We start from the raw sequence: 57,671 nt of genomic DNA, 5'->3' as shown, positions 1-57,671 counted from the left end.
GCTGGGCTGGGCTGTGGTGAAGCTAGAGCAGTGGCAAACCCAGCGCCAAGCAAGCGAGTATCTGCATTTGTTCCTGGCCTGGCTGAGTATCGTCACGACGATGCGGTACCTCTATTACCGCACGAGCTATACGCTGAACCTGGATGGCTGGCTCAATGCAACCTTCAGTATTGTGTTGTTCATGGCGGAGCTATATGCGATCGCCACGCTGTTTCTGTCCTATTTTCAGACGCTAAAACTGCGCGATCGCCAGCCCGTTGATCTGTCCGGCATTCCCCAAAGTCAATGGTTCAACGTTGACGTATACATTCCCACCTACAACGAGGATGTCGAGATCGTCCGCAAGACGGCCCTCGCGGCTCTGGCGCTGGACTACCCCGAAGAGAAAAAGCGAGTCTATGTGCTAGACGACGGACGGAAATTTCCCGATCGTCGGGAAAAGCTGCGCCGCATGTGCGAAGAGATCGGCTGCACCATGCTGACGCGGGACAACAACGACCACGCCAAAGCAGGCAATATCAATACTGCCATGCGCCGCACGCGAGGCGACCTAGTGCTAATCCTCGACTGCGACCACATTCCATCGCGGCAGTTTCTTCAGGAAACGGTCGGCTTTTTCTACAACGCCAAGGTCGCACTCGTCCAAACCCCGCACTGGTTTTACAACCCCGATCCCTTCGAGCGCAACCTGCTGACTCAGGGGCGAGTCCCCGTCGGCAACGAGCTGTTCTACAAGGTGGTGCAAAAGGGCAACGACTTTTGGAACGCCACCTTCTTCTGCGGTTCTGCGGCAGTGATTCGACGGGACTACGTACTGCGGATCGGCGGCATCGCGGTGGAAACCGTGACCGAAGACTGCCACACCTCGCTGCGGCTACACTCCCTGGGCTATGAGTCGGTCTACTACGACAAAATCATGGTGGCGGGGTTGGCACCAGAGAAATTCTCCTCCTACGTAGGGCAGCAGGTGCGCTGGGCACGAGGCATGGCACAAATCCTGCGGCTAGAGAATCCACTGTTTAACCGCAAACTCAAGCTCACGCTGCCGCAGCGGTTGTGCTACACCTCCGCCACCACCCACTTTTTCTTTGGGTTTCCGCGCATCATGTATGCACTATCGCCAGTGCTGTACCTGCTGTTTGGTATTAACCTGATTCGCGGTCTGGGTGTGGAAACGCTGGTGTATGCATTACCTCACATTGCCCTGGCGCTAAATGCCAACTACATCACCGCCAAAGAAGTCCGCTTTTCGTTCTGGAACGAAGTGTTTGAGTACGCGATGGCGTTTCAGGATGGCATTGTGACCTTTATGGCGCTGATTAACCCCAAGCTAGGCAGCTTCAACGTGACCGACAAGGGCGTAAAGGTCACAAAACGCAGCTTCGATTACGAATCTGCCAAAGCCTCCCTGATTGTTGTGTCGCTACTGGTGCTGTCGCTGCTGGCCGTCCCTTTCTGGCTGGTGCTTCAGCCCGAAGCAAAAGAAGCCGTCATCATCAACGCTGCTTGGTGTGTGTTTAACCTAGTGCTGCTGGTGGCGGCGCTGCTGGTAGCCTATGAACAGCCGCAACTGCGGCGGGCACACCGTCTGGAACGCAAGCTGGGTGCAGTCATCTACGGCAACAACAACGAAACCCTGTCTGGCAAGACGCTGGATGTCAGCGAGAACGGGGCGCGGATTGTGCTGGATAGCTGGCCGAACCTGCCCGATGCGGTTGAAATCGAACTCACTGGCGACTTTGGCAAGCGAGCGTTTTTGGATGCGCGGGTGATTCGAGTTGACCCGATTAGCGAAGACCAAGTCGTTGTGGCAGTGGACTTTGTGAACCTGTCGCAGTCTCAAAATGATGCGCTGGTGCTGGTGCTGTATTCCGACGTGGAGGAATGGTACGCGCAGAAGCGTACCGAAATCGACCGTCCATTCCAATCGCTGGCGTTTTTGGCGACGGGCTTGCTGCGGGCCTTCCGCGATCCCAAACCCGCCGTACCGACTGAAATTCGCAAGCAAATCCACGCTGCTGCTCAGATTTATTGGGAGGGACAGTTTTATCCTGGCATTGCCAAGGAGATTAGTTCGCGCAGCCTGCGGATTGAAATGGACGGCAACCTGCTGCCCAACATCGAGATGTTGCAGCAAGCTCAGCCGCCTGTGGGTTTGCTGCTGAGCCAGCATACGACAGATGACAATCCGAAGCGTCTGGTGGGGCAGATCGAAGACGTGCGGGTTTCCAATGCCCAGTCATCTGACGGTGTGGTGTTTTTGGTGAATCGCTCGGCAGGCGGCGTGACGGCGGATGTCGAGGTCTCTTTTCCTGCACACCTGGATGCACGGCAAGGTTCCAAGATTCGCCAACTGCTGCGCGATTTGGAGTAGGCGTTCTCGCATCAGCCCTGTCTAGAGTTTAGGTTCTAAGAGACTGGCAGAGTTTACGAGTAGGATTTACGCCCTTGCGATAAGCTCTTTGGGTTTTAGACCATTTCTTGCGGGCGCAGCCCGCGAGAAATGGTCTAACTGCGTAAGTCCTAACGAGTTTGAAAACGTTTGAAGACGTTTGAAGACAAAGATGCGCTCCGAACTGCTTCGGGGCGCATCTTTTTGAGGGTATAAATCTACCTTTAGTTTGGACTAATGGTGAAGAGGAAGGCAGTCAATGAGAAGCACCGACTGCCGTAAGGTCAATGAAGTACAACCAACATTGACCCCATGATTTTCAACGAACTTCAGCAATTTCGCCAAACGTTGTATGCCAGCTTGGGAAACGCCAGAGATGCCCTGTTTGATCTGATGGATGCCGTGTTAGTGAGTGCGTGCATCGTGTCGTTTGTGAGGCTATCGCAGAGTCCTGTCTTTCGTCGCCAGTGGTCGAGCACCTATGAAGCGTTGCGCGATAGCCGCCTACCCCGATCAAAGGTGCTGAAGCTGTTGGTGCAGCAGATACCGACTCAGCAGCAACCGTTGTTGGCAGGTGATGCGAGTCGGTGGAACCGTCCTGCTGCCAGGCGTTTGAAAGACCGCACCTTATCAGGCAGAACAGGACATGCCCCGATAGCCGGACAAAACTACAGTACCTTAGCCTGGATTGCTGAAGACAGGGGCAGTTGGGCATTACCATTGCGGCATGAGCGCATCACCAGCTTTGAAACACCCGCCAGTAAAGCGGCATTCCAACTCAAACAAGTGACTCGGCAGTTAGCGGTGCGTCCGTTGGCGATCTACGACCGAGGGTACGGCAATGCCAGTTTTGTCAACCAAACGGCAGGGATTGAGGCAGACTTGCTGCTGCGGGTTACATCCAATCGATGTGTCTATGGCGCGCCCCCAGCGTATCGAGGGCGAGGCGCACCTGCCAAGCATGGACATAAGATGAAACTCAATGACCCTGACACTTGGAGTGTCCCGGTCGAAACCGTTGAAGTCGATGATCCCAACTGGGGACGAGTGCGGGTCAGTCGTTGGAGTGCATACCATTTCCGCAAATCCCCCAAACGGGCAATGGAAGTGTTGCGCGTGGAGGTGCTGGAGACACAGAGCAGCACGCGACGCTTGGCTCCTTTGTGGTTAGTTTGGCTGGGTGAGCAGATGCCTCCGTTAGAAACCCTGTGGTTGCACTACCTCCGTCGCTTTGCCATTGAACACTGGTATCGCTTTGCCAAGCAGAGGCTATATTGGACACATCCCCAGTTCAGTTCTGTATCGGCAACCGAACAGTGGAGCAGCCTGATGCCGTTGCTCAGTTGGCAGTTGTGGTTAGCGCGAAAGGACTGTACTGACCACCCCTTGCCCTGGCAGGCACCGCAAGAAACGTTGACTCCGGGTCGGGTCGCACAAGCGTTTGCAGGCATTTTGGCAGCGATTGGCACCCCTGCTCCTGCGCCTAAACCTCGTGGTAAATCGCCAGGACGAGGCAAGGGGCACAAGCCAACTCCTCGTCCCTGCTATCCGATGGTCAAAAAACGAGCCTCGAAACGCAAGACATCCGAACAATCCCTGAACAGTCCGGTTGCAACAGCAGCTTAACTGCGAGCAGGATTGTATCCAATTCCTTAAGTTCAACTGTTATGAACGGTTGAGCAGATTCTTTATGGCATCCTGTTGAGCATTATTGTGATGCCAGTTAGTCCAAACTAAAGATCTACCTAAACCGTTAGAATCCAGGCATTTCGGGTTTCGGCACTGACAAAGGAAGCGGGGACAGGCTGAATATCTACGCCGAGAGATTGAATTGCTGCCCGAATCAGGGTCGCGTGGCTGGCCTCGGTCGAGCCGATGCTGGCTCCAGCGGTGATCAGCGCGGGCGTTTTGAGCATAGCGATTTCCTGGCTATAGGCGATCGCCGCGTCGGTTTCCAGCGCCAGCGCCAGCTTTGCAATATTCACGTCCGAATCCAGGTTTCCTTCGCCCCGCTGGAGATAGGAGGACAAATCGTAGCTGGTCTCTGCCTGAACGGGCGTGCCGCCCAGACTGCGGATGACATTCGCCAGGGCATCGCGGTGCTGCATGTGATCTGCCTGGTTCGCGAGGGCGATCGCCTTTACGGCATTACCCACGTTAGAACCCGTCAGCTTGCCCGCAGCGGCACCGTAGGCCCAGATAGCAGCGTGTTCATAAAACAGGGCCTTGTTGAGGATCTCAATATCATTGCGGCGATCGCTCTCCGTCGAGGCATCGGCCGTTCCTGCAATGAGCGGCACGCTCAGCACACTCGCCGCACCCACGATAGCCCCACCTGTCAGCATTTGGCGACGAGACAAGCCCTGCGCCCGTCGAGCGCGACCCAGCCATTCAGATTTGCGTCGGTTCATTGTTCGAGTTCTCCTACAAAAGTTCTGCAAAAAGGCACCACAAAGCAGCGACCCGTGCCAGTTCAGTCCCAGCCAACTCTGTGCCAAACACCGCACCAGAGTTGCGAGTCCTGAAACTTGCTCAAATCGCCGGATGACTCCAATTCAACCCAAGCACTCCAATGCTTTGGAGCGCAAATTAATGGATGAACTGCGCCCGTCTAGAGGAATATACGGACGTGCCCATTCGCCGGATTTTCATAGGGGAAAAGTTTTTTAGAGAAATCGGTCGCCTCTAGCATCCAACTGGGCCTGCTGCCAGGTCTGCAACTGGGACTGAAACTGGGACGCACAGAGCGCAACCAGAGCCGACTAGCTCAATTCCCACCAGCCCAGACTGGGACCAATAAACCGAACCACGACCCAATACACCACCAACAGGGCGATCCCAATCCACGCGCCCCGCGTTGTGATTTGCGAAAACAGCTTTGCCTGGCTGGGCTTGATGGGAATACCCGGCAGAATGTTGTCTTCCTGCCCGTATTTTTCGCCCAGAGATTCCTTGCGTCGCTTCGAGTCTCCCATTGCGCTTTCCCTCATCAAAATCAAGTCTCAAGACCAAATCAGGACTGACGCACTTTCAATAAGCTTTCTGAGCTTTGGACAATTTCTCGCGGACTGCGCCCGCGAGAAATTGTCCAAATGCGTCAGTCCTACAAATATCAAGATCAAAGACTACAGTCACGGGGCCTAAAAAGCTGATTAACCGTTCCCAACCTGCACGTTAAAACTACACGTTAAAGCGGAACAGCATGACATCCCCTTCCTGCACCAAGTATTCCTTGCCTTCGCTGCGAACCAATCCCTTTTCCTTCGCCGCCGCCATAGAACCTGTGGCTACCAAATCATCATAGGCCACCGTTTCTGCGCGAATGAAGCCGCGCTCGAAGTCAGTGTGAATCACACCTGCTGCCTGGGGAGCCAGCATCCCAGCACGAATCGTCCAGGCGCGAGTTTCCTTGGGGCCCGTGGTGAAGTAGGTGCGGAGTCCCAGCAGATCGTAGGTTGCGCGAATCAGGGATTTCAGCCCGCCTTCTTGCACCCCCAGCGATTCCAGAAAATCGGCCCGCTCCTCCTCCGAAAGTTCGATGAGTTCCGATTCGACCTGGGCTGATACTACGACGACTTGGGCATTTTCTGCGGCGGCGATCGCCCGCACCTGTTCCACCCACTCATTGCCCGTCGCCAGGTCATCTTCCGACACGTTTGCCGCATAGATTACGGGCTTGCGCGTCAGCAGCCCTAGCGGTTTTATAATGGCCTCCTCCTCATCCGTCAGTTCCACCAGTCGCGCCGACTTGCCCTCGTTCAGCACCACCAGCAGTTTGTCTAACACGGCCAACTCTGCCTGAGCATCTTTGCTAGTTTTTGCCTGCTTGCGAGTGCGATCGGCCCGCTTTTCGAGTTGCGACAAATCCGCCAGCGCCAGTTCCAGGTTGATTACCTCAATGTCGCGCACCGGATCGACCGATCCGGCAACATGAATAATATCGTCGTTTTCAAAACAGCGCACGACATGGACGATCGCATCCACCTCGCGGATATTTGCCAGAAACTGATTGCCCAGCCCCTCGCCCTTGCTAGCCCCTTTGACTAGCCCAGCAATATCCACAAACTCTACCCGCGCCGGAATGATTTCGGCAGAGTTGGAAATCTTTGCCAGCACTGCCAGCCGTTCGTCGGGCACGGCGACGACCCCCGTATTAGGTTCAATCGTACAAAAGGGAAAGTTGGCCGCCTGCGCTTTGGCATTGGCCACCACCGCGTTAAAGAGGGTCGATTTGCCCACGTTGGGCAGTCCGACAATTCCAGCTTGAAGCATAGAGCGATTGGGTAAAGGAGGAGAGATAAGCAGGCAGATCTGGGCGCTGGGGCGTGGCGATCGCCAACGGCCGCGCGTTGCGGGAAGCTGACCATCTATCAGCCTATCAACATTCCGCAATATATCAGCGTAGCAGACCAGCCGCGCCGCCGACCGACCTAGCCGCTAGCCTTCCTCTGCGCCTAGCTCTCTCAGGCGCGATCGCAGTCTTTCGACCTCAGCTTCTAGCGCCTGCGCTCGTAGTTCAGATTCCGCCGCCCGCGCTTCAGCGTCCTGGCGGGCCTGGGCCTCGGTTCTCAGGGCTTGCGCCAGTTCGCCGGGAATCAGCAACTTTTCGCCCGTATCTTCGCGATAAAAGGCGATCAGGTGTCCATCTACTTCCAGCCGCAGTTTGAGCGGGTCGCTGCGGCCGTCGGTGATGGGTTCGTAGGTATCGTTGTGCAGCCGATAGCCCTGGAGTTGCCCGTCGATCCATTCCCCACGCGGGTCAAACAGCCAATATTCACGCACACCCAGTTGCTCATATAGTGTTCGTTTGAAGACCTGATCCTGAGCCTGCGTGCTTTTCGAGGTCATCTCAAAAATGACAGCTGGCACCTGCCCTTCTTCCCAAATTTTGTAATAGTCGCGCCCGCCCGGAGCTACGTCAAAAATCACCATCACATCTGGGGCAACTCGCAGCCTGGGGTAGCCCTGGGCGTAGTAGAGAAATTGGTTAGACAGCACGGTTGCCTGCTGACCTTCTAGATATTGGCGCAGCACTTCCAAGGTGACGAGCATGGCGTAGAGATGAACATAGGTTTCTGCCACGGGTTCACCATCAGAAGAGGGGTAGAAAATTTCGGTAGGCGAGGCCGTGGGGAGGAGGGAGGTCATGGGTGGCGGAGGGCTGGAAGATTCGAAGGGTTGGGTGCATTTTAGCGCGATCGCCCCTTGCCAATTTTCCGCAATCCGGGACAGGAGTTTGGATCGTTCATCAAAGCTGCCCAACAAAAAACGCCAGCTCATGCCAATGCGGTCTGAGATGGCGTAATAGAGTTCAAGCTGCGTTCAAACTTGGAGGGACGATAAACTTGAGTGGGGCGATCAAGCAGGTCACCTAGCATTGCAATGCGGGTGGCGCACTAGGCCAGAGTTTCGGGGCAATAGCCCAGCCCTTGCACAAACTGCTGACGAAACGCTTCGATTTCTTCGCCATCAGGGCTGCCGTGAGACACCACTGCCACTTGGTAGCGGCGCATCACATCCACGGGCGACTGGCCAGTTTCCAGCCCCCACAGCGCCATCCGTACTCGGATATCCGGTTCGTAGGCAATGCCCAACTCATTCAAAAAAGCGCGAAAGTCACCGTCTCGATCGGCATCCAGGCAGCGCTCCAGTTTAACCTTCACTACCCAACCGTCGATCTGATGAATGACCGTCATGAAGCGAACGGGGAGCCAGGGCGTGTTGTGAAGATATTCAACCACCCGAAGCGTTAAACTGGCATTCGCGAGGTAATAGATGTATTCCATGCGTCCAACCCCAGCAAATGCAATTTCAACTACAGTTTTATTTTCGTAATAAACTCTGACGTTTCATAGGGGAAAGACCCCCTACCTTGGAGGGTGTTTCTCCCCAATCTGCCTGGATTTAGTGGATTTAGTTGAGCATGTCTTTGAATCCGTTGCCGCATGATCACCCTGAGCCATCCCCTTTCCCTCAGGACTCTCCGCCAAGCTCAGAAGAGCCAACTTCCCTCGACCTGCGGCTGGCATCCTATGACTATTATTTGCCTGCTGAGCGCATTGCTCAAAATCCGGTCGTACCGCGCGATCGCGCTCGGCTGCTGGTGGTGGATTCGCCAAGCTCCCATCAGCACTGCATCTTTCGGGATTTGCCTGCGCTGCTGCGGACGGGCGATTTGCTGGTGTTGAACAATACCCGCGTGCTGCCTGCGCGACTGTTTGGGCGCAAGGTAGGCGGCGCAAAGGTAGAGGTGCTGCTGCTGGAAGAGCAGTCGGAAAATCGCTGGCTGGCGCTGGTGCGACCTGGGCGACGGCTGAAGGTGGGCGCAATGATTGAATTTTTTCAGCCGGATCAGCCGGAAGGCGGGAAACCCCTGCTGACGGCGACTGTGCTGGCGGTGGATGCAGCCACTTCTGGCAGGATTCTGGAATTTCAGGTTGCAGAAAACAAGCCCTTTTTGTCGGTGCTGCACCTGTTGGGTCAGGTGCCCCTGCCGCCCTATATCGAGAATTCCCACGCCGATCCAGAGCAGTATCAAACGGTGTATGGCGATCGCCCCGGGTCGGCTGCTGCCCCCACTGCCGGACTGCACTTTACCCCAGAGTTGCTCGATCGCTTGGAAGAGCAGGGCATCCGACGCACCTTTATTACGCTGCATGTAGGCGTAGGCACCTTTCGCCCGGTCGAGGCGGAAACCATCACCGATCACAAAATGCACGGCGAATGGCTAGAAGTGTCGTCGGAAACCGTCGAGGCGATCGCCACAACCCAAGCCAGCGGCGGCCGAGTAATTGCCGTCGGCACCACCGTAACCCGCGCCCTCGAAGGCGCATCCCACAGCGGGCAACTCCAGCCCTACTGCGGCAAAACAGAGCTATTTATTTATCCCGGCTATCGGTGGCGCGTGGTGGATGGGCTGATCACCAACTTCCATTTGCCCAGGTCCAGCCTAATGATGCTGGTCAGCGCCCTCACGGGACGAGAACGGCTGCTGGCGCTGTATCAAGAGGCGATCGCCCAGGGATATCGCTTCTATTCCTTCGGCGATGCCATGCTGATTTTGCCGGAGGCAAAGGTTGAGGCGACAGCAGGGGAGGAGGAGCAGGTTGCTGCTGATTTGTAATCCCTACTGATTGGTGATCCCTACTTCAGATCAATTCCCAGATAGGTTTTGCTGAGAAACTGGGCCAGACGCTTCACCTGAGACTGCACTTTGCCGGGGCTGTTGGTAAACGAGGTTCCCAAAATCCGGGCAAACTCTTCGTCCGACAGGGTGCCATCTTGGTGTTGCTGAAAGGCGCTGACCACAGCGATTAGCTCATCGGCAGAGAACTGGAAGCCGTTTTGAGCCGCGAAGGCCGCCACATCTGGAGCGCGATCGCCCGTCAGAGCCGCAGTTTCGGCGGGGTCTAGCTCCGCTTCGCTGCTGATGTTGCCATCGCCCACACCGAGCAGGGCTTCTAGCTGTTGCCGCAGGGTATCGTCGGCGGCAGTGCGATGCATAAATTCCAGCACAGTTGCAGTAGTCATGGTCGGATGAACTCAGCTCGCCACTTCGGCTCAAATCATAACAAGCGCTAATTGCTGACCCGGCTTGGCTTAATGAAAACTGAAGCTTGCGGTAAGCTGGGATGGGAAATTTAGCGCCAGGGACAGCGCAAGGGGCATTTGTGGAAAACTCGGCAGCCCAAGCGGGAGAGATTCGCCTGCTAGTAGTGGATCTGGACGGGACGGTGGTGGGTGTATCGAACCAAATTTCGGCACGAGTAAAGCAGGCCGTGCAGGCGGTGCAGGCGCAGGGCATTCCCGTGGCGATCGCCACCGGGCGGATGTATCAATCAGCCCGCCGGTTTCATGCCGATCTTGGCTCTACCCTGCCGCTGATGAGCTATCAGGGCGCACTGATCAAAGACCCCGCCGATGACACGCTGCATCGCCACTGGCACCTACCCAGGGTCTACGCGCAGCAACTTCTGGAGTTTTACGAACAGCCTTCAATCCGGGGCGAAGTATCGGTGCATTTCTACATCAATGACCAGCTCTACGTCCGCGAGATCACTGCTGAAACCGAAGCCTATGCAGAACGCTCTAGCATTGAGCCGATTGCCGTTGGCGACCTGCGAACCCTGCTCGATGCCGACCTGACCAAAATCCTCGCCCAAAGCAGCAACGTGGCACTGATTGACGATCTGCTAGAAAAACTGCGGCAACGCTACGCCCCAACCGAGCTATACCTGACCAAATCCGTGGATATTTTCCTGGAAGCAACCCATCCAGAGGTGAATAAGGGCAACGCGGTTCGCTACCTAGCAGAGAACATTTTGGGACTCCGCGCCGACCAAGTGATGGCAATCGGCGATAACTTCAATGACTTTGAGATGCTGCAATATGCAGGTATTGGCGTGGCCATGGGCAACGCGCCGGAGGGCGTGCAGGCGATCGCCAATTGGGTTGCCCCTTCCGTAGAAGAAGACGGAGCGGCGATCGCCATCGAAAAGTTCATCCTGGGATAGGGCGCGATCTCCGCAGCATGGGGTAATACAGGCCGCCTATCCTTACCCCAAGCACCAGCGCAACGCAGCGCGACCCACAAGTCACAAATTACAAGCAAAAATCACCAAGCTGAGATTGCCTCTGAGAAGAGAGATAACAAGAGGCATCGCTCGGTGATATCCAAACTATTCAAAATTCCAAAAGCCTTAGCAGGTAATATCGAGCTTCTCATCTAGAGAAGCTGAAGCTTAGAAATCAGGAAGGGCACCGGCGACTGACCGTGTTTCGTCTCGATGCCCTTGCTGGTTCGCTCCTCACACTGAAGAAAATATATCAGACCCTTCCCGGTCTTGTCAGCGCCTCAGTGCCAATGATTAACAATTCCTATGATTGTCACAGTCTACACTTTCCTTTCTACAAAAAAATCCCTACAGGGAGGGTGGAGCCGCTACCTGCAACGGCCTTTCCAGCAGCCAGCGCAACGTCTGCTGTGCGGCTCGCACCAGCCCCAGCCGCGCCTGCGCCAGTTCTAGTTGGTGAACCGCTACGTCGCCAAAGATGCGGCAGCTTGCATCAAAGTCATACACGCAGCGGCTGAGGGACTGAGCCAGGGCGATCGCCGAACCATGCTGGATTGAACCCAGCGCATCTACGCTGTCCAGCAAGTGCCCGATTAGCCGCTGCTCGGCGGGCGCTTGGGTGCGGAGCGTTCCTTCCGCCGTGAGCCAGGGCATGGACATGGGCCACGCCAGTTCACCCTCGATTGCTCCTGACACCTCAAAGCGAACCAGTCCGACCCGCTCTGCCAGGGCCAAGAGGTTGCAGCATCGGGCATGGGCCGCCTGCATTTCAAAACATTGGTCTTGAGGCAATTTGTCTTGAAGAAATTGGGCTTGAGGCCTTTCGTCTTGAAGTCTTTCGTCTTGAAACCGTCCTGGAGACCGTTGGACATGGGTCAGCGGGGCTGAGTTCCAGATAGCGAGGTCTGCCTCAGGCTCAGGGAAAGGCTTGGGCGGCTGGCACTCGGCAGGTCTAGTAAATTGCTGCAACCATGCTGCCAGCAGGCGATCGCCCAGGTGAACCTGCACCAGATGCTTTTGGACAACCCGGAGCGGGCTATCGGCCCAGTCTGCCATGTCCGCAGTCGATGCTGGCCAGCTTTGAGCCAGCCGGATGGCAAGGTCTTCGGCCGGAATGCCCAGGTTCGCCGCCAGTCGGGGGGCGATCGCCGAACTGTAGACCACCCCCATCGGCGCGTCTACCCGGCGCAGGGCGATTTGGCTCTGCAAGTCCGGCACATTGGGAAGCGCGGGGTGGACAATTGCTGCTTGCCAACAGGTCGCTAGCGCAGTTTCTAGGCGCGATCGCACACTCCACATGCCCGCCAGCCCAGTCTGCCCCTGGTTCAATTCATGCTGCATGGCACATTCTATCTGGCACATTCTATTCAGCTAACCCATGTAGCTAAATATGTGGCTAATCTGGGTCTTGTTTGCCGCGTCGGGGAAACCGGCGATCGCCCGCGTTGGCCTGGGCTTGATACCACTGCCGCCACTCTGCCGTGCTGCGAATCGCCAGCCACAGCAACAGCAGCGCAATCAGCCCCCCTTGGCGCGGCGCATCAAAGGCAAATAGCACCAGCAGCACACAGAGAAAATCTTGCAGAAAAATGGCCCAGAGCGGCAGCCCCCGCAGCCGATAAAACCAGCCCACCTGCACCAACTGAAACACCAGCGCCAGCAGCCCGCTAACCAGCGCCGCCACGGGCACTAGCTCTTGGCTCGTTTGCATGAGGCGGGCGACTGTTATTCCGGCGATCGCCCCCACCACCGGGCTACACGCCAGTTCCACAATTTGCAACAGTCGTTGGGCAAGTCGGTCTTTAGAAAACAGCAGTTCCACAAGCGACCAGCTCACCAAAACTCCCAACACCAGCGGCGGTGGCACCTGCGACAGCAGCGGCACCGATGACCAGAGCGACTCGCGCTGCAACAGCCCAATCAACAGCAGCGGCAACGCAATCCGCATCCCTGTGGCGGCTGAAATCGAAAGGATAGCCAAAACTTCAAGCATGACGAGCCATCACAGGCATTGAATCGCGTTGAGTCGCGTTGAGTCGGGTGGGCATACGTTGAATTGTTACGTAGTTCTCTCGTTCGCACAATTGCCATGCTAGCGCTGTGCGGATGCGTAAGCCCTGGGAAGGGCGATCGCCCACAGATTTGTGAACTTTGTGAACGCTGGCCTGAGAACCAAGCTATGAAGTCGGATTTCAACAAAACCAACTTTATACAGCCAGTCTGTACGCAGATTACATAGTGGTTTTGTTTTGAAGTTTGAGTCTAATCGCAAGAAAGTGTGATTGCCGTATAAAAAGGAACCTTATCTGCCTCAAAATACAGACAATGAAATTGTGCTAGATGCATATTTGAAGAGTCTTTAAAGACCGTTTAAAGACTCTCTAAAGAATCATCCTGGAGAAAAAACTGGTTTATCAATTCCTCCTATCAGTTTAGGTTTGTTGTCCTTCAAAAAATTAATCAAGACATTACAATCAACACCTGTAAATAACCCGGATCTCGCTCTGAAAGGCAAACCCAATCTGGCTGTCCATGAATTCACGAACTGCTATGTGTGACTCCAAAACTATGTCTAAAGCGGTATAAGTCAGAAACTTACTGAATCGAGAGCTTCACTATCCCTTACAAAAAAGGAGAGAATTTCAGATTCTAGACAAAGTTTCCATAAAGTTCTCAGTGAAGGCTAGAAGCCCGTCCGTAATTTGACTATGATTTCGAGCAACACAGTATAAAGCTCCGTGATTTCACATAGTTTTAGACTGGGATTGGTTTTGGCTTGCGAGTTTTTCTCACAAAGTTTTTGCATCGCGCTTAAGGCGTGCGCTTGAGCAGTTTCCGAATCTTTCGGATGGGTGTTGGGGCAGATCGCCAAGTCTTTAGGCAAGCGTTTTTAGAGCGGGCGATCGCCAGGGAATCAGTCTGCACTAAGTTCACAGCACTCGTTCATGCATTGCCAGTTCCCGACGGTGGGCAGTAGCTTTCGTTATCTGCTCTCGGTTTCCCAAGGCTGGGCACGTCTTCGCCTGATTTCAGTTCATTAGTTGTGCATTGTTTTGTCGGAGGATAGTGTGAAAACTCCCGTAGTTGCGATTGGATTAGATGCTGCTGACCCAGTGGTTCTCGAGGAGTGGATGTCTCAGGGGCATCTCAAGAATCTCAGTCGTGTCCGTGAGCAGGGGGTCTACGGTCGCCTAGAAAACATGGTGAACTATTGCGGTGTGCCGACACCCGCTGCTTCGACTGAGCGGCTGTGGGCGATGACCTGGACAGGCTGTATGCCTGACAAGACAGGCTTTTGGGGCACGTCCAAGTTTTATCCCGAAAGCTACGGCATTGACCGAGACATTCTCAAGGTCGGCTGCGATTTTGAGCAGAATCCTCCCTTTTATGCCCTTGGCGAAGACTATCGCGTATTCGTGCTAGACCCGCCGACTTCGGGACTGTCGAGCCAGGTCAACGGGCTTCAGGTTCTCGCATGGGGCGGACATTATCCCTTTACTCCCAGTGTGTCTGTTCCCGCAGAGGTGCTGCCGGAAATGAATCGGGAATATGGGGAAAATCCGGTTCTCTACAAAGACGATGGCATCTGGTGGGACAAGGCTTACGAAAAGTGGGTTCCCGGCGCAATTCAAGAGAGCGTAGAGAAGCGTGCCCAGGTTTGCCGCGACTATCTCAAGAAAGAGGATTGGGATTTCTTCTTTGTTGGGTTTGGAGAAGCGCATACCGCTGGGCATGACCTCTGGTATACCCATCCCGATCATCCCGTATACGAATTCCACGGCAAGCCTGCGGGCCTGCTGATGCTGGAGGCGTTTGAGCATATCGACCGGGCAGTCGGCGAGATTTTGGATGCTGCACCAGAAAATGCTTACATTACGCTCTTTTCGCCCCACGGCATGGGCGCAAACTACACGGACTTGCTAAGCATGGCCGTGCTGCCGGAGATGATGTATCGCTTTAACTTTGGCAAGGCGGCGATCGCCCCAGGAAACCCCAGCGAAGAGCCAGGCCCAATCATCAGCCATCCGTTCCGCAAGTCTTGGATGGGTGAAATGTGGGCGCGGAACCATGAGCAAAATCCGCTTAAGCGGGCGCTGCGTCCTTATCTGCCCAGCAAGCTTCTGCGCGATCGCCTGAATGGGTTGGAATCGCCCTACGTGCTAATGGAGCAAAACGCGCCGCTGTTCTGGATGCCGGCCATGTGGTATCGCCCGCTGTGGTCGCAGATGCGGGCCTTCGCGCTGCCCTACTTTGCCGATGGCCACGTTCGCATCAACGTCCAGGGGCGCGAGGGCAGTGGCATTGTGCCGCCGTCTGAATATGATGCCGTCTGTGAAGAGGTGATCGAAAAGCTGTGGAAGCTCAAAGATGCCAGAACCGGCAAGTCCATCGTGCGGCAAATTTCTCGCACTCGCCGCACGCCGTTTGACGAGGGCAATCTCTCGGATGCAGATATTGTGGTGGTCTGGGAAGAAGTGATTACCGATGTGGTAGACAGCCCCGACTTTGGGCGAATTGGCCCCATTCCCCACTTCCGGGCAGGTGGGCATCGGTCTAGAGGATTCTTCATGGCTCAGGGGCCGGGTATTGCTCCTAATTCCAGCATTGAGCGCGGTCAGGCACTCGATATTGCGCCGACGATTTTGGGTCTGCTGGGTGCGCCCATTCCCGATCGCCTGGATGGAACGCCGCTGCTGGAAGTGTCCTCCGTCCGATCAGCGGCTATTCGGTAACAGGCTTCCATCATCCAGACTTCCACATTCATGAATCGAGGCGCGGGCTGTGGAGGCGATATCGTCGCACTTGCAGCCCGTTCTGCCTCATAAGCAATCGATTTTGCAGATCTACCCCAGTGCTTCCTATGAATCCCGAAGTCTCTGTTATCATCCCTGCTTACAACACTGAGGCGTATATCGCACGGGCGATCGCCTCAGCCCTCGACCAAACCTTGCACAACATCGAGGTTCTCGTAGTAGACGATGCCTCGACCGATAGCACAGCAGAGGTCGCCAGACGCTTTCAAGATGAGCGGGTTCGGGTCTTTGTGAATGACCGAAATATGGGGGCAGCGGGCGCTCGCAATCGCGCTTTGCGAGAAGCCCGAGGCAACTGGATCGCCGTGCTAGACTCTGATGATTGGTACGCCCCGGAGCGCCTAGAACGTCTTCTCCAGGTTGCCCAAGCAGAGCAGGCAGATATGGTAGCCGACGATCTTTACTATGTGCAGGATGGCAGTGACACCCCTTTAAGCACGCTAATTCAAGGAAGCGGACACACAATTACAGACATCCGCCGAGTTGATCCAGTTTTCTTTGTGGAAACCGATGTCTACGGACAGCAGGGGCTACATCTAGGCTTGAGCAAGCCACTCATGCGCCGTCAGTTCTTGATTAAACACGGCATTGAGTATGACCTCTCGCTGCGCCTTGGGCAAGACTTCTGGCTGTATATGAACTGCCTGATCAATGGCGCACGCTATTTTCTCGTGCCAGAGCCATATTACTATTACCGCTTCCGCCCCAACTCCTTGGTCAAGCAGAGCAAAATTGCTCGACTAGACGGCTACTGCCGCGCAGCACAAAGCTTCTTGCAAAAGGAGCAGGTCAGGAGTAATCCTCGTCTTGTGCGATCGCTCTCTCACAATCTTGCTGTCTTCAAGCGCAACCGAGCCTACTATCGGGTCGTTGAACCACTGAAGCAACAGCAGTATTTCAAAGCCTTGCTTGCCGCAGTGCAAAATCCCTATTTCTTTGTGCATTTTGCAGGGCAGATTAGCAACATTCTGCAAAGACGCTGGCGCTACTATTTCCAAAAAAATACGCTGGCCTACGAAACTCGCTTATCCAATCAATAGTTCTCAATAATTCTCAATAGTTTCAATCACTCAGCCAATCGCGATCCTGGCCAAAGCCTTCTATCTAAGGAATCTCAGTAGGGAGATTGGAAGGGCGATCGCAGCAAAGATTCGATTTCGATATATCCAAAAGAGGATCGCTCTTGATGATGGGAAAGCGACTGCTTGGGAATTCATTCTCCATTTTCGTCACGCGCCTAACTCAAAGTATTACAACGTTCGCGCTCAGCGCTTTCATTGCCCGTTTATTAGGTGCATACGAGCTGGGTCAATACCTCCTTGCTTTTGGATACTATTTTATCTTCATGAGCCTCGCCTCGCAGGGGGTCAAAGTTTTATTCACGCGAGAGCTTTCTCGCCATCCAGAACAAACGCCTACCTACCTAGTTAGCGGCACGCTCCTGCAACTTTTATTCAGCACCATTGCCTACGCGGTTTTGGTGCTCATTGTGTATTTTCTGCCCTATCAAGACAACACAACGCTGGTGTGTTACGTCATGGGGCTAACCATTTTCCCATTCTCTTTGTCAAACATATCAGAGGCTATCTTCCAGTCCAAAGAGAAGATGTATCTGATTACTGCTACTACGGTTCCGGTTTACATTTTGCGGCTGCCCGTGATGATTTGGGCAATGCAGGCAGGGTACGGGGTTGTTGGGCTGAGCTTGGTGATGTTTTTCTCGGAAATACTCATCTTATTTTTTCAGTGGGGGTTGTTGCTGAGATCGGTCATGCCCTGCTGGAAGATTGATCGAGCATTTATCCGACAATCGGTGCAGTCGGTGCGGACGTTTGTTGCAATTGAAGGCGTTTCAGTGATCAACGCTCGGATGCAAATCCTGATTCTTTCGGTGCTAGGCGGAGAGGTTATCGTTGGTCTTTACGGGGCCATTATGCAATTAATGCAGCCCTTCGATATTTTATCGACTAGCCTCACGGTCGGCGTTTTTCCGAGCATATCAAAGGCGGTGGATCTTGGGCAACACAAGCAGCGACAGCTTGCTGAAATGAGCATGGAGATGCTGCTGATGGTGTCTTTGCCCTTGGTCACGGCGCTGATCTTTTTTGGCAAAGAGTTGCTAAACCTGGTTTATCACAGACCTGATTTTGGAAATGCTGCAGTTCCCCTAGCTATTGTTTCGCTGGGGCTGATTGCATCTTCATATATTCGCCCTCTGAGCTATCTTCTGGTTGCCAATCGCCTCGAACATATCAATATGCGCGAGGTGATGGTAACCACCACGCTAACAGGTATCACGGGCATTATTTTGATTTCCCAGTTTCAACTAATGGGGGCGGCAGTTTGCGTTTTGCTCATGCGATTCATCAGTCTTGGACAGTATGTCTATGGCGTTTCGTTTAACTTATTCTCAGTTCGATTTTGGAAGTCCCTCAAGCGTCCCCTTTTGATTACAGCGCTGATGACGCTAGTATTTTGGGTTCTCGAAAGCCATGTTCAAGAAATTTTGAAGATTACCACTATTTCAACTGTGGTTTATCTTTTGCTCGTGGGTGCGATGGTGACGTTTCAGGCGGGTGGAGTCAGAGTAGTTTACACAAAGCTGTTGCAGAAATAGGCAGGGTCACTGATGAAGGTTGTTCTATTACACTTTTGTTTTACGGAATATACCGTTGGGCTGGCCAATGGATTGGCGAATTATGTTGATTTAACGTTGATTCATCCAGAAAAGATTTCTGCGGACTGTCGAAAAGCGCTCGATCCGCGCGTCAAGGTGCGGACGTTTGCCAAGCCTCGGATTCGCAATCCGCGCAATGTGTTTGCAATGGCGGAGATGATGCGGCTGATTCGGGAGGCTCAACCCGATGTGCTGCATGTGCAGGAGACAAACGACTTTTGGTATGACCTGACGCTGTTCTTCAACTCGATGCCGCCGCTGGTGACCACGATTCACGATGTGTTTCGACATCCGGGCGATCGCGACAATGTGTGGGGGTCTGAACATACCCGCCGCATCGCGTTCTACAAGTCGCAGGCGCTGATCGTCCATGCCAATCCGCTCAAAGAAGCCTTGGTGAACCAGTTTCGAGTGCCGGGCGATCGCATCTCGGTATTGCCCCACGGCGAGATTGGCAGCTTTTTCCAAAAATGGGCGGATGGCGTGCATCTGCCGCGCGAACCCTACACCCTGCTGTTTTTTGGTCGCATCTGGCCTTATAAGGGCTTGAAGTATCTGGTGGAAGCCATGCCGCTGGTGGCAGAGCGTTTCCCCGATGTGCGGCTGATTGTTGCGGGGCGGGGGGAAAACCTGAGCCAGTATTTTTCTGGGGAACCGGACCCCCGCCAGTTTGAAATTTTGAACGAGTTTATTCCCCTCAAGGCGGTGGCAGGGCTATTTCAGCGCAGCACTGTGGCGGTTTTGCCCTATGTCGAGTCTTCCCAAAGTGGCGTGGCGGCTGTGGCGTTTGCGATGGGAACCCCTGTGATCGCCTCTAATATTGGCGGGCTGGCAGAAATGGTCAACCAGGGGCAAGACGGGCTGCTGGTTCCCCCCGGAGACAGCCGCGCCCTAGCAGACGCAATTATTCGCCTGTTGGGCGATCGCGCATTACAAGAGCGCTTTGCCACCGCCGGTCTGGCCCGCTGCCAGGCTGACCTGAACTGGTCCAATATTGCGGCAAGCACCGTGGAAATCTATCAACGGGCGATCGCCGCAAAACGATAGACCAATAGACTACACTCAACAGCCCCGAAACTAGTGTTCTCAGTGCTTTTCTAGAGACTGACCTCACACACGCTATCGGGTCGTTTTTCTCCCAATTGCGAAAGCTCTGGATTCTGCAAACCCTTGTAAAATCTCTCTACCGAAACCATCATGGCTCGTCATCGAACTCCATCGGTTCCACGCTGGCGGTTTGTCAGCAAGTCCCTTCCCAAATGGCTCATTGCGCTGGGGCTGGCGCTGCTGTTTCTCTTCTTCAGCGCAACGGTTGCCTACTCTGCCTACAAAGCACACCGCCGTCGCCCACCTGATCAGGTGCATCTCGCTTGGATTAAAGATCCAGCGACGACCATGACCATCGTTTGGCGCACCTACCGGGGCTACACCCCCTCCTACGTGCAATATCGTCCAAAGGGCACTGAGGCATGGCAAGAGTGGGTAGGAGTCCACCGTCCTTCTGGCACAGGGGGCACGTTGCACGAAGTTACCCTTGAAGACCTTTCCCCCAACACCGAATACGAATACCGAGTGAAAGGTGACTACTGGTCAGTCTGGAGCGACCCCTACACGTTCCGAACCGCTCCAGCGGGGGGCGCAAGTGAGTTTGACGTAGTATACGTTGCCGACACGGGGCTGGTGGGGCGCAAAGACGGACTCTCGACCGGAACCCAGCAGATTATCGACGAAATTGCCAAGCTGAATCCTTTGCTTGTGCTGGGTGGCGGTGATTACGCCTACTACGATGGCGACAAACGCTATCGGCCGCTCGATCGGGCGATCGATGCCTGGTTTAACCAAATGATGCCTGTGGCCAGCAAAGCAGCGCTGATGCCAACCTATGGCAATCACGAAGCCATGTTGCAGGAAAGCGTCGATCTTTGGTCGCAGCGCTTTCCCACGCCCGCTGGGTTTGACCACAACCTCAACTACTCTTTTGATGTGGGCAACGTCCACTTTATCTCTCTGTTCACGATTTTTGAGGAGCAGGGCGTTTCCAACGGAACCCTGAAGTGGCTGGAGGAAGACATTCAGGCCGCGCAAGCCGCGGGCAAACGGTGGATTATTCCGTTTACCCATGTGTCGGCCTTTGCCGAGGGCAAGAGCCACCCATCCAACCTGGCGCTGCGGGCGCAGCTTGGGCCACTGCTGGAAAAGTACGGCGTGAAGCTGATTGTCTCTTCCCATGACCAGGCCTATGAGCGAACCTACCCGCTGGTCAATGTGCCCCAGTCCATCACCGCAACCTCTACTTCCAAATCTTGCTACACCCTGGAAGATGGCGTGACTTGGCTAAAGGTCAGTCCTGGAGGCAAAGAGAGCAACAAGAGCGGTTCGTTTTCAATCTTTCAAAGCGACACTGCGCCCCCCTGGACTGCCTACCGCAACAACACGATGCATGTGTTTACGCAGCTTCACTTTACGCCGGATCAGCGATTGCAGGTCAAGACTTACGGCTTGAAAGGCGATGGAAAGCCGCCCGTGGTGCTGGATGCGTTTGAGTACACGACGGGGCGCTGTGGCGCGTGATGGTTTAGCGGTCTATTTAGCTATCTAAGTAGATAGACCAGATTAAAAAACAGATCCTGAACCCTGCGCCGCCCGCGCAGCGAGCGGCGCAGGGTCTTTGGGTTTTATGTTTATTAATGTCCACCTACTTAACTCTGTTTTAGCTGTCTACACTGTTGGCGCTGGATTCGCGAGGTCTATTGCTGTCGCTTGCGGCGCAGGCCAACCCCCAACACGCCTGCGCCGACCAGCCCCAGCAGGCTGGAGGGTTCAGGAGTAGGGGCGATCGCCACGTCCAGATCCTTAAAGGACACGCGAGTCTGCCCCAGTCCATCGACTCCAGAGAAGCCCTCCGCTCCCAGCCCCTTGGTTAGGGCAACGCCGTAGGTCGGGTCGGATTCTAGGCTGGTGCCCGTGGCCATGGTGCTGGTGCTGCCAAACAGGGCGATCGCCGTGTTGGTAAAGGCTCGCTGGTTGGTCCAGTTGCCCAGATCGTCGTCAAAATAGCTAAAGGCGTTTTCCGTGTTGGGAATTTCGCCCGGAACCTCGCTGCCCTTGAGCGAGGTTTTGCCGCCAAAGGTTGCCGTTTTCATCAGCGGGTCGTAGGTGTCGCCTTCAGTTAGGTAGGTGGCTTTTACGCCAGAAATCGTCCAGTTGCCGCTCTTCTCATCCGGCTCCGCGCCAGTCAGGTTAGCAATGAACACGCCATTCTGACCCAGTGCAATTGACATCCTCCATGTCGGTGTCTGTCACCACCAGCGCTGTGTTTTCGTCCACCCCAAAGGCAGTGTCAATCAGCGTTTATGCGTTGGCGTGGGTGTCGCGGATAGCGGTGATGACATCGTGGGGCTGCCCAGCCAGCGGTAACGCTAGCACAAAAGTCGTCTGCCCCGAGGCGCTCTTGACCGACAACTGTCCGCCGATGAGAACAGCCAGTTTTCGAGCCAGCGCCAGGCCCAGCCCCGTGCCGCCATATTTCCAGGGGTCGTTGTTGGGAATGCGATAGAACTTTTCAAAGATGCGATCGCGCTCCTCGGCAGGAATTTCTACCCCCGTATTCGTCACGCAAATCCGCAGTTGCCTGGGAACCGATATCGCTTCAGCCCCGCCCCCAGTCTGTTCAGCTTTAATATCCTCAATATCCTGTTCGATGCGGACTTGAATCTCGCCGCCCGCAGGCGTGTACTTGCAGGCATTGTGCAGCAGTTCCGAAAGAATGCGCTCTAGGTAGCTGAGGTCGGTGGTCAATGGCTTCAGGTCGTTTGGAACCTGAATTTCCAGGTGTTGCTGCTGGTTGTGGACATATTGCAGAAATGGCTCCGCAATGTGAGGCAGAATATCCCGCAGGTTTACCGTCGTCCACAGAAGCGGCTCCGTTTCTGAGTCTACGCGGGCCAGTTCAAGCAGATCGTTAATTAAACTAGTCTCCCGGAGGCTTTCTTCTTTCAGAATTTGCACAAAGGGGGCGGCGTGTTGGAGCAGTTGCACGGCTAGCGGCTCGGTCACGCTGTTGGTCATGTCGCGCAAGGTGATTTCGAGCATCTGCGTCGCCATCGAGATATTCGACAAGGGCGTTCGCAGCTCATGAGACACCGTATTGAGAAAGTCGTCCTTAAGCTGGTTGAGGCGTTCTAGCTCGGTGACCTGAGCTTGGGCAGCCTGAAACAGACGGGCCTGACGAATGGCGATCGCACACTGAATGGCGACCTGTTCTGCCAGACGGATGTCTTGCTCCGTAAACACACGCTCCGCCGGACACACCAGCGTCAAAATGCCCAGGTTGCCCTGCTCATCGGCAATGGGGCAGCGAAACAGGCCGACCCAGTCCGCCAGCGGGTGCTGGCCGCAGATATGGGTATAGGATTGGGCATCGATGCAAGCCTGTAGGTCGTGATGGTCTTCGCAGCGAAACTCTAGACCTCGAACCGGGGGCAAATGAATCGGAAACTCGTAGGCGATCTGATAGGTTTTATCATCATCACTAAAGAAGCCGACTTCACAGCTAGACAGATGAAGTTGCTCGGCGAGTTCTTGCACCGCCGTTTGCAAAATCTGATGCTCGTCGAGGCTGTCGCGCAGGCGATCGCTAATGCGGCGCAGCATGGCTTCATAGTTGAGCGATCGCTCCAGTTCTGCCGTGCGCTGCTGCACCTTGTCTTCCAGGTTCAGGTTTAGCTGCCGCACCTGGTTATAAAGTTCTGCCTGCTGGAGGGCGATCGCCAACTGATCAGCAATATGCTGGAGCAGATCTGCCTCGCTGGTCTGCCACTGGCGATGCGTCTCGCAGCTATGCACAATCAGCAGCCCCCAGAGCATGGGCATCTCTGGAACATTGCCTGCATCGCCAACACCCTCAGCCGCATTTCCACCATTGGTTGTCTGATCTGGGGACTGGAGAGAGCGGCGCTGCAAAATCGCCGCCACCATTTTGGACTTGACGCGAAACTGCTGCATATAGTCCGCCAGACACCCAGCCCAGGCATCCTGATACACATCGGGAACCAACCGCGTCTTGTGCTGCTGATAAAAGGCACGACAACTGCCCCCAAAGCACCGATCTTCCAGCTTCATCTCTAGGGTCAGCGGATAGGCCGGATTTACCGATTCCTGGATCACTACGCCCGCTTCAGCGCTGATCAGCCGAAAGATCAGCGCTCGATCAACCCGTAGCACCCGCCGCACCTCCTCTACGGCCGTAGACAAGATCGTTTCCACACTCAGCGATTGGCGGATGCGCTGAGTAATGTCCCGCAGGACGCGTTCGCGCTGGGCTTGCTGGCGCAGCAGTTCCTCTATCTGCTGGCAGTTTTCAGGAAAATTCGCCCCGGCGTGACCGACTTCGCGCAGTGTGACCAAGCTTAGGTCGGGCAGCGCATGACTTGCGATTCCGTAGGCCACCTGTCGAGCGGTGCCGTCTTCGGCAAACAGATCCAGCTTGCCCTGGAGCGGTTCCGTCGAAGCCTGTCGGGACGCTTGACTCCGCTGCAAATCGAGGCATAGAGAGGCAGGCAGCACGTTTGCAGCAGGTTGCCCGACCAACATCTCGCGCGATCGCCCCAACAGCCCGCAAGCCGATGCATTGCAGCCCACGACACAGCCCGTGGCATCAATCGCCACAACCCCGTCTAGAGACTCATCAAACAGGGCCCAAAAGGGCTGAACATCAAATGGCATAAGCGCGTTAACAACCATCTTGCAGCCAGAACCCCTCAGGAGCAGGCTTGCTTTAATGAATTCGAAAAGATCCCAAAAAGCCCGAAAACGTTACCCTCGCCGAGAAGGTCAATACTTTTAGTAACTTTTTAAAGATTAGTAACTTTTTGGAAGAATAAAGTAAAAAATGCTGTAGCCCTGAAAATTCTGGACATGTCTGGCATGAAGTCCTCTTCGTAAAGCTTGTAGAGTCTATATAGATTAAGACTGATGGAGTCTATGGCTGATAGAGCCTAAAGCTTATAAAGTTGGATAGAGTTTGTGTTTCCAATCCTATCTCAGGAGAGGAAGTGTCTATGGGGTGCGTCTGTGTGTCTCAATCCTATTAAGCGCCTGATCTAAATAGATCTAAACAGGCTAAGTAGTGTCGCTCTGGATCGCCCTAGCGATCGCCCCTGCTAATGTGGCAGCACAATGCACGCGCCCTCTTCCCAAACCACCCCACAGGCATCGCCCTCAGCCGGGGCGACTTGTCCTCCAAGCTGCGTCGCCATCAGGGGCCCCAGCGGCGTGTCTAGCCTGCATTCCCAGACCTGGCCGATGTAGGTGACCTGGCGAATCGTCGCGGCGATCGCCCCCGGTGCATCCGTCGCCACCAGTCGCACCCGCTCTGGCCGCAGCATGATAGTCGCCGCATCGCCCACGGTCAGCCCGGTTCCGGTGACCAGCGCTCGAAGCGGAAAGCCATTGAGGGCGATCGCCGCTTGGTCGCCCTCGATCGCCTGCACCATGCCTTGCAGAAAATTTGCCTTGCCAATGAACTGCGCCACAAAATGCGAGGCGGGTCGATTGTAAATGTCCTTTGGGCTGCCCAACTGCTGCACCTGGCCGCTGTGCATCACGGCGATGCGATCGCTCAGGGCCAGCGCCTCTTCCTGGTCATGCGTCACGTAGATAAACGTCAGCCCCGTCTCGCGCTGAAGCTCCCGCAGTTCTTGCCGCACCTCCTCTCGGATCTTGGCATCCAGCGCCGACAGCGGCTCATCTAGCAGCAGCACCTTGGGCCGGCTAATCAGCGCCCGCGCCAGCGCCACCCGCTGCTGTTGCCCGCCCGAAAGCTGCGACGGACGGCGATCGCCCAGCCCCTCAATCCGAAACATCCGCATCGCCTCTGCCACTCGCGGTTCTGCCTCCGCCCGCGCCACGCTTGCAATTTGCAGCGGATAGGCAATATTCTCCGCCACCGTCATGTGGGGAAACAGCGCATAGCTCTGAAACACCGTATGCACGGCCCGTCGGTAGGGCGGCAGGGTGGTCACGTCCTCGCCACCGAGGCAAACCTGCCCATACTCCGGAATCTCGAACCCGCCAATCAGCCGCAGCGTTGTCGTTTTGCCCGACCCGCTCGACCCCAGCAGCGAAAAAAACTCCCCCGGCTGCACCGCCAGCGTCACGTCTTTCACCGCGTAGACTTCCTTTTGTCCACTGCCGTAGATTTTGCTGACGCGATCGAGAGACACAATGGGTTGGGAAGGCATGGAGAGGGGTTAGGCATGGAGGAGTTGAAGAGTTGGAAAGGGAACGGGCTGCTGGGGATCAGGGTTGCTGGGGATCAGGGTTGCTGGGGAGATAGACGGCTGCTTCACGCCATCACCCGTCCCGCTGCGCTTGTTGACTCAGCAGCACCAGGACGGTACTCACCGTGAGGATCAGTGTGGCGATCGCCGCAATTTCTGGCGTGATGTTGGTGCGGAGGCGACCCCAAATCTCCATCGGCAGGGTGTTGTCGCGGCCGGTGAGGAAAATGGTGACGACGACTTCATCAAAGGATAGCGTGAAGGCGAGCAAGGCTCCGGCAACCACAGCGCTGCGAAGGTAGGGAAATAGCACGTCTCGAAACACCTGAACGGGCGTGGCTCCCAGGTCGTAGGCGGCTTCTTCCAGGCTGCGGGGAAACTGGCCCAGGCGCGTTAGCATCGGCCCCAACGCTACAGGCAGCCCAAAGATGGCATGTCCCAAAATCACGGTCCACAGCGACAGCGGCAGGCCGAGATCCGAGAAATAGGCCAGCATTGCCACACCCGTCACGATTCCCGGCAGCAAGATGGGCAGATTCAGCGCGATGCGAAAGGCGTTTTTGCCCCAAAACTGGTAGCGATAGATGGCAAAGGCCGCCAGCAGCGCAAAGATAGATGCCAGCACCGTCGCCACCGCCGCCACCCGAATCGAGTTGCCCAGCGCCACGCGCATCGCTGCATCTTCCAGGGCCATGCGATACCAGCGCAGGGTAAAGCCCTGAAACGGCAGCGATAGGATGCGCGAGTTGTTGAAGCTCATCAGCACCAGCACGCCGATGGGCAAGTACAAAAAGCCAAACACTAGCATTGCCCACAGCCCCAAGGCCCAAGGGCGGCGCTGCGTTTGGCGGGGGGCGATCGCCCCGGTATCTATCGCCCCGGTATCCATTGCTCCAGTATCCATCAACGGGTCGTCAAGTGCTATAACGTGAGTGCCATCACCATTCGCGCCATACCAAACTTATATTGATTTTGGATTTTGGATTGGCAATTTTAGATTGGCGATTTTGGATTACGGGTCGAGTCTCTGTGAGGCGTGCAGCGTTTTCACCTGTAGCGCGGTTTGCGGGAATGAGATTAGCCCTGTGCTAACCTTAGCGCCCTATTCATAAGGCTGTATGACTACAGCTACGTCATTATTATTGTTGGCGCTTGGCACTGTGTTACTAGCGCCGGACTATTAGCGACGGATTACTAGCGCCAGACTAAGTGTCGGAGTGCTAGCCCCAGATAGCTCAGTTGTCCGTAAGCGTAGACCAAATTATCGAACCGCAGGGCGGGGTCATTGCCGTATCGCAGCGAGTGGTATAGTCCCCGCAGGAGGCGATCGCCCCCCCGCCGCACCTGCCCCAGTCCGGCTTTTCCGGTCAGGCGTTCCCGCTGATATTCGCTCACGCCCTGCCACCAGCTTCGTTCCAGAAACCACCCCTGGTGGCGGCGTTCGGGCGCGACCCGGTGAGTAACTTCGGCATCGGGCAAGTATTGAACCGTTCTGCCCTGACGCAGCGCCAGTTCTGTCAGGTGCAGTTCTTCGTTGGATAGGAGCGTGTTGCCCACGCGCCCAAGCTGCTCCGAAAAGCCGCCGACTGATTCCCAAAAGTCGCGCCGGAGGGCATAGTTCACGCCGCGTGGCGTTTGCCCCGGCTGCTGAATCTTGACTGGCGCATTGCCCAGGTCGTATGCGCCGAGGCTGCTGGCCAGGTTTGCCGAAAGCCAGCGGGGGGGCAGCCGCCCTTCCCAATCCAGCAAGACGCGCCCGCCTGCGATCGCCAGGTTCTCGTCTGCCTGAAACGCTTCGGACAGCACTCGCAGCCATTGTGGAGAGGCGATCGCATCGTCATCCAAATAGGCCAGCAGGGGCGCGGCGGCGTGGGTGGCTCCAGTGTTGCGGGCGACGGATAGCCCCAGCGTCGGCTCTGGCACATAGCGCAGCCGAGAATCCTGCAAAAACGGCTCCACTATAGTCCGCGTGTCATCGGTGGAGGCGTTGTCTACCACCAAAACCTCGTAGGGTTCTCTGAACTCCTGACGCAGCAGACTGGCGATCGCCCCAGCCAAATAACCAGCCCGATTATGCGTACAGATAATGGCAGAAATACGCGGCGACATTTGGCAAACCTCAAAAGCACGTTCCAAGGCTCCAAGACAGGTTTCGTTCAATTCTGCGAGGACTGACGCAGTTGGATGATTTCTCGCGGGCGCAGCCCGCGAGAAATCATCCAAAACCTAGAAAACTGATCGCAAGTGCGTAGGCCCTGTCTGCGTTTAACCCTGCATCTAGCCATGCGCCCGACTATGGCTGGGGGCAACCTTTGCGAACGACTCCGATCAATGTAGATACCGTAACGCATCGTTTCATCTGGAGGTTGTTCTGCCGGATCAGCGTCACCCGCCCCAATTGCCCAAGGACTCGACCCTGATGATTAAACTGAACGCGATACAACCCACCCGTTTGATACAGCGTCATTTCTGTGGGATGAAGCTGAATACTGGGGTCGAGGTCGCGCCACAAAATCTGTTCAATGGGGGTGTTGATCGGATGGGCAGCAACTTGCACAAAGCCGTAGGAGTCTGTCCGCAGGCTGACCTGCCAGGTGGAACGGGTCTGCTCTGCCCGAAACTGGGCCAGCCGCATGGTTTGAAAGATTTCATCCTGGGCTGCGTTGAGACTGCGGGCGCTAAAGAAAGTAATCCAGCTAGGGGCGGCGATCGCCATCAGAACCGCAACGATCGCCACGACCGCAATTTTCTCGATCAGCGTAAACCCCATCGCCACGTCGCGCTCGAACCGGAGGGGCAAAGACTCTGCCCCAAAACGAGTTAAAGCTTTCATAGAGATTTATCAGAGTGTGAGAGATGCACCAGCCAACCTGTGCTTAAAATAAAATTCCCTACGGTGGCGATCGCCTATCGACACATTCCCTCTGATGCGCCCTCCCAGGAGAAAACCATCAGGGCCGACCCGTTGGGGCATAATAATCAGCGGTGGTTTTGAGGAAACATGCTCAACATGCCTGACGTAATCGACGCGCTGCCAGACAATCTGCAACCTGCAATGGCAGACGTGCTGGGGCTGCCGATTCACCTGCTGCCGGACTATGGCGACTGGCTGCTGGCGCAACTCGCACAGGGCAATCGCGGCGTGCATGTGGTCACGCTAAATGCCGAAATGGCCATGCAGGCAGAGCAAAACGACGCGCTGGCAGCAGTAATCCGGCAAGCAGAATTGGTGATTCCCGATGGTGCAGGCGTGGTGCTGTATCTGCGCTTGCGGGGATATCGCGTCAACCGCTGTCCGGGCATTGAGCTATCGGAGTGCGTGATTCGAGCGTCTGCCGACCCAGCCTTGCCCGGCGCGCCCTACTCGCTATTTTTCTTTGGCGGTGCGCCTGGGGTCGCAGATGAAGCGGCGCGGGTGTGGCAAGAAAACGTGCCAGGACTGGCGATCGCCGGGGTGCAGCACGGCTACCTCCCGCCCGAAGAGCAAGCCCCGCTGCTGGAACGGCTCCGAGAACTCCAGCCGCGCCTAATTTTGGTGGGGTTGGGGGTTCCTCGACAAGAATTTTGGATTGCCCAACACCGCCATGTTTGCCCCAATGCAATTTGGATCGGCGTGGGCGGCAGCTTCGATATCTGGTCGGGCACCAAAACCCGCGCCCCGGGCTGGCTCCGCAACAACAACCTAGAGTGGGTCTATCGACTCTATCAAGAACCGTGGCGCTGGCGACGAATGCTGGCGCTGCCGCAGTTTGCATGGCGGGCAGTGGTGTATAGAGGGTGACGGGGAAAGGGGGAAATCGGCAGAGCGCTGCGGGTTTGTTGCAGGTTCACTGCCGGATCACTGCTACCTCTGAACAGTTGCCTCTTAGCGCCTTTTAGTGATGGCGGCAATAACCCGCGACTCCAAGAGTTTGCGATTTCCGCATCTTTGTATACAGTATGCATATGAGAACCGATTTATGCTGGATAACTTGGGGGGTGTGCTGATTCGCCGATCTTCCAGGACGCAACGCCACCGACAGGATCAAACCTGGGATGGAAATTCGCCTCAGTGACCCGTGTTGACGCTGAAATCACAGAAAATCAATGTTTGGGGGATGGAATGGTAGTTCTTTCTAAACAGCTTGCAGTCAATGGCGATCGCCTCATGCAGTCCATTGATCGACTGGCCAAAATCGGACGGCAGCCCAACGGCGACATCTGCCGCCTGGCCTTCTCGCCAGAAGATTTGCAGGCCCGCTATCTGGTGCAGCAGTGGATGATCGAGGCTGGTATGACCGTGCGGACGGACGCTGCCGGAAACCTGATCGGCCGCTACGAGGGCACCGACCCCAACGCACCCGCCCTGGCCACGGGTTCCCACATCGACACCGTGCCCTCTGGCGGCCCGTTTGATGGTGCGCTGGGCGTGCTGGGCGGCATTGAAGTCGTGCGGACGCTGAAGGAGAACGGCCTGCGGCTGCGGCATCCCATTGAGGTCATTGTATTTACCGATGAGGAGAGCAGCATGATCGGCGGGCAGGCGATCGCCGGGACGGTGTTGCTAGATCAGCCAGAGCGCTATTTGCCCAAGATCGACCAGCCGATTGAGTCGTGCCTAGAGAAAATTGGCGGCGACTGGAGCCAACTGCCCAGCGCCCGCCGCACCCGCGCCGACATTGCCGCCTTTGTGGAACTGCATGTGGAGCAGGGCTGCGTGCTGGAGCGCAAGGGCCAGGCGATTGGCGTGGTGCAGGGCGTAGTGGGGATGCAGCGGCATCTGATCACGATTCATGGCCAGCCCAACCATGCAGGCACCACCCCCATGGACATGCGCCAAGACGCGCTGATTGCCGCCGCAAAGGTCATTCTGTCGGTGCAGGCGATCGCTCTAGAGCAGCCCAGCCAGCCCGTCGCCACTGTCGGCTATCTCACCGTCGCCCCCAACGCGATGAACATTGTGCCGGGAACCGTAGAACTGTCGGTCGATATGCGCGACCTGTCGCAGGTGGTGCTAGAACAAATGCTGGAGAAGCTGAAGCAGACCCTGTGCGAGATTGCGATCGCCACCCACACCCGCATCGACATCGCGCCCGTCCTTACGGTGGAGCCGACGCTGGCCTCTCTCAATGTCCAGGCAGCGATTGAAGCCGTCTCGCAAGACCTTAACCTGAGCTACCTCTACATGCCCAGCCGCGCCGGCCACGACGCAATGGAGATGGGCCGCTTTACCGACATGGGCATGATCTTCGTGCCCAGCCAAGAGGGACTCAGCCACTCCGGCATGGAATACACCTCGCCAGAGCAATGCACCCAGGGCGCGGACGTGCTGCTGCATACGCTGATCAAGCTCGACCCGATCTATGCCTAAAAGGCCTCAAAAAGGCCTATAGAGAGCCTTAGTAGAACCCGTTCAGCGGCCGTGGAAAGTCTTTCGCGGCCATTTTTGCAGGCCCAATTGGGATAAAGAGTCGCAAACCACCGGAAAATTCAATGAAATTCCAGGAATCGACATTTTTCTAAAATTTTCCATGACTTGCGCCTAAAAGCTCTAGGGTTTGCGGAGGGTTATGAATGTAGCGTCAGATACAACGTGTAGATCTTTAAAGCCTTTTGATAGATGACATTCCTTCGGCATTAAGGCATCTGGCATCTGAATTGCAAATCTGAACCACAGGGCCGCCAAGTGCAAAGCCGCCAAGTGCGACTTTAATCCCGTAGAACCTTTCAGATAAATCCTTTCAGAATCGCTTGCTGAATCCGGGGGATCACCTGACTCACGTCGCCGCCGTCCAGGCTGCAAGGCTTTTTCAAGGCTTTTTGGGGATGTTTTAATGACTCACTCATCTGTCTCAGCGTCAGCTTCGCCGACCGTCGATGGGGGCGGAGTTGCACCAATTCCCTATGACATTCCATCCACGACCGTAGGCGTATCTCTCCGCTCGGTCACCAAAAAATACGGCCCCGTGACGGCAGTTGAAAATATTACCCTCGACATCCCGCCCGGTTCCTACTGCTGTTTGCTGGGGCCGAGCGGCTGCGGCAAAACCACCACGATGCGAATGATTGCAGGGCATGAGGACATTACTCAGGGCGACGTATACATTGGCGACCTGCGGGTGAATGACCTGCCGCCTGCCCAGCGCAGCACCGCCATGATGTTCCAAAACTACGCCCTGTTCCCCCACAAGACGGTCTGGCAAAACGTCGAGTTTGGGCTGCGGATGCGCGATATTCCCAAGCCCGAACGCGACCAGCGCGTCGGCGAAATCCTGGAAATCGTCGGGCTGAGCCAGTTTGCCAGCCGCAAACCCGCCCAGTTGAGCGGTGGACAGCAGCAGCGGGTGGCCCTAGCGCGATCGCTCGTCACTCGTCCCCAGGTGCTAATGCTAGACGAACCCCTCAGCGCCCTCGATGAAAACCTGCGGGTAAAAACGCGGGGCGAACTGCGCCGTCTGCAAAAGCAGTTTGGCATGACCTTCATCCAGGTAACGCACAATCAGGACGAAGCCTATTCCCTATCAGACATGATCGTGGTCATGGATCACGGGCGGATTGATCAGGTAGGCACGCCCCAGGAAATCTTCGTCAAGCCAATTTCCCAGTTCGTTGCAAAATTCACAGGCGACAACAACATCTTCAAAGGAACCGTCTGCCGCGCCGACCAAGATGCCGAGGGCTATCGGGTGCAGATGGAGGTGCCAAAGCTGGGAACGCTCCTCTGCCGGGGCGACTATGCCCAGGTTGGCGCAGAGGCCGCTTGCTCGGTGCGGGCAGACCGGGTGAAGGTGGAGCCGCTGTCGGCTGCGGACACGTCGCCCCGCGCTCTGGTGAATCAGGTGACGGCACGAATTGTAGCCATTGAATTCACAGGCTATGTCACTCGCGTCACCCTGGCGCTAGAGAAAACCGGACAGGAGGTGCTGTACAAAGTCCGCAGCACCGATTGGGTGAGCCAAGCGCTCCAGGAAGGGCAAGTCGTGGCGCTAAGCTGGCTGGCTGATGACTGTGTGTTCTTGTCGCATTAACGTCGCGTTAGCAGCGAGTCAAACAGCACCGCAACGTTTACCTACTATTTTCTACACATCTAGGCACTATGGCTAAAATCTCTCGTCGTCAGGTCATCCGCACTGGACTCGCCGCCGGAGCCGCGCTGGCTGCGACCCGCTGCGCCCGCAGCGAAGCCCCCGTCGGCACCCCCAACAACCCGGCTACGGGCCCAGAGGTGAACATTAACCAGACCAAGGACGTGACTCTGCGGCTAATTGGTACTGGCGTATCGCAAATCAATGAAATTCGCGATAAAGCCCAGCAAGATCTCGGCTTTAAGCTGGACATGCGCGCCCTCAGCACCGAAGAAAACAACCAGATTGCCATTACCCAACCCAGGCAGTACGACATCTTTGACGGGGAATATTTCAGCCTGCCGCTGGTGGTGCCGTCGGGCAACCTCCAGCCCATCGATGTCAACAAAGTGAAAGACTACGACAAGATTGTGCCCTTCTTTACTCAGGGCAAGTTTGAGGGAATGCCCGTAGAGCAGTCCCAAGGCACTGCGCCCTACAAGGTGCAATACGTCACCGGGCCCGACTCCAAGGAGTTTTCACCAACCCCCACCGACTACGCCACGCTAATTCCGTTCCAGTACAACGCAGACACGCTGGGCTACCGTCCTGACCTCGTGGGCCGCAAGATCGAAACCTGGGGCGAACTGTTTAATCCTGAATTCAAAGGCAAGACCTCGATTCTGGACATTCCCCAAATCGGCATTATGGACGCGGCGATGGTGGCCGAGTCGCTGGGGCTGATGAAATTTGCCGACAAGGGCAACATGACCCGCGAAGAAATCGACCAGATTACCAACATTCTTAAGGAACAGAAGCGGGCGGGTCAGTTCCGGGCTTTCTGGAAGACCTTTGATGAATCGGTGAACCTGATGAATGCGGGCGAGGTGGTGCTGCAATCTATGTGGTCGCCTGCGGTGACGGCGGTGAAGGCCAAGGGAACGCAGTGTATCTATGCGCCGCTGAAGGAGGGCTATCGCGGCTGGGGCGGCGGCATCGGCCTGTCCAAGAATCTGTCGGGCATTCAGCTTGACGCAGCCTACGAATACATCAACTGGATGCTGGAGGGCTGGGTCGGTTCCTTCCTGGGTCGCCAGGGCTACTACAGCGCTGCACCAGAAAACGCCAAGAAGTACATGTCTCAGGCAGAGTGGGACTTCTGGTATGAAGGCAAGCCCGCCGCCGAAGACATGGTAGACCCCTTCGGCAAGACGCTAGAGAAGAAGGGCGCAGTGCGGGATGGCGGCTCCTTCAAGGATCGCTTCGGCAACATTGTGTGCTGGAACTCCACAATGAAGGAGAACGTGTACCTGGTGCAAAAGTGGAATGAGTTTATTGCGTCGTAGCGATCGCCCCCTTATCTCGTCCCGTTCCCATTCATGCTCTAACCATTGCGGCTTTTTGAGCGCCAATCCCCTCAAAAAGCCGCGCCTATTCAGGTAACTTGCAATGCTGAAATCCTGGAAAAGCATTCAGCCCTACGCACTGGTGACCCCCCAAACGTTCGTGCTGCTGCTATTTTTGGTGCTGCCAATCCTCATGATCTTTATTGTCAGCTTTTGGCAGTTCGACGGCATTCAGATGATTCCCGGCTTTACGCTGGATAACTACAAAAGTATCTTCACGTCCGATGTGACGCTGAGAACCTACCTGAACACGTTCAAGTATGTGTTCCTGGTGTGGTTCTTTTGCCTGGCGATCGCCTTTCCCGTGGCATACTTTCTAGCGTTCTTCATCGAAGACCAAAAGTGGCAAATCATCCTCTTCTTAGTGTGTACAGTGCCATTCTGGACTTCAAACATTATCCGGATGATTTCCTGGGTGCCCGTGCTGGGGCGGGAGGGTCTGGTAAACAGCACGCTGATGCGCCTGGGGCTAATCAATCAACCGCTGGAGTGGCTGCTGTTTTCAGATTTTGCCATCGTGCTGGGCATGGTGCATTTGTACAACTTTTTTATGATTGCGCCTATTTTCAATAGCCTCATGCGGATCGATCGCAGCTTGATCACTGCCGCACGAGACATGGGCGCATCCGGGTTTCAAATTCTCAAAGAAATCATTCTGCCGCTAGCGGCTCCGGGTATTGCCATCGGCTCTATTTTTGTGGTGACGCTGGTGATGGGCGAGTTCGTCACTGTGCGGATGATGGGCGGCGGGCAGGCGGCCTCCGTCGGCAAGATGATTCAGACCCAAATCGGCAGCTTGCAGTATCCGCTGGCGGCGGCAAACGCGGTGATTTTGCTGCTGGTGACGCTGCTGCTGGTCATGGCAATTTTGCGCGTGGTCGATATCCGCAAGGAGTTGTGATGCAACAGAAACGCTCCCTGACTTACTACCTGCTGGCAGGCTTCTTTGGGCTATTTGTCCTGTTTCTCTACGGCCCCATGCTGGCGATCTTTATCCTGTCGCTGCAAGGCGAAGAGGGCACGCTGACGTTTCCGATGAAAGGCTTTAGCTTCTACTGGCTGGGGCAGGTCTTCCAGGAACAGCGCGTGGGCAACTTTACGGATGCCTTCTGGCGATCGCTCCTGTTGGGGCTGCTGGTGACCCTGCTGTCGGTGATTGTCACGGTCATGTCTGCCCTGGCTTTCCGGCAGCGGTTCAAAGGGGCTGGGACCCTGTTCTATCTGACGATTGCCAGCCTGATCGTGCCCAGCGTGCTGATCTCTCTAGGCATCGGCATTGTGTTTCAGGTGCTGGATCTGGAAACGAACTGGTTCTCGTCGGGTCTGGGCGCACACCTGACCTGGACGGTTCCCTTTGCCTTTCTGATCATGCTGGGCATTTTCAACCGATTTAACCCGTCCTACGAAGAGGCCTCCCGCGACCTAGGCGCAAACGACACCAAAACCTTCTGGGAGATTGTGTTTCCGCTGATTCTGCCCGCGCTGATCGGCATTGGGCTATTGGGCTTTACGCTGTCCTATGACGAATTTACGCGCACGTCGCTGGTGTCGGGGCAAAAGAACACGCTGCCGCTGGAAATCTTCGGCATGACCACCAACGTTACCTCGCCTGCGCTCTATGCCTTGGGCACGCTGACGACGTTGTTTTCCTTTGCCATGATTCTGCTAGCGATCGCCGCCTACAACTACACCTCGCGCCGCCAGTCGCAGTGAGGCGCTAACCAATTACCCGCTTCAGGAACGAGATGAGTTCATTCCAGGCAGCATCAGTGGCGGCGGGGTCGTAGCGGGGGCCATCGTCGCGCATGAATGTGTGGTCGGCCTCGTAGATCAAGATCTGATGCCTTACGCCAGTCTTTTCCAGGGTTTGGGCGAGGGTGTGGCGATCGGGTTCTTTCACATGCGGGTCGAGCGTGCCAAAGACGAGCAGCAGCTCACCGTGGATTTCGCCCGTGCGCTGGAGCGTGTCAGCCACGCCTTTGCCCAGTTTGCCGATGGGGATGCCCGTGGGATAGCAACTGACGGTGGCTTTCACCTCTGGCTGGAAGGCAGCGCGGTAGGCAAGGTGTCCGCCGATGCAAAAGCCCATGCTGCCCAGTTTGTTGGGCAACACGCTGCTTTCAGACTTGAGAAAATCGAGGACGGCACGGGTGTCGGCATCGTAGTGGGCGATCGCCGTTCGTCGAGCATCATCATTCCCCTGCATCCGTCCCAGGTCGCTAGGTTCGATCACCGTGCCCACAGGTTCCAGCCGATGAAAAATTTCTGGCGCGGCCACCACATAGCCATAGCCTGCCAGCCGATCCGCCAGCCGCGTAATCGGGCCACCCAGTTGATAAATATCTGAAAAGAAGACGATGCCGGGATATCGACCCTCTGGCTTGGGCGCGGCCACGTACACCCGCATCAGGCTATCGTCCACCCGCAGTTCCACATTCCGCTTGATAATTTGCATCTGCCCATCCTGCCATGCTGTTTGCCCCTAGAGTAGCCATCCCGCCAAGGGGATTCAAGCTTGCTGAGACACCTCACCGGGCCGTAATCTTGGACGATAGAGCCAGAACGCCAACCCTGAGTTTCAGCCCTGAGAGTCTATGGAACAGCCCAGCCCGACCGAGACCCGTGCTGCCAAACGAGGGCGATCGCCCTGGAAAGCGCCCTGGAGAGTCGCCAGTATCGCAGGCACGGTTTTGGCCGCAGTTCTAGCCGCATCGTCCACGCTGATTCCGGCGTTCAGCGGCTGGCTCTCGCACACGCTGCTGGTGCTGGCGGCCACCCTCAGCATTACCAAAGATCTGCTGCTGGTGGGCGGCATCGCGGTCTTGGTTGCCAGTTTGCTGGCCCCGCTGGAGGCCCTGGGCTGGTGGGCAGGCTGGTATGGTGAGGATCTGCAAACCCTGGAAGCACCGGGAACACTGGCAGAACCGCTGCCCGAACCCGGCACCATCACTCGCTACGTCATTTATCTGGATGGCATTGCCCAGGGAAAGTATACCTACCTGCCCGACGTAGAGGAATTCCTGGCCACGCTGGCAGCCGACATGCCCGATGACATCGTGCTGATCCAGGGCATCATGTCCTACTCCGTGATGAATCGATCGCTCACCGAACGGCGGATGCTGGCATTTTTCTGGCGCATCGTCGATCGGCTGCAAATGTCGCCCTCCAGCGGCATCTTTGGGCTGTTGCTCTCGTTTTTGATTAACATCCGCAACGTGCTGGTAGTCGCCGTGACTGCCGATCAGCGCTACGGCCCGATTTACGGCCAGGGCACAGCGCAGGTCATCTTCAACAGCCTGACCCACTACGGCTATCAGCCTAATAGCGGGGTTCCGGTGACGCTGCTGGGCTATAGCGGCGGGGCGCAGGTGGCGCTGCGGGCGGCGCTGACGCTAAAGCAACTGCTGAAAGCGCCCATCGACGTGATCTCGCTAGCGGGCGTGGTCAGCGGCAATCACAACCTGTTGGAACTGGAGCATCTCTATCATCTGGTGGGCGATCGCGACTGGGTTGAAAAAGAAGGTGCAGTCCTGTTTCCCCAGCGCTGGCGGCTGTTTCCGCTGTCGCCCTGGAACCGCGCCCGCCAGCGCCGCAAGATCACCATTTCTTCCCTCGGCTCGATGGGGCACAACGGAGCCGACGGCCCCTACAGCGTCACTAAGCGCTTGCCCGACGGCCGCACGCACCTAGAGGCAACCGTCCGCGCTGTGTCCGATATTTTGCAGGGCAAGTCGGCGCTGGTGAGCAAAATGCAAGTCGCCAAACCTAGCAACTACGAGCGCTATTGGCAAGCCGAGTTTAACCGACCCGACTATTATCCGCTGGATCAAACCGTAGACTCAGGCCTGTATCGGGCGATCGCCCCCTGGATGGGCCGGCTGATCTTGCCCAAACCGAACGAGCGGCGGCAGGTGCGCGGCGTGTGGTTTGAGGTGCATCACGCGCCGCCAGAATATGCCCATCTGGTGGGTCAGGTGGCTGTGCTGCGCTGGCAGCAAACGCCGGGGATTCAGTTCTTTTTGCAGCAGACCACCCGCGATGTCTTTTTTAGCGAAGAGACGGAATACAGCATTTGCCAGGGCTTGGTGCATCCGCTGCGAATTGACCGCTGGCAGCGGGTCGATCCGCTAGAGTCGCTGGCAGGCAGCCGCCCCTACGACGATGTGCTGGTGATGCTGGACGAGCCGCAGGTGAAAGATGTCCAGATCGGCGGCGAAGGGCGATCGCTCCTCGCCATCACGCGAGAACCTGTGCAGATCACGGGTCGCTATTATGCCTTGGCCAGGCTTCTGGAACCCGTCGATGCCGAGGGATTGCCCCTGCCCGCTTCCGACGAGTCTGCGCCAGAATTTTTCCGCATTCAGCATTTCAACCGCGCCACGCGCCAGTTTGACGGGCCCACAGAAATTGCGCGGTTTCCCCCGGTTATTCCCGATGCAAACAACCTGCCGCCTGCCGGGAATCGGGGACTGGAGCTGTCTCCTGCGGGGCGCGATGGCTGGTATCTCTATGGCGCAAAGGACGCAGCGGGTCGGTTTGTGGTGCAGGCGATCGCCCCCCGTGCGCTCCTGCGCTTGCAGCCGGATCAAACCATTGGCGATCGCCGCGAGGCGGGGCAGTTCCTCCGGCGCGGTATCTGGGAAGACATTGCCACGCTGAAGGGCAACGTCCGCTCGACGCTGCTCCTAAATGCCCTAAACGAGAACTTGGCTGATTCTCCGAATGCTCCCCCGGATGCCCCTGCGCCCGCCAATGCCCCACCCTTTGCCGAAGGCTCCCGGGCGCTGGTGATTCACCTCTACGGCGGCATCGGCGGCGCAATGGCAGAACCCCAGGCGCAGGGCCCGCTATACTTTGGGCATTTTGCCTACGGCGTGGCGACCGTGGTGCGCGAACCACTGGCCGACGAGCTAATCTTCGACATTCACTACCACCAGGTCTATACCCACAACACCGACGGGGTGATTGCGGGAACGCTATCCTGGCAGCGATTTTTGGGCGATCGCCAGTTTGGCTGGCTGGGTGTGCGACCAGTGTGCGACCTACTGATTCAATACGATCCGTTCACCAGCCCCTTCGACTTTGGCGGCGTAAAAGCCTCGGCGCTAGACGGACTCGTGACCCAGCTTGAAATCATGACCGCCCGCTACCGCATTGGCGACGGCACAGGCGGAACCTACGTCGGCCCAGCCCACAACTGTTCGCAAGACTCCAATCAGGCCTTCTACGCAGCGGTGAAAAATCTGGGCGACGCGCTCAACCGGATGCCGGAACTCAAAGCCTGGCTGGATGAACAGCCCGACCAAGCAGCCCGGTTTGACCAACTGGTGCAGTTGGGGCGCTTTATTAAACGCGAGATGCTGCCGCTGGGCACGGCCCGCGCCGACTGGAAAACGAACGACAGCACTCTCGGCGTTAGCCCCGAAAGCGAAATTCTCTATAATCTCACCGTCGGGCTGATTAGCTGGCGGACGCTGCTGCCCCGCCTCGCCTGCGAAACCATTGCCCGCCAGTTTCTCAACCAGGGCGCACAGATTTGGGTGCTGCAAACTTGCCAGGTGGGGGGCGATCGCCCAGAGATTGCGCCCGTCGCGCCAACGCCGTTGGGCTGGTGAACGAAAAACGAAGAGGGAAGAACGAAGAGGGAAGAACGAAGAGAATGCTTTTATTCTGGTGCGTCACTCGCGGGAGTATCACCTGTCGGGTTGTAGAGGACGGCGTTTTCTTGCTCGTTGGGGTCGTTGCGGGAAACTAGGGCGCGGGCGGGTTCGGTCTGGCTGAGGTTGTGAGGCTGGTGGGGAACGCCAGGGGGAATAAATAGGAAATCGCCTGTTTCGTTGATGACCGACTGCCGAAGTCCCAGCCCATAGCGGGTTTCGACGCGCCCCTCTAGGATGTAGATGGCGGTTTCGTAGTCGCGGTGGAAATGCGGCTCGGCAGAGGCTCCCGGCGGAATAATCACCAGGTTCATGGAGATGCCCTGCGTCCCTGCGGTGTTGCCAGAAATGCCGACGAAATAGGGCAACCGCTGGCGCGTCAGGGTTTCTGCATCGGGACGCACGGTAATGATTTCGCCGTCGTTGGGCTGGGGAGCGGTGGTGTCTGCCCCGCTCATGCCCTCATCGCTCACCTGCTCTGCCTGGGCTGCTTGGCGTGAATCTTGTTGCAATGCCATCGAACCGTGTCCTCCGAGCCAGCATCTAAATTTCTCTATCTTCATCCTAATCGGCAGATTTGCACCTGACCCTGCGAACGACGCTTGCGCCGCCATCTCAGCCGATAATGGAACCAGCAGTTGGAAACCTTGCAAGTCAACGTTGCAGACAAGGCACGGAGTGCGATCGTCATGAATTATGTTGTAGCAATTCTTCCTGACCGCATTCAGGCAGAGGCGGCCTATTCGGCGCTGGAGGCGGCAAACCTACCCATGAGCCAGGTCAGCATTTTGGGGCGCGGCTACAAAAGTGCCGACGAATATGGCTTCCTCGACCCTAAAAAGCCTGCCCGCAAGCAGGCGTTGCTCATGGCGACGTGGCTGGTGCCGTTTGGCTTTATTGCAGGGGTGGCGTTTAACCTGGCGACCGCGTATCAACTGGTGCCCTCGGCGGGCGTGCTGGGCAATCAGATCATCGGTGGCGTTTTGGGGGCGATCGCCGGAGCAATGGGCAGCTTCTTTGTTGGCGGCGGCACGGGGCTGGTCTTTGGCGGGGGCGATGCCCTCCCCTATCGGAATCGCCTCAAGGCGGGGAAGTATCTGGTCGTGGTGAAGGGACAGCCCAACCTGACGAATCAGGCCACGAAGATTTTGAAACAATTTGACCCAGAAAATATCCAGGGCTATGTCGAGCCAGATTGAGCCTTGCCAGGTTGAGCCTTGCCAGATTCAGTCTTGCCAGGTTGAGCCTTGCCAGGTTGAGCCTTGCCAGATTAAGCCTTAACAGGCTGGTTGTGTCGCCAAGGGCGGTCTGGAACGGGCAGGTTCCGTAATTTTTCTTAACGTGCCTGAATCGTTTGCAAGTCCATTATGAAACCCAGAGATTGCACCCTTGGTCAGTCCAGATCCGTGCCGCTATCCGGATAGATCTTCACACAATCGTTAAATGGGGTTGGTGCAGTTGTGGAATTCCGGGGCACACTAAACCAGATGGGTATAAGCCTAGTGGACTCCAGTGACCCGTTCCGTTTTGCCGTGAAGATTTGAGGGCAACATGAGCATTGAGAAAATCGTCGAGCAAGCGCTTCAAGATGGCTACCTCACCCCCGCGATGGAAGCTGAGGTTGGGCGCATTTGCGATACGGCTTCCGAATTGTCTATCGAAGAGTATATGGCCCTCGATCGGCTCATGGGGGCGCTATTGACCGGCGAGGTGGTCGCGGTGCCCCGCAAGCAGTTCATCAACGTGATGGAAGAAATGGTGCTGACAGAGGCGATCGCCCGCGTTGCCGAAATCGAAGCCACCAGCGATTGCACGCTAGATTTGGGCGACATTGCTGCCTATGCGCTGAACCGACTGCCGCCCATGTATGCCACGACTGAGGAAGGCGCAGACTATCAGCGCAGCCGTGCCCGCGAAGACCTGCAACCGCTGATTGCAGAACAGGTTGCAGAGGCGATCGCCCGCAGCGTCAACCGCCCCGACTTCTATCCCGAACGCCAGGCCTTGGGCAAGAGCGCCAGCGACGAGGTGTTGGGTCAGGTCAGTACGCTGCTCAAAGCCTACGCCCACAAGTTTGAAGCACACGCCTAGAGACACACGCCTAGAAAAGGGTGAAAATTGGCGATCGGGGAATCGGCTTGCTCTCAATTCTCGATTTTGGCTTTGTGATTTGGCTTTGTGATTTGGGTCTGCGCTTTGGGTTGGCCTATGCAGTGAACTCAGGGCTTCCTGTGAAAGTTGCAAGCCAGCCCTGAGCGGTCACCCGGTGCTGCTGTGGGCGCTGTAGCGCAACACCCCCTTAACCCTCAACTGCCAAGCCCCAACCCCTCGCGCCCTGATGCGTCAAAAAAGCCGCCGTGCCGTGGGGAACACACACCACGTCTGGGCTGAGCCGGATGCCCGGTTGCAGGTCGATTTTTGCACCCGTGCTGAGCAGGTGTCCGAGGGTGGGGCGATCGCCCGTCTGCATTTGCAGCAAATGCTCGTCACTGAGGTATAGAAGTGCTGCGATTTCGCTGCTGGGCTGGGGCTTTGCCCGCAGAGATGCGTCAAAGGCAAGCAAATAGTAGGTCTGCGGACTGCTGGCCAGGCTGCCGTAGCTGGAGTGGGCCCGCTTTTCTAAAATCAGCCGGGGGCGCAGGCCCGATTCCAGCAGGCGCACCGTGATCACGTCCCCTTCAGCACTCAGAAAATAGGTCTGCTCGGCGCTGTGAATCGCAGAAACCACCGCGCCGATTTCTTCAGCGCTTTCTCGCAGGGCGCAGTCTGTCCAAGACTCGTCGGGCGATCGCCGCTTGCCGCCTACCCCAAAAAACCGCAGGCGATCGCCGCCGTGAGTCAGTTCTCTCCGGGGAATCGAAAAGACGTGATACCCCTCCCACCGCAGAAACAGTGCCGCGCCCGTAGGGGTCGTTCGAGAGATGAAATCAGACAGTGAAATGAGCATTGACCGACTCAGAACTATCAAAACAGAACGATCAAAAAGGGAGACAAAATGGAGACGTTTGCAGGGAGTTGCGTTCAGGAAGCGATAGCCACCAGCGCCTCCCCTATTTAAGCCTGCAAAAAGTTAAGACAGGGTAAAGCGACACAAAACGATCCCTCTTTGGGGATCACCACCGATTTATTCGTCAGGATTACGAAGCAAAATTACGATAAGACTTACGCAGTTGGACGATTTCTCGCGGGTGCAGCCCGCGAGAAATCGTCCAAAACCCAAAAAGTTTAATTGCAAGTGCGTAAGTCCTATTACGAATCGGAGTGGGGCGGAGGATTAACCGACGGATTGACTGAGGGATGAACCGAGGAGTTGACCGTGGCAGCTTCTACTGCTCCCTCTCGGAGGGCGACAACGACTGGGCTAGACCCTGCAAATTTTGCTGCCAGCTCATGGCGCTGATTCACCAGATACACGCTTACCAGCGTCAGCACTACACCAATCCATTCTTGTCGGGTCAACTGTTCCCCTAGCGTCAGATTGCTAAAGAGAAGAGCAAAAACAGGGGTCAGGAAAATCAACGCGCTGACGCTGGTGACATTGCCCGTCGCCGCCAGGTAGAAAAACATGCCGTAAGTAATCGCCGTGCCGAAAATCGTCGTGTAGCCCAGTCCGGCCCAGTCGCCCAGATTCAGCCCCGACACCTGACCTGCCTCAGTCAGCGCTGACAAGAGCAGCAGGGGAACCGCGCCGATAATCATGTGCCAGCCTGTGCCCACAATGGGATCGGCGTGTTTGCGGACGTAGGTGACGATGATTGTGCCAAAGGACATGGCCAGCGCCGCTAGGATCATCAGCAGTTCGCCACTTTGCATCAGCGTCGCCCAGCTAAAGGCTCCGCTTGGCAGGCTGAGGTTGCCCTGGAGGGTGGACTGGATCGCCGCCTCTGGTAGACCGCACAGCGCTACGCCCAGCACCCCGATCGCCAGCCCAATCCAGCCCCAAAGCCCAATCACGTCGTTCAGAAGGAACCGCGACAGCACTGCCACAATCATCGGCTGCGCGTCGATTAGCACGGCTCCCAGGCCTGCGCCCGTATGCACCAGCCCTTCGCTCAGGAAGCCCTGAAACAGTGCGCCATCCACTAGACCGAACAGCGCAATCCAACTCCACGCTTTCCAGCCCTGAGGCTGCGGCAGTTTGGCGATCGCCCCCACCAGCAGCACCAGCAGCCCCGCAGGCAGGAGCCGAAATCCTGCTAGAAACAGCGGCGTGGTGTGGGGCAGAACAAATTTCATCACCACCATCGCCGTCCCCAAAAAGAAGAAGGGTGCAACCAGGACAATGGGCGATTTGGCGAGGGCGGGCGTAGATGGGTTGAAAGACATTAGGACACGAGGGGGTGACAGGGTGGCAGAGGGACGGAATCGTAAACGCGAACGCTAAAGAGGGTTGGCGGACTGGCGGAGGGATGCGGAGAGCGATCGCCCTGTGCCGCCGCGCCGCACCAGGATTAGCTCAGCGGCGATGCTGACGGCAATCTCTTCTGGAGTGAGGGCACCGATGTCTAGCCCAATGGGGGCGTAGATGGTTTGCAATTTGCCAGGATCAATGCCGCGCTGGGCGATCGCCTGATAGACCTGGCGCACACGCTTTTCGCTGCCAATCATACCCAGGTAGAAACAGGGCAAATTGCGGCTTAGCAAACAGTCCAGCGCCTCTAGGTCATATTGGTAGCCGCGAGTCAACAGGGCGGCATAAAGCTGGGGATAAGGCTCTAGCTGGCGCAGAGCGCTGGCAATCGGCTCGGCAAAGATGCGCGTCGCCTGGGGGTAGCGGTCGGCGTTGGCCCACTCCGGGCGATCGTCCTGCACCATGACCTGAAAGCCAATGAGAGCAGCGACTTTGGCCAACTGTTCGCCAACGTGACCTGCACCGACGATGAGCAGAGCAGGTGGCGGCTGTAGCGTTTCGACAAAGGCAGATTCGCTGAGGGCGATCGCCTGTCCATTCCCCAACTCATCGGCCAGGTAGGGCGACTGATCAGGAGCAAGGTCAGTAGCAGGGTCCATAGCAAGGGGCGTGACCAGGGTGGCGGGCTGTCCCGACTGGAGGCGATCGCAGATGGACTGGGCCAGGGCGATCGCTCCCTCCCCCTGCCAGCGCTCCACCCAAACCTGCATCCAGCCGCCGCACACGCCCTGAATTTCGCGGTTTGGCGCACCCGACAGGTCAATCTGCACCCGCTGCTTTTCGCCCGATTTCAGGACGGCTTGCGCGGCGCGAATCACCTTTGCCTCACCCGCCCCGCCGCCAATCGTGCCCCAGAGTTGTCCATCTCCCCAAACCAGCATCCGCGCCCCCACCTCCCGTGGCACCGATCCCCGCACCTGGATGACCGTTGCCAGGACAACCGGATGATGCTGTAAAAGGATCGCGAGTTGAGAAAAGCATTGGATAGACATCGGAGCAGTGCTGGAAGGGGTGGAGTCATGGAGTCATGGAGTCACCGGGGGCTAGGGAGTGCTAGAAAGCCATCGTCCCACTCCCCCTTCGCCCATTCCTCCATCACCCGATTACTCCGCTGAGCCAAAGCGCAGCGTCATGAAGATAAACCGTGCTACGAAAACCGCCGCCAAAATCCAGGTGGCCAGGCTCACTTCATGGGCTTTGCCCTGGAAGGTCTTGGCCAGGGGATAGGCAATGAAGCCCAGGGAAAGGCCCGTGGCAATGGAGAAGGACAGCGGGATGAAGAAGATCGTGAGGAAGGCGGGAACGGCTTCGGCAGGGTCGGCCCAGCGAATGTCTGCCGCGCCTGCCATCATCAGCACACCCGTAATCACCAGGGCCGGAGTCGTGGCGTAGGCAGGAATCGCCTCAAACAGCGGCACCAGGAAAATCGCCAGGGCAAACAGAAGACCCGTCACCAGGGCCGTAAAGCCCGTACGGCCACCTTCGGCCACACCTGCCGCCGATTCCACGTAGCTGGTGACGGTCGAAGTGCCGACGATCGCCCCGGCCGTTGTGCCCACGGCATCCGCCAATAGCGCCTGATTTGTGCGGGGCAGTTCGCCAGTCTCTGTCAAGAAGCCAGCCCGCTTGCCCACGCCCGACAGCGTGCCTACGGTGTCAAACATATCCACAAATAGAAACACCAGCAGCACCGCCAGGAAATCAATCCAGTTGTTGCCCGTGACCATGCCCAGCCCGCTAAATGCCTTACCGAACAGATCGACGGGAAACTGGGGTGCGCCAACGATGCCCTTGGGCCAGGGAGACACGCCCAAAATCCAGCCCAGCACCGCCGTTGCCAAAATGCCCCAGAGCAGTGCCCCGCGTACCCGCCGCACCAGGAAGGCCGTCGTCAGGGCAATGCCAAACAGAGCCAGCAGTGCATTGGGATTGCCCAGGGTACCCAGCGTGGTTTTGGTGACGGGACTGGCAGCGATCAGCCCTGCGCCGCCCGTGGCCGGGTCGCCGGCTAGCCCAATGTAGGCGATAAAAAAGCCGATGCCCACAGAGGTCGCTGTTTTCAGCGTCATCGGGATAGCATCGACAATCTGCTTGCGGATGTTGGTAAAGGTCAGAATGATAAAGATGATGCCTTCCACTAGCACTGCCGCCAGGGCCAGCCGCCAGTCAAAACCCAGCGTCAGCACGACGGAGTAGGCAAAGAAGGCGTTCAGACCCATGCCAGGAGCCAGGGCAAAGGGATAGTTGGCCACCAGCGCCATGACTAGCGTGGCGATCGCCGCTGAGATTGCCGTTGCAAACACCTGTTCGCCAAACAGATCTCGCGGTTCTTGCAGGAAAATCGCGTCCGACAGGATCAGCGGGTTGACGACCAGGATGTAGGCCATGGTCATAAAAATGGTGAACCCCGCCAGCGTCTCAGTCCGAAAATTCGTGCCGTATTGGTCGAACCGAAAAAAGTTTGCCAGTTTTGCCCATATGCCGCTGTATTGCGGTGTGGGCAGTCTGGGTTCCGACTGGAGAACCTCAGGCTCCATAGTTGATACTCCCTATCGTTAACGATGTGCTAATTGGTTGCAATTTCGCCGGTTGAGAAATTGGTTGGATAGCGCAAGGGTGAAGGAGAAACGGAGAGGCGATCGCCCCATAGAACCTCACAGAAGAGCCTCCTAGAAAGTGAAGGAATCGAGAGAAAGCGCACGTGCCTCAGCCCCTTCACTTCAGCTCATTGCGTTCAGCCCAGAACCAAGCTCAGACAAAACGTGCCCTATGCTACAAATAGGGCTGCTTCAAAATCACGAATGCTGGCAAAAAGCCTTGCGCTAATCCGGGTCATGAAGCCCTCATGCTAAAGTTGTCGCCCAGGGTTCATTGTGATTTATAATACATTTTTACTTTTTTTTAGTCTGCCAAGAGTTTTGGTTTGCCTTGGGATTATTGCGCTTTATCGATTCCTGTCCCTTGAGCGATCCCATCTTGACTTGAGCTGCTGAAAAGGGCGTAGCTGGAGAGTCGCTGATTGAGGGCGCGGTGTGGTTTCTCTGCGATTTTTCTCGCAGGCGGTGCTAGCAAACTGGGGGAACAGGGCATACTGAATCAGTAGTGAATCATTAGTCGTGATCCATTACTCGTTATCCATCTATAGCCGCTGGGGAAGGTGCAAATCTTGGCTAGATCCTAGCGATCGCCCAGCCTGCTATCCCCACGCTGCTGGTTTGCAACGCTTCACCTGCTAACTATTGAGACTCCAAGGACGATTTGAGCATGTCCATCGAGACCCTTCAACCTGCAAATCCTCGCGACGTGAACGTGTACGCACCCTACTATCAGGGCCGCAAGCGCAACGCCCTGCCCCTCGCCATCAGCCTTTATCAAAAGGGCAGCCTCGAAGGGTCTCGCAAGATCGAGGGAGGAGAGAGCATTCCGTTTGTGGCCAGCTGGAGCGTGTCGTCGCTGCCTGCTGACCTAACGCGCTGCCGGATGCAGTTCGATGGCAACGCCGAGCTAAGCTATGAAGTCACGCTGGCAAACTTTGAGTTTGTCGATTTTTTAATCGATGTCATTTTTTACTTCAAATCCAACCGGATAGCAGACTTTTCGCAGGGTTTCTACCGCAAGCTGCTGCGTTTGGATGAATAAGCAGGGTTTCTGAACTCGCCTCCCCCCCTTGTGAAAGCAGAGACCTCCTCTACAATGAGGAGAAGTCCGCAGCGGCGGATGGGTCTTGCAGAATACCTGTGTCTTTCAAAATAAGGTGGGTGGGTGAGTCTGTGCAGTATTTACTCGTTGGGTCTCCCGAAGCGTATAGTGGCAAATCTGCGATTATTCTGGGGCTGGCGCACCTGTTTCAAGAGAAAGGGGTAGATATTGCCTACGGCAAGCCAATGGGGACTTGCCTGAGCGAGTCTGAGGCAGACACGTTAGATGAAGACGTGCGGTTTATTGCCGCGACGCTGAACCTGCCAGAAAGCCGATTGCGCCCCACGCTGCTCTCGCTCGATCCCAATACCATCGCCCGCCGCATTAAGGGTGAAGACTCTACCCACTATCAGCAGGCGCTGGCCGCCTACGGACGAATGCAGGGTGGCAGTTTGGCGCTGCTGGAGGGGCCAGGAACGCTGGACGAAGGCTCTTTGTTTGACCTGACGCTGCCGCAGATGGCGGAGGTGCTGGGTGCGCCTGTGCTGCTGGTGTCTCGCTATCACTCTGACCTGGTGGTGGATTCGCTGCTGGCCTCGAAGCGGGTGCTGGGCGATCGCCTCCAGGGGGTGCTGCTAAACGACGTGCCGCTGGATCAGGTAGACGCAGTAGATGCCAACGTCCGCTCATTTCTGGAAAGCAAGGGAATTCCAGTGCTGGCGGTGTTGCCCCGGAGCGACTTGCTGCGGAGCGTCAGCGTGGCGGAACTGGTGCATCAGCTGAATGCGGAAGTGCTATGTCGCCCGGATCGGCTGGATCTAATGGTGGAAAGCTTGAAGATCGGCGCGATGAACGTCAACGCTGCGCTGAAATATTTCCGCAAGTCGCGCAATATGGCGGTGGTCACTGGGGGCGATCGCCCGGATATTCAGCTTGCAGCGCTAGAAACCTCGACCCACTGCCTGATCCTGACGGGGCAAATTCCGCCCACGCCTGCCGTCCTCAGCCGTGCCGAAGACCTAGAGGTGCCCATTCTCTCGGTGGATCTGGACACGCTGACCACGGTGGAAATTATCGATCGCACCTTTGGCCAGGTGCGCCTGCACGAATCCATCAAGGTGCAGCATATTCGCCAGTTGATGCAGAGCCACTTTGATCTGGAGCGGCTGATGCGATCGCTCGGTCTGGAGCCAGTAGCCACGGCCTAGGGATTCCCGCCACATCCGGTTTGCCCTGGTTCGATGCAGCCAGTCCTGCTCCGAAAGCTTTACACAGCTTTACAATGGAAGCAGGATTGAGGGAATCGCTATGGCAGAAAAAATCGTCAAGTCTGACGCTGAGTGGAAAGCGCAGCTTACGCCGGAGCAGTATCACGTCACTCGCAAAAAGGGCACCGAACGCGCCTTTACCGGGGCCTATCACAACAACAAGGCTCCCGGCATTTACAAGTGCGTCTGCTGTGGCACGCCGCTGTTTAGCTCCGAAACCAAGTTTGACTCTGGCACGGGCTGGCCGAGCTATTGGGCCCCACTGGCGGCCGAAAACGTAGGCTACGAAGAAGACAACAGCTTCTTTATGCGCCGGGTCGAGGTCCACTGCGAAACCTGTGGCGCACATCTCGGCCATGTCTTCAACGACGGCCCCGCGCCCACGGGAATGCGCTATTGCATCAACTCCGCTTCGCTGACCTTTGAAGAAAAGCCGGAGTAGGTTCGCGGCGTGGGAATGGGGAACCGCGGAATTGAGGGGGATTGCATCACTCCATGCCCGCCCCCGCTTTGACCAAGATCCCCGGCTCCCGCAAATCCCGCAATGCAGCGCTGCCCGTGCAAAGTAGGACGGTGTTGAGTTCTGCAATCAGGGCTTTGATCAGTTCATCTAAGGCTGCGTCGGAGTCGGCGGCGGCTTGCAGGAAGGGGAGGGCAAGTCCGCCCAGGTCTGCCCCCAGAGCGATCGCTTTGGCTACGTCCAGCCCGTTTCGCAGGCCGCCAGAGGCGATCAGGGGAACCTGGGGGGCGATCGCCCGGATTGAGGTAATGCAGTCGGCGGTGGGGATGCCCCAGTTTGCAAAGGTATTGCCCAGCCGCCGCTGGAGCGGGTCTTGGGCGCGTTCGCTCTCCACCCGGGCCCAAGAGGTTCCTCCTGCCCCCGCCACGTCGATTGCCCCAACGCCACAGTCCACAAGCCGTTGCGCCATTCGCGCAGAGATGCCGTTGCCCACTTCTTTGGCAATCACGGGCACGGGCAGGGCGTTGCACAGCGCCGCGATTTTGTCGAACAGGCCCCGAAAGTTGCGATCGCCCCGCGTTTGCACACACTCTTGCAGCGGGTTCAGGTGTAGCACCAGCGCGTCTGCCCGGAGCCAGTCCACCACGCGCAGACACTCCTCCACACCATAGGTATAGTTCAACTGCACCGCGCCCAAGTTGGCAAATAGCAGAATATCCGGCGCGACGGAGCGCACGGCAAAGGTAGACACCACCTCTGGATTTTCGATGGCCACGCGCTGCGACCCCACGCCCATCGCCAGCCCGTGCCGCTGTGCCGCCGCCGCCAGCCGCAGGTTGATCACTCGCGCCAGATCCGTGCCGCCCGTCATGGAGGAAATCAGCAGCGGAGCCGCCAGCGCTTTGCCCAAAAAGGTTGTATGCAAGTTCAAATCAGCCGGAGCCAGTTCTGGCAAACAGCAGTGGGTAAACCGATAGCGCTCTAGCCCCGTGGTGAGGTGCGACTGGACGTTTTCCTCTAGGCAGACGCGGATGTGTTCGGCTTTGCGGGCTTGAGTGGCGATCGCTTGCTCGGAAGGGGCACTGAGGGCTTGGGCAGGGGCAGGAGAAAGGGAATCAATCGGTCGCGTCATGCTGAATGGAATGCGGCTTTTGCATTAGCTTTTGCATTAGCTACAGACACTAGTGTGCCATGCGATCGCCCTTCCACTGGCATCTTCATGAAAAACGAAATATGATCGCTCGCTGGGTAAGAAACTGCTCTGGGGGCATCGATTGAGACGGACTGTTTTGTTTACAGCGTTTGTCTACGGCTCTCAGACGGCTTCTCACACAAGGAGCTATTCCTATGCCCCGGTTTTCGCTAAAGCGGGCGATCGCTCTCTGGCTGATCGTACCAGCCGCCCTCCTAGCGCTCACGCTCAGCTAATCTCCCTACAGCGGTCAATATGTCAAGTCAATATGTCAATACGTAGACTCCTCGGCATTGTTGAGATTCAACCCAGCGCTGGCCAGACCCTTTATTTGCATCACCGCATTTTCGACTGTATTGAGATAAGACATCTGTATTGAGACACCGACCCAGTTTCATTGCGAGGATTGATGCAGCACAATGCTCAAATTGCGGTTCGTTCGCCAAACAAGACCCGACCCAGCCGGATGATGGTAGCTCCGGCTTCGACCGCTAGGGGATAGTCTTCTGACATTCCCATCGACAGTTCTTCCATTCGGATCGTTTTGAGGGTTTGATGGCGAATTTTTTCGGCCAGTTCGCGAGTTTGCAAAAACACCGATTTTGTCACGTCTGGATTGAGTCCGTAGGGCGGAATTGTCATCAGCCCCACGATGTCCAAATGCTGACAGTCGTCGAGCAGGGGCAAGTCAGCCAGCAGTTCTGGAACTGTCCAGCCAAATTTATTAGGGTCAGGGAGAATTTTAACCTGGAGGCAGACACGCGGGCGGGTGGGGCGATCGCCCGCTAGCTGATTGAGGCGCTGGGCCAGCTTGAGGCTGTCTACGGAGTGAATCCAGTGAAAATGGTCGAGGACTTTGGCGGCTTTGTTGCTTTGCAAATGCCCGATGAGGTGCCAGGTTACATCGCTCAGGTCTTGCAGTTCGGCTTGTTTGGCGATCGCCTCTTGCAGCCGACTTTCGCCAAAGTCGCGGATGCCTGCGGCATAGGCCGCCCGCATTGCATCGGGAGACACTTGCTTGGTAACTGCCATCAGCCGCACCCGATCGGGCAGCGTTTGACGAATTTGATGAATCGTTTGGGCGATCGCCTCAGGCGCAGCAGCACTCATGCCCATCTCTTCTAACGTGGACTCAAGGAATCATCAAATCTGCAAATTTGCAGGGGTTCCGCACAGGGTTAACGGAGCGAATTACTGAAAGGTCTGTTTATAAACCAGTTGCAATGCCGCATACTCCGCTTCACTGCCGCTGCGTCGCAGCCCCCGCAGACGATTCTCCAGCAAAATGCGGGCATCTGAGCGACCTATCGGCTCAAACTGTAAGCCCTCTGACGAGGCTGTCACCAAAAAGAACAGCCGCTGCGCGTAGAGCGTCGCGAACAGATCTTGGTTTGCGGTAACTTCGCAAACTTGATAGAGCAGCCCAAAGGTTGGGTGATTCAGGTAGGATTCGCGACTCATTCGAGTTGCATTGGCTCCTGATGGCGGGGCGGATAGCGATTGAGCGAATTTCATAAATTGTTAAATGATGACAGCAGAGTAGCAGAGTGCGGAACGACAGAGAAGCGCAACTTTCAGGAGGTTTTGGATGGCTGCTAAGAGCCTTGGCTGAGAGTCTTGGCTAAGACTTTTAGCTTAAGGGATTCGGTAAAAATCCTGCCTCAAACGCTCAACCGAAAAGCCTCATCAACAGTCTTGTCTTACAGGTGATGCAGACAGCAGGTGATGCAGACAGCCCAACTGCACGGTTTCGCTGCTGACGACAAGACCCAAGTGAAGACTTTTGGCTCAGTAAACCCGCCCAGGTAATGTTAACCAGGTAGCGTTGACCCGATGCCCCTTATTTCGCCCTATGGCCCAGAAACATTGCCGTGGCGATCGCATACTCTCCATCATGGCTCAGGCTGAGTTGCCAGTTGCCGCCACCCACACAAGCCGCCCATTGGGCTGCCGTGCCGTGTAGACAAACCGTTGGCGCACCGTTTCCTTGCCGCTGAATTTCGACATCGGTATAGCGAATTCCTCGCCAGCCCGTGCCCATTGCTTTGACGACTGCCTCTTTTGCTGCCCATCGTCCCGCCAGTCTGGCAATGCCAACCTGATTTTCGATGGCTTGGGCGCAGGCTTGCCAATAGTCTTGCTGCTCGATAGCAGTGTAGACCTTCTTCAAAAAGCGATCGCCAAAACGGTCAATTAACGCCCTGATTCGAGGAATATGGACAATGTCCGTCCCTAGAGAGATGTTTGGAGAGATGTTCAATCGTGCCTCAAAATGCATTCACAGTAATACTGTATGCTAGTTTGTATAATGCTGCTACAAAAACAAGTTTTCTTTAAGTTTTTATCGGCAGGTTAAGACATTTCTCACGGGGTTAGCAAACGGGATCGCAAGAGCTTGGCGACCTGTCTTAACGTTTCGGCGCTCTGCCCCTGTTAGCTGCCCCCGTTAGCTGCCCCAGCGGATGCGGGCAAAGATAAATAGCACCAACGCAGCGATCGCCAGCCAGTCGAGCCAAAACACGCGAAACTGATGCCACTTCACCTGATGGCGGTTGGGACTGGTAAAGCCTCGCACCTGCATGGCGCTGGCAATCTGCGTAGCGCGAACCAGCAGGTTGTCCACTAGGCGTTCTGCGACGGTGAGGGCGACTTGGGAACTGCCCCGAAACCCCAGCTTTCGCCAGTTGATGGCGCGGGTTCGCACGGAGCGGATTAGGTTTTGAATTTCCTCTAGCACCAGCGGAATAAAGCGCAGCGAGAGCGTCAGCGTCAGCACGATTTCGGTGACGGGAATGCCAAACCGCCCTAGCGGTCTTAGCAAACTCTCCAGCCCAGCGGTAATTTCTTCTGGCGCGGTGGTCAGCAAAAATAGATTCGTACTGACCAGCAGCGTGAAGACCAGCGTGCCGACTCGGATGCCCAAATTGAGCGATCGCCGCGTGACGCGCAGCGGCCCTGCCTGAAGCAGCACATACTGATAGCCATTGCCCAGGTTCAGCGTTATAGGGGCATCCTCCCCGACGGACGGAGTTGCAGATGAGGGCGACGGAGGCACCGTGATGCTTAGCTCGTCCGCAGGGGTGCGCGGCTGATGAGTAACCGTCAACCCGTCAGGCACGACCAGCGTCACCAAAAACAGCAGCAGGCTAAATCCCGCCGCCAGCCCGACCTGTCGCTTCCAGACGCGCAGCGGCAGCAGCGTACTCACCATCAGCGCCAGCAGCCAGCCCACCAGCGATAGCCGCCAGTAGGGGGTCGCGGCGATCGGGGTTAGCACAAACGCCATCAGCCAGGCCGCCTTGACACGGGGATCAAGCCGATGCAGCCAGGTGACGGGTTGCTCCAGATATAGCCCGATGGGGAGCGATCGCAGCAGATCCATAGCCGTTCCGCTTACACCTTCGTCGCTCTGTTTGCAGAGCCGCGCTCCACTTCTCGCAGCTTTTTGCCTCGCCAAAAGAAGCGAACTGGCGTACCCACAAAGCCGAGCGACTGGCGAAACTGGCGCTCGATATAGCGGCGATAGTTGTCGTTAAACAGGTTGGGATCGTTGACAAACAGGGCGATCGCCGGAGGTTGCGTACTCACCTGCGTACCGTAGTAAATCTTGCCCTGGCGACCCTGGCGCGTGGTCGGCGGCGAGTGCCAGTTGCCCGCTTCCTCCAGCACTTCGTTAATCACCGAGGTCGAAACGCGGCGGCGATGCTGCTCGGCAGCCCGGTTCACCAGTTCCAAAATCTTCTCCACCCGCTGCCCGGTCATCGCGCTGACAAAAATCGTCTCTGCCCAGTTGGTAAAGTGCAGCCGATCTTCCAGGTGCCGCTGGTATTCGTAAATCGTGTGGGAATCTTTTTCGATCGCGTCCCATTTGTTGATCACTACAACGCAGGCTCGCCCATCATCGGCAATGCGTCCAGCCAGTTTCTGATCCTGCTCGGTCACGCCGTCGATTGCGTCGATTACCAGCAGCACCACATCTGCCCGCCGAATTGCCTTAAAGGCCCGGTTGATCCCAAAGAATTCTGGGCCATATTCCACCTGCTTTTTCTTGCGGATGCCTGCGGTGTCGATGAGTCGATAGCGCTGTCCGTTGCGCTCGACCTGCATGTCGATCGCGTCGCGAGTGGTGCCTGAAATGGGGCTGACGATCGCCCGCTTTTCTCCCACAAATGCATTCAGCAGACTGGATTTGCCGACATTTGGCCGCCCCACAATCGCCACCCGAATCTCATCGGTTTCTTCAATCTGCTCCGTCGGCGGCAAAAAAGTAATGAGTTTATCCAGCAGATCCCCCGTGCCGCTGCCATGAATCGCCGACACAGGATGAGGCTCGCCCAGCCCCAGGCTCCAAAATTCCGCTGCCTGAATCAGCCCTTGCTCCACCGACTCGCATTTGTTGACCGCCAGCAGCACAGGAACGGACTGTTGCCGTAGCCAGGTGGCGATCGCTTCGTCGGCCGCCGTCACGCCTGCCTGCCCGTCTACCACCATCACCGCCACGCTCGCTTCGGCCAGCGCCGCCATGGCCTGCTCTCGAATCAGCGGCAAAAATTCTGTATCATCATCAAACACCAGCCCGCCGGTATCCACCACCAGAAAATCGCGGTCATTCCAAAAGGCTGGCTTGTACGTGCGATCGCGCGTTACTCCTGGCTCATCATGCACAATCGCATCCCGCACCTCCGCCAGTCGGTTGACAAAGGTAGACTTGCCCACATTTGGGCGGCCAATAATGGCGACAATCGGGAGTGACATGGGAAGGAGCAGGGTTGGCAGTTAGGGACTGGTTCAGCCTTGATCCCGCAACCCAAATTGACACAGCTTTTCTATTGTGACGCACAACCGGGGGATCAGGGGTCAGGACTTACGGACTTGAAACCGATCGACCCGAAACCAGACTCAAGGGGGAACTCTGGGGGTTCCTGATTTTTGCTTTTACCCAATTCGCTTTGCTGCTGCCTGCGCGTCCCGCTTCAGCCCTTTGGCAATCCGAAATAATTCCTTACCCGTGTGCAAATACTGCTCGTTGTAGCTAGTGACAAATCGCTCTAGCTCGTCGATGCCGTCGCCCACCTGGCTCAGGCAATAGAACAAATCAGCGGCGACCTTTGCCGTGCTGGGCGGGTTCGACATAGATTTAAACGTAGTCTGCGCCTTGTGCAGCAAGTCGCGGGATTCGTCCAGATACGCCTGAAATGCCTCTAGCAATTCGTCATCAAACGGATCATAGGCAAGATCATCCAGTTGCTCTTTAAGCGGATTCAAAATTTTAGATAATAGCCGATTGATGGGCTGATAAACCCGGTGGAGCCATTGCTTAATCTGCTCGTCATCGTCTTGCCCGGTCTGGCGCTGTTGATAGCGGCGCTGGGCCTCGGCGGTGCGCTGTTGGCGACTGCTTGTCGATTCTTCATAAACGTCAAAACCCGCCGCTTTCAGCCGTTCTGCATCGTGCAACTGCTGATCGTAGGTGCGGCGACGCTGGGGATCACCCAGCACTTCGTAGGCGGCATTGATGGTTGCAATCTGATCGTGTCCGTCTAGTTCGGGATTGTGATCCGGATGAAACTGTTTTACCAGACGGCGATAGGACTGCTTGATCTCAGCCTGGGTCGCCGTCTGGTGAACGTCCAGAGTTTTATAGTGGTCTTGCTGCTGCATACGCCTATTGTAAGGCGTGTATAAGGCGTGTCCTTGAGCGACTTAGGTAGAGACTCAGGCGCTCAGTGAACCAGACGCAACCAGTTCTGGATCTTGGAAGAGGGGGGTGCTGAGATAGCGCTCACCAAAGCTGGGCTGAATCACCACAATGAGCTTGTTGGCGTTTTCGGGACGCTGACCCACTTTGATTGCGGCCGCCAGCGCTGCGCCGCTGGAAATCCCAGAGAGCAATCCTTCCTCGCGGGCCAGCCGACGACCATAGGCGATCGCCTCTTCATCCGTTACGGTCACCACTTCATCGATGATTCCTGTATTCAACACCTGCGGCACAAAGCCCGCGCCAATGCCCTGGATCTTGTGGGGGCCGGGGCGACCGCCCGACAGCACCGGACTGTTGGCGGGTTCAACGGCGATCGCCCGAAATCCTGGCTTCTTCTCTTTCAGCACCTCGGCCACACCCGTCAGCGTACCGCCCGTCCCGACACCAGAGACTAGAATATCCACCGCACCATCGGTGTCCTGCCAGATTTCTAGCGCCGTCGTGTCTCGATGAATTTGGGGATTCGCCGGATTGCTAAACTGTTGCAGCATATAGGCATCCGGCAACATGGCGACGATCTGCTGCGCCCGCTGGATGCAGCCACTCATACCCTCGATTCCGGGCGTCAGCTCCAGTTCCGCCCCAAACGCCCGCAGCATCGCCCGCCGCTCAGAACTCATAGTGTCCGGCATCGTTAGGATCAGCCGATAGCCCTTTGCCGCCGCCGCCATTGCCAGCGCAATCCCCGTATTCCCGGAGGTCGGCTCCACCAAAACGGTCTTGCCCGGCTCAATCTTGCCTGCCTGTTCCGCCGCCTCGATCATGCTGATGCCGATGCGATCTTTGACTGAAGCAGACGGATTCATGCCCTCTAGCTTCACCACAATCTGCGCGACACACCCTTCCGCCTGAGGAATCCGGTTCAACCGCACTAGCGGCGTACCACCAATCAACTGAGTAACGTTCTGAGCAATTCGCATGGTTAGATTCAGTCCAAGTTTTAGATGGATTAAATGAGATGGATTAGATGTAGTACATAATGTCTAAACGGCGGCGAGCCTCGCGCTTGTCAGCCAGATCCTGCAAGGTCTGTTTTTGCAACACTGCATCGGCAGCCTGCCCCGCCTCCTGCCACACCTCCCAAATCACCATTCCCTC

50 protein-coding genes (2 of these 50 running past the window's edge) are annotated in these 57,671 nt (G+C 56.6%); 21 read left to right on the top strand and 29 right to left on the bottom strand.

Annotated features, from left to right (window positions below):
• Both bcsA and HPC62_RS22705 read left to right on the top strand, forming a co-directional pair.
• Positions 1-2,374, top strand: the 3' portion of a protein-coding gene (gene bcsA / locus HPC62_RS22710) for a UDP-forming cellulose synthase catalytic subunit (RefSeq protein WP_205370892.1). Its footprint begins 215 nt before the window's first position; only the last 2,374 of its 2,589 coding nucleotides appear in the window; its start codon lies off the left edge, out of view; its stop codon occupies positions 2,372-2,374.
• Positions 2,375-2,704: 330 nt separating this feature from the next.
• Positions 2,705-4,018 carry an NF041680 family putative transposase gene (locus HPC62_RS22705; protein ID WP_172353244.1) on the top strand — a complete coding sequence of 438 codons (1,314 nt, stop codon included), beginning with the start codon at positions 2,705-2,707 and terminating at the stop codon, positions 4,016-4,018.
• A 119-nt stretch (positions 4,019-4,137) separates the two neighbouring features.
• On the opposite strand, the gene HPC62_RS22700 is transcribed toward HPC62_RS22705, so the two are convergent.
• The 5 genes from HPC62_RS22700 to HPC62_RS22680 form a co-directional block, all read right to left on the bottom strand.
• On the bottom strand, positions 4,138-4,803 hold the full coding sequence (locus HPC62_RS22700) for a ferritin-like domain-containing protein (RefSeq protein WP_172358644.1): 666 nt from the start codon (positions 4,801-4,803) through the stop codon (positions 4,138-4,140).
• A gap of 351 nt (positions 4,804-5,154) precedes the next feature.
• Positions 5,155-5,367: a DUF2839 domain-containing protein gene (locus HPC62_RS22695; protein WP_172358643.1), complete on the bottom strand. Its 213-nt coding sequence runs from the start codon at positions 5,365-5,367 to the stop codon at positions 5,155-5,157.
• A 205-nt stretch (positions 5,368-5,572) separates the two neighbouring features.
• A complete protein-coding gene (gene ychF, locus HPC62_RS22690; RefSeq protein ID WP_172358642.1) occupies positions 5,573-6,664 on the bottom strand; it encodes a redox-regulated ATPase YchF in 1,092 nt (363 codons plus the stop codon).
• A gap of 165 nt (positions 6,665-6,829) precedes the next feature.
• Positions 6,830-7,540: a Uma2 family endonuclease gene (locus tag HPC62_RS22685; RefSeq protein ID WP_172358641.1), complete on the bottom strand. Its 711-nt coding sequence runs from the start codon at positions 7,538-7,540 to the stop codon at positions 6,830-6,832.
• Positions 7,541-7,788: 248 nt separating this feature from the next.
• Complete coding sequence (locus tag HPC62_RS22680) at positions 7,789-8,178, bottom strand: hypothetical protein (RefSeq protein ID WP_172358640.1); 390 nt, start codon at positions 8,176-8,178, stop codon at positions 7,789-7,791.
• 137 nt (positions 8,179-8,315) lie between these two features.
• On the opposite strand from HPC62_RS22680, the gene queA reads away from it, so the two are divergent.
• Positions 8,316-9,515 carry a tRNA preQ1(34) S-adenosylmethionine ribosyltransferase-isomerase QueA gene (gene queA, locus HPC62_RS22675; RefSeq protein WP_172358639.1) on the top strand — a complete coding sequence of 400 codons (1,200 nt, stop codon included), beginning with the start codon at positions 8,316-8,318 and terminating at the stop codon, positions 9,513-9,515.
• Positions 9,516-9,535: 20 nt separating this feature from the next.
• Here the strand turns inward: queA and HPC62_RS22670 are convergent, their stop codons facing one another.
• Positions 9,536-9,922 (bottom strand): hypothetical protein, encoded by a 387-nt coding sequence (locus HPC62_RS22670; RefSeq protein WP_172358638.1) that lies wholly within the window; start codon positions 9,920-9,922, stop codon positions 9,536-9,538.
• Between the two features lie 101 nt (positions 9,923-10,023).
• Here HPC62_RS22670 and HPC62_RS22665 point away from each other — a divergent pair, with 101 nt between their 5' ends.
• On the top strand, positions 10,024-10,905 hold the full coding sequence (locus HPC62_RS22665; protein WP_172358637.1) for a Cof-type HAD-IIB family hydrolase: 882 nt from the start codon (positions 10,024-10,026) through the stop codon (positions 10,903-10,905).
• Positions 10,906-11,313: 408 nt separating this feature from the next.
• Here HPC62_RS22665 and HPC62_RS22660 read toward each other — a convergent pair whose 3' ends face one another.
• On the bottom strand, positions 11,314-12,306 hold the full coding sequence (locus HPC62_RS22660; protein ID WP_172358636.1) for a hypothetical protein: 993 nt from the start codon (positions 12,304-12,306) through the stop codon (positions 11,314-11,316).
• 55 nt (positions 12,307-12,361) lie between these two features.
• Positions 12,362-12,958: a DUF4126 domain-containing protein gene (locus HPC62_RS22655; protein WP_172358635.1), complete on the bottom strand. Its 597-nt coding sequence runs from the start codon at positions 12,956-12,958 to the stop codon at positions 12,362-12,364.
• Positions 12,959-14,096: 1,138 nt separating this feature from the next.
• On the opposite strand from HPC62_RS22655, the gene HPC62_RS22650 reads away from it, so the two are divergent.
• The 5 genes from HPC62_RS22650 (at position 14,097) to HPC62_RS22630 (ending at position 21,027) form a co-directional block, all read left to right on the top strand.
• On the top strand, positions 14,097-15,698 hold the full coding sequence (locus tag HPC62_RS22650; protein ID WP_390819712.1) for an alkaline phosphatase family protein: 1,602 nt from the start codon (positions 14,097-14,099) through the stop codon (positions 15,696-15,698).
• Positions 15,699-15,826: 128 nt separating this feature from the next.
• Entirely contained in the window at positions 15,827-16,819 is a 993-nt protein-coding gene (locus tag HPC62_RS22645) for a glycosyltransferase family 2 protein (protein WP_172358633.1), read from the top strand.
• 146 nt (positions 16,820-16,965) lie between these two features.
• Positions 16,966-18,396, top strand: a complete 1,431-nt coding sequence (locus tag HPC62_RS22640; protein WP_225910657.1) for an oligosaccharide flippase family protein — start codon at positions 16,966-16,968, stop codon at positions 18,394-18,396.
• 12 nt (positions 18,397-18,408) lie between these two features.
• Positions 18,409-19,503: a glycosyltransferase family 4 protein gene (locus HPC62_RS22635; protein ID WP_172358632.1), complete on the top strand. Its 1,095-nt coding sequence runs from the start codon at positions 18,409-18,411 to the stop codon at positions 19,501-19,503.
• A 150-nt stretch (positions 19,504-19,653) separates the two neighbouring features.
• A complete protein-coding gene (locus HPC62_RS22630) occupies positions 19,654-21,027 on the top strand; it encodes a purple acid phosphatase family protein (RefSeq protein ID WP_172358631.1) in 1,374 nt (457 codons plus the stop codon).
• A gap of 176 nt (positions 21,028-21,203) precedes the next feature.
• Here HPC62_RS22630 and HPC62_RS22625 read toward each other — a convergent pair whose 3' ends face one another.
• The 6 genes from HPC62_RS22625 to HPC62_RS22600 form a co-directional block, all read right to left on the bottom strand.
• A complete protein-coding gene (locus HPC62_RS22625; RefSeq protein WP_172358630.1) occupies positions 21,204-21,737 on the bottom strand; it encodes a PEP-CTERM sorting domain-containing protein in 534 nt (177 codons plus the stop codon).
• Between the two features lie 70 nt (positions 21,738-21,807).
• Positions 21,808-24,180 (bottom strand): sensor histidine kinase, encoded by a 2,373-nt coding sequence (locus HPC62_RS22620; protein ID WP_172358629.1) that lies wholly within the window; start codon positions 24,178-24,180, stop codon positions 21,808-21,810.
• Positions 24,181-24,617: 437 nt separating this feature from the next.
• Positions 24,618-25,697: an ABC transporter ATP-binding protein gene (locus HPC62_RS22615; protein ID WP_172358628.1), complete on the bottom strand. Its 1,080-nt coding sequence runs from the start codon at positions 25,695-25,697 to the stop codon at positions 24,618-24,620.
• Positions 25,698-25,809: 112 nt separating this feature from the next.
• Complete coding sequence (locus tag HPC62_RS22610) at positions 25,810-26,640, bottom strand: ABC transporter permease (RefSeq protein WP_205370900.1); 831 nt, start codon at positions 26,638-26,640, stop codon at positions 25,810-25,812.
• A gap of 290 nt (positions 26,641-26,930) precedes the next feature.
• Positions 26,931-27,845 carry a glycosyltransferase family 2 protein gene (locus HPC62_RS22605; protein ID WP_172358627.1) on the bottom strand — a complete coding sequence of 305 codons (915 nt, stop codon included), beginning with the start codon at positions 27,843-27,845 and terminating at the stop codon, positions 26,931-26,933.
• 184 nt (positions 27,846-28,029) lie between these two features.
• Entirely contained in the window at positions 28,030-28,569 is a 540-nt protein-coding gene (locus HPC62_RS22600; RefSeq protein WP_172358626.1) for a pilus assembly FimT family protein, read from the bottom strand.
• Positions 28,570-28,746: 177 nt separating this feature from the next.
• Here HPC62_RS22600 and HPC62_RS22595 point away from each other — a divergent pair, with 177 nt between their 5' ends.
• The 6 genes from HPC62_RS22595 (at position 28,747) to HPC62_RS22570 (ending at position 35,898) form a co-directional block, all read left to right on the top strand.
• Positions 28,747-29,517, top strand: coding sequence for a WecB/TagA/CpsF family glycosyltransferase (locus HPC62_RS22595; RefSeq protein WP_205371310.1), 771 nt, complete (start codon positions 28,747-28,749; stop codon positions 29,515-29,517).
• A gap of 321 nt (positions 29,518-29,838) precedes the next feature.
• Positions 29,839-31,086 (top strand): Zn-dependent hydrolase, encoded by a 1,248-nt coding sequence (locus HPC62_RS22590; RefSeq protein ID WP_172358625.1) that lies wholly within the window; start codon positions 29,839-29,841, stop codon positions 31,084-31,086.
• A 463-nt stretch (positions 31,087-31,549) separates the two neighbouring features.
• Entirely contained in the window at positions 31,550-32,743 is a 1,194-nt protein-coding gene (locus HPC62_RS22585; RefSeq protein ID WP_172358624.1) for an ABC transporter ATP-binding protein, read from the top strand.
• A gap of 68 nt (positions 32,744-32,811) precedes the next feature.
• On the top strand, positions 32,812-34,125 hold the full coding sequence (locus tag HPC62_RS22580; protein WP_172358623.1) for an ABC transporter substrate-binding protein: 1,314 nt from the start codon (positions 32,812-32,814) through the stop codon (positions 34,123-34,125).
• 103 nt (positions 34,126-34,228) lie between these two features.
• On the top strand, positions 34,229-35,086 hold the full coding sequence (locus HPC62_RS22575; protein ID WP_172358622.1) for an ABC transporter permease: 858 nt from the start codon (positions 34,229-34,231) through the stop codon (positions 35,084-35,086).
• Positions 35,083-35,898, top strand: coding sequence for an ABC transporter permease (locus tag HPC62_RS22570; RefSeq protein WP_390819705.1), 816 nt, complete (start codon positions 35,083-35,085; stop codon positions 35,896-35,898). The genes HPC62_RS22575 and HPC62_RS22570 overlap by 4 nt, the downstream gene beginning before the upstream one ends.
• A 4-nt stretch (positions 35,899-35,902) precedes the next feature.
• Here HPC62_RS22570 and HPC62_RS22565 read toward each other — a convergent pair whose 3' ends face one another.
• On the bottom strand, positions 35,903-36,640 hold the full coding sequence (locus HPC62_RS22565) for a dienelactone hydrolase family protein (RefSeq protein ID WP_172358620.1): 738 nt from the start codon (positions 36,638-36,640) through the stop codon (positions 35,903-35,905).
• Positions 36,641-36,779: 139 nt separating this feature from the next.
• Between HPC62_RS22565 and HPC62_RS22560 the strand changes: the two genes are divergently transcribed.
• Positions 36,780-39,800, top strand: a complete 3,021-nt coding sequence (locus HPC62_RS22560; protein ID WP_225910588.1) for a CAAX protease — start codon at positions 36,780-36,782, stop codon at positions 39,798-39,800.
• A gap of 50 nt (positions 39,801-39,850) precedes the next feature.
• On the opposite strand, the gene HPC62_RS22555 is transcribed toward HPC62_RS22560, so the two are convergent.
• Positions 39,851-40,300, bottom strand: a complete 450-nt coding sequence (locus HPC62_RS22555) for a cupin domain-containing protein (protein WP_172359127.1) — start codon at positions 40,298-40,300, stop codon at positions 39,851-39,853.
• A 231-nt stretch (positions 40,301-40,531) separates the two neighbouring features.
• Here HPC62_RS22555 and HPC62_RS22550 point away from each other — a divergent pair, with 231 nt between their 5' ends.
• The gene (locus HPC62_RS22550) at positions 40,532-41,041 is read left to right on the top strand and encodes a hypothetical protein (RefSeq protein ID WP_172358619.1); all 510 of its coding nucleotides are present in this window, start codon (positions 40,532-40,534) and stop codon (positions 41,039-41,041) included.
• 352 nt (positions 41,042-41,393) lie between these two features.
• On the top strand, positions 41,394-41,933 hold the full coding sequence (locus HPC62_RS22545; RefSeq protein ID WP_172358618.1) for a late competence development ComFB family protein: 540 nt from the start codon (positions 41,394-41,396) through the stop codon (positions 41,931-41,933).
• Between the two features lie 208 nt (positions 41,934-42,141).
• On the opposite strand, the gene HPC62_RS22540 is transcribed toward HPC62_RS22545, so the two are convergent.
• The 4 genes from HPC62_RS22540 to HPC62_RS22525 form a co-directional block, all read right to left on the bottom strand.
• A complete protein-coding gene (locus tag HPC62_RS22540; RefSeq protein WP_172358617.1) occupies positions 42,142-42,789 on the bottom strand; it encodes an NUDIX hydrolase in 648 nt (215 codons plus the stop codon).
• Between the two features lie 302 nt (positions 42,790-43,091).
• A complete protein-coding gene (locus HPC62_RS22535) occupies positions 43,092-44,168 on the bottom strand; it encodes a DMT family transporter (RefSeq protein WP_172358616.1) in 1,077 nt (358 codons plus the stop codon).
• A gap of 54 nt (positions 44,169-44,222) precedes the next feature.
• Complete coding sequence (locus HPC62_RS22530) at positions 44,223-45,245, bottom strand: XdhC family protein (protein WP_172358615.1); 1,023 nt, start codon at positions 45,243-45,245, stop codon at positions 44,223-44,225.
• Between the two features lie 111 nt (positions 45,246-45,356).
• Positions 45,357-46,790 carry an NCS2 family permease gene (locus HPC62_RS22525; RefSeq protein ID WP_172358614.1) on the bottom strand — a complete coding sequence of 478 codons (1,434 nt, stop codon included), beginning with the start codon at positions 46,788-46,790 and terminating at the stop codon, positions 45,357-45,359.
• 727 nt (positions 46,791-47,517) lie between these two features.
• On the opposite strand from HPC62_RS22525, the gene ebsA reads away from it, so the two are divergent.
• The 3 genes from ebsA to msrB all read left to right on the top strand — a co-directional run bounded on the left by ebsA (position 47,518) and on the right by msrB (position 49,602).
• Positions 47,518-47,892, top strand: coding sequence for a type IV pilus biogenesis protein EbsA (gene ebsA / locus HPC62_RS22520; protein ID WP_068508424.1), 375 nt, complete (start codon positions 47,518-47,520; stop codon positions 47,890-47,892).
• 119 nt (positions 47,893-48,011) lie between these two features.
• Complete coding sequence (locus HPC62_RS22515) at positions 48,012-49,100, top strand: phosphotransacetylase family protein (RefSeq protein ID WP_172359126.1); 1,089 nt, start codon at positions 48,012-48,014, stop codon at positions 49,098-49,100.
• Positions 49,101-49,200: 100 nt separating this feature from the next.
• Positions 49,201-49,602, top strand: a complete 402-nt coding sequence (msrB, locus tag HPC62_RS22510) for a peptide-methionine (R)-S-oxide reductase MsrB (protein WP_172358613.1) — start codon at positions 49,201-49,203, stop codon at positions 49,600-49,602.
• Between the two features lie 46 nt (positions 49,603-49,648).
• On the opposite strand, the gene fni is transcribed toward msrB, so the two are convergent.
• The 9 genes from fni to HPC62_RS22465 all read right to left on the bottom strand — a co-directional run.
• Positions 49,649-50,752, bottom strand: a complete 1,104-nt coding sequence (gene fni, locus HPC62_RS22505; protein ID WP_172358612.1) for a type 2 isopentenyl-diphosphate Delta-isomerase — start codon at positions 50,750-50,752, stop codon at positions 49,649-49,651.
• 483 nt (positions 50,753-51,235) lie between these two features.
• Positions 51,236-51,922, bottom strand: a complete 687-nt coding sequence (locus tag HPC62_RS22500; protein ID WP_172358611.1) for a YggS family pyridoxal phosphate-dependent enzyme — start codon at positions 51,920-51,922, stop codon at positions 51,236-51,238.
• 81 nt (positions 51,923-52,003) lie between these two features.
• Positions 52,004-52,273: a transcriptional coactivator PipX gene (pipX, locus tag HPC62_RS22495; RefSeq protein WP_068508416.1), complete on the bottom strand. Its 270-nt coding sequence runs from the start codon at positions 52,271-52,273 to the stop codon at positions 52,004-52,006.
• A 379-nt stretch (positions 52,274-52,652) separates the two neighbouring features.
• Positions 52,653-53,072 (bottom strand): holo-ACP synthase, encoded by a 420-nt coding sequence (acpS, locus tag HPC62_RS22490; protein ID WP_228721673.1) that lies wholly within the window; start codon positions 53,070-53,072, stop codon positions 52,653-52,655.
• Positions 53,073-53,258: 186 nt separating this feature from the next.
• A complete protein-coding gene (locus HPC62_RS22485) occupies positions 53,259-54,194 on the bottom strand; it encodes an energy-coupling factor transporter transmembrane component T family protein (RefSeq protein WP_172358609.1) in 936 nt (311 codons plus the stop codon).
• 11 nt (positions 54,195-54,205) lie between these two features.
• Positions 54,206-55,567, bottom strand: coding sequence for a ribosome biogenesis GTPase Der (gene der, locus HPC62_RS22480; protein WP_172358608.1), 1,362 nt, complete (start codon positions 55,565-55,567; stop codon positions 54,206-54,208).
• Between the two features lie 180 nt (positions 55,568-55,747).
• The gene (locus HPC62_RS22475; RefSeq protein ID WP_172358607.1) at positions 55,748-56,473 is read right to left on the bottom strand and encodes a J domain-containing protein; all 726 of its coding nucleotides are present in this window, start codon (positions 56,471-56,473) and stop codon (positions 55,748-55,750) included.
• Between the two features lie 54 nt (positions 56,474-56,527).
• Positions 56,528-57,493: a cysteine synthase A gene (gene cysK / locus HPC62_RS22470; RefSeq protein WP_172358606.1), complete on the bottom strand. Its 966-nt coding sequence runs from the start codon at positions 57,491-57,493 to the stop codon at positions 56,528-56,530.
• Positions 57,494-57,536: 43 nt separating this feature from the next.
• On the bottom strand, positions 57,537-57,671 hold the final stretch of the coding sequence (locus tag HPC62_RS22465) for an Rrf2 family transcriptional regulator (RefSeq protein ID WP_172358605.1). Its footprint extends 303 nt past the window's final position; the window shows 135 of its 438 coding nt (coding positions 304-438); its start codon lies off the right edge, out of view; its stop codon occupies positions 57,537-57,539.

Origin of the sequence: Thermoleptolyngbya sichuanensis A183 (assembly GCF_013177315.1) — a bacterium.
Classification (GTDB): domain Bacteria; phylum Cyanobacteriota; class Cyanobacteriia; order Elainellales; family Elainellaceae; genus Thermoleptolyngbya; species Thermoleptolyngbya sichuanensis.
This window is presented reverse-complemented; position numbering and strand designations above follow the sequence as displayed.

Bases quoted from the DNA above. Each gene is read 5' to 3' on its own strand.
- HPC62_RS22500 (WP_172358611.1), bottom strand. From the start codon at position 51,922: ATGAGTGCTGCTGCGCCTGAGGCGATCGCCCAAACGATTCATCAAATT.
- HPC62_RS22585 (WP_172358624.1), top strand. From the start codon at position 31,550: ATGACTCACTCATCTGTCTCAGCGTCAGCTTCGCCGACCGTCGATGGG.
- HPC62_RS22680 (WP_172358640.1), bottom strand. From the start codon at position 8,178: ATGGAATACATCTATTACCTCGCGAATGCCAGTTTAACGCTTCGGGTG.
- HPC62_RS22700 (WP_172358644.1), bottom strand. From the start codon at position 4,803: ATGAACCGACGCAAATCTGAATGGCTGGGTCGCGCTCGACGGGCGCAG.
- HPC62_RS22595 (WP_205371310.1), top strand. From the start codon at position 28,747: ATGCCTGACGTAATCGACGCGCTGCCAGACAATCTGCAACCTGCAATG.
- HPC62_RS22615 (WP_172358628.1), bottom strand. From the start codon at position 25,697: ATGCCTTCCCAACCCATTGTGTCTCTCGATCGCGTCAGCAAAATCTAC.
- queA (WP_172358639.1), top strand. From the start codon at position 8,316: ATGTCTTTGAATCCGTTGCCGCATGATCACCCTGAGCCATCCCCTTTC.
- HPC62_RS22580 (WP_172358623.1), top strand. From the start codon at position 32,812: ATGGCTAAAATCTCTCGTCGTCAGGTCATCCGCACTGGACTCGCCGCC.
- HPC62_RS22655 (WP_172358635.1), bottom strand. From the start codon at position 12,958: ATGCTTGAAGTTTTGGCTATCCTTTCGATTTCAGCCGCCACAGGGATG.
- HPC62_RS22535 (WP_172358616.1), bottom strand. From the start codon at position 44,168: ATGTCTTTCAACCCATCTACGCCCGCCCTCGCCAAATCGCCCATTGTC.
- HPC62_RS22685 (WP_172358641.1), bottom strand. From the start codon at position 7,540: ATGACCTCCCTCCTCCCCACGGCCTCGCCTACCGAAATTTTCTACCCC.
- HPC62_RS22525 (WP_172358614.1), bottom strand. From the start codon at position 46,790: ATGGAGCCTGAGGTTCTCCAGTCGGAACCCAGACTGCCCACACCGCAA.
- HPC62_RS22660 (WP_172358636.1), bottom strand. From the start codon at position 12,306: ATGCAGCATGAATTGAACCAGGGGCAGACTGGGCTGGCGGGCATGTGG.
- HPC62_RS22540 (WP_172358617.1), bottom strand. From the start codon at position 42,789: ATGCTCATTTCACTGTCTGATTTCATCTCTCGAACGACCCCTACGGGC.
- HPC62_RS22550 (WP_172358619.1), top strand. From the start codon at position 40,532: ATGAATTATGTTGTAGCAATTCTTCCTGACCGCATTCAGGCAGAGGCG.
- HPC62_RS22705 (WP_172353244.1), top strand. From the start codon at position 2,705: ATGATTTTCAACGAACTTCAGCAATTTCGCCAAACGTTGTATGCCAGC.
- HPC62_RS22620 (WP_172358629.1), bottom strand. From the start codon at position 24,180: ATGCCATTTGATGTTCAGCCCTTTTGGGCCCTGTTTGATGAGTCTCTA.
- msrB (WP_172358613.1), top strand. From the start codon at position 49,201: ATGGCAGAAAAAATCGTCAAGTCTGACGCTGAGTGGAAAGCGCAGCTT.
- fni (WP_172358612.1), bottom strand. From the start codon at position 50,752: ATGACGCGACCGATTGATTCCCTTTCTCCTGCCCCTGCCCAAGCCCTC.
- HPC62_RS22670 (WP_172358638.1), bottom strand. From the start codon at position 9,922: ATGACTACTGCAACTGTGCTGGAATTTATGCATCGCACTGCCGCCGAC.
- HPC62_RS22475 (WP_172358607.1), bottom strand. From the start codon at position 56,473: ATGCAGCAGCAAGACCACTATAAAACTCTGGACGTTCACCAGACGGCG.
- HPC62_RS22625 (WP_172358630.1), bottom strand. From the start codon at position 21,737: ATGTCAATTGCACTGGGTCAGAATGGCGTGTTCATTGCTAACCTGACT.
- HPC62_RS22545 (WP_172358618.1), top strand. From the start codon at position 41,394: ATGAGCATTGAGAAAATCGTCGAGCAAGCGCTTCAAGATGGCTACCTC.
- HPC62_RS22590 (WP_172358625.1), top strand. From the start codon at position 29,839: ATGGTAGTTCTTTCTAAACAGCTTGCAGTCAATGGCGATCGCCTCATG.
- HPC62_RS22600 (WP_172358626.1), bottom strand. From the start codon at position 28,569: ATGAAAGCTTTAACTCGTTTTGGGGCAGAGTCTTTGCCCCTCCGGTTC.
- HPC62_RS22645 (WP_172358633.1), top strand. From the start codon at position 15,827: ATGAATCCCGAAGTCTCTGTTATCATCCCTGCTTACAACACTGAGGCG.
- cysK (WP_172358606.1), bottom strand. From the start codon at position 57,493: ATGCGAATTGCTCAGAACGTTACTCAGTTGATTGGTGGTACGCCGCTA.
- HPC62_RS22630 (WP_172358631.1), top strand. From the start codon at position 19,654: ATGGCTCGTCATCGAACTCCATCGGTTCCACGCTGGCGGTTTGTCAGC.
- pipX (WP_068508416.1), bottom strand. From the start codon at position 52,273: ATGAGTCGCGAATCCTACCTGAATCACCCAACCTTTGGGCTGCTCTAT.
- HPC62_RS22575 (WP_172358622.1), top strand. From the start codon at position 34,229: ATGCTGAAATCCTGGAAAAGCATTCAGCCCTACGCACTGGTGACCCCC.
- HPC62_RS22555 (WP_172359127.1), bottom strand. From the start codon at position 40,300: ATGAGCGGGGCAGACACCACCGCTCCCCAGCCCAACGACGGCGAAATC.
- HPC62_RS22610 (WP_205370900.1), bottom strand. From the start codon at position 26,640: ATGGATACTGGAGCAATGGATACCGGGGCGATAGATACCGGGGCGATC.
- HPC62_RS22665 (WP_172358637.1), top strand. From the start codon at position 10,024: ATGGGAAATTTAGCGCCAGGGACAGCGCAAGGGGCATTTGTGGAAAAC.
- HPC62_RS22560 (WP_225910588.1), top strand. From the start codon at position 36,780: ATGGAACAGCCCAGCCCGACCGAGACCCGTGCTGCCAAACGAGGGCGA.
- ychF (WP_172358642.1), bottom strand. From the start codon at position 6,664: ATGCTTCAAGCTGGAATTGTCGGACTGCCCAACGTGGGCAAATCGACC.
- HPC62_RS22650 (WP_390819712.1), top strand. From the start codon at position 14,097: ATGTCTCAGGGGCATCTCAAGAATCTCAGTCGTGTCCGTGAGCAGGGG.
- ebsA (WP_068508424.1), top strand. From the start codon at position 47,518: ATGTCCATCGAGACCCTTCAACCTGCAAATCCTCGCGACGTGAACGTG.
- HPC62_RS22565 (WP_172358620.1), bottom strand. From the start codon at position 36,640: ATGCAAATTATCAAGCGGAATGTGGAACTGCGGGTGGACGATAGCCTG.
- der (WP_172358608.1), bottom strand. From the start codon at position 55,567: ATGTCACTCCCGATTGTCGCCATTATTGGCCGCCCAAATGTGGGCAAG.
- HPC62_RS22485 (WP_172358609.1), bottom strand. From the start codon at position 54,194: ATGGATCTGCTGCGATCGCTCCCCATCGGGCTATATCTGGAGCAACCC.
- HPC62_RS22695 (WP_172358643.1), bottom strand. From the start codon at position 5,367: ATGGGAGACTCGAAGCGACGCAAGGAATCTCTGGGCGAAAAATACGGG.
- HPC62_RS22605 (WP_172358627.1), bottom strand. From the start codon at position 27,845: ATGTCGCCGCGTATTTCTGCCATTATCTGTACGCATAATCGGGCTGGT.
- HPC62_RS22635 (WP_172358632.1), top strand. From the start codon at position 18,409: ATGAAGGTTGTTCTATTACACTTTTGTTTTACGGAATATACCGTTGGG.
- HPC62_RS22640 (WP_225910657.1), top strand. From the start codon at position 16,966: ATGATGGGAAAGCGACTGCTTGGGAATTCATTCTCCATTTTCGTCACG.
- HPC62_RS22530 (WP_172358615.1), bottom strand. From the start codon at position 45,245: ATGTCTATCCAATGCTTTTCTCAACTCGCGATCCTTTTACAGCATCAT.